Genomic DNA, 57,671 nt, shown 5'->3' on the forward strand with positions numbered 1-57,671 from the left:
CGGCAGGCAGTTATAGCGATGCGGCAGGCAATGCCGGTCAAGCAGCGACAGTTTCGCACAGCGTGGCAAGTATCGATAGCACAGCACCAAAAGCGACGATTACGATTGCCGATAATGGTGATGTGAAAATCAGCTTCAGTGAAAAAGTCGTTGGCTTTGATGCAGACGATGTTCAAGTTTCTGGTGGCAAACTCAACGACTTAGCACAACAAGCCGATGGTAGTTGGACTGCTAAAGTCGTGGCGAATGGCAACGATGGTAGTGCTGCGACCGTTAAACTCGATATTGCGGCAGGCAGTTATAGCGATGCGGCAGGCAATGCCGGTCAAGCAGCGACAGTTTCGCACAGCGTGGCAAGTATCGATAGCACAGCACCAAAAGCGACGATTACGATTGCCGATAATGGTGATGTGAAGATCAGCTTTAGTGAAAAAGTGGTCGGTTTTGATGCAGACGATGTACAGGTCACTGGCGGCAAACTCAAAGACTTGGCACAACAATCCGATGGTAGTTGGACTGCTAAAGTCGTGGCAAATGGCAACGATGGTAGTGCAGCGACCGTGAAACTGGATATTGCTGCAGGCAGTTATAGCGATGCGGCAGGCAATGCTGGTCAAGCCGCAACAGCTTCACACAGCGTGGCAAGTATCGATAGTACAGCACCAAAAGCAACGATTAGCATTGCCGACAATGGAGATGTGAAGATCAGCTTCAGTGAAAAAGTGGTTGGCTTTGATGCAGACGATGTACAGGTCACAGGCGGCAAACTGACAGACTTAGCACAACAGGCTGATGGCAGTTGGACTGCTAAAGTCGTGGCGAATGGCAACGATGGTAGTGCTGCGACCGTGAAACTGGATATTGCTGCAGGCAGTTATAGCGATACAGCAGGTAATGCCGGTCAAGCAGCAACAGCTTCGCATAGCGTGGCAAGTGTCGATAATACAGCACCAACAATCACTATCGATGATCTAATCATTACAAATGATCAAACGCCAACGGTCAGCGGAGAAACCGAGCCGGGTGCATCGGTCTATGTATATATTAAAGACTTTGCAGGCGTGGTGAAATTTGAAGGCCAAGCAAGTGTATTTGCAGATGGCGCATGGACATTTACACCTCCTCGTAATTTAGATGATGGCGAATATACGGCTGTTGCGATTGCAACGGACAAAGCAGGTAACACAGCTGAAGCAAATGATCGATTTGAAATCGATACGACTCCGCCAACTGTTGATATTGATGATTTTGATTTCTTTGCAGCTCCAGCAGTGGCTCCACTCGCTACATTTGCTATGCGAGCGACGACGTTATCCACACCGTCTATTCCACAGACCAACAACAATAAACAGACCTTCTCGGGCACATCGAGCAAGAGTACTGAAGTTCAGATCAATATTTATGATGCTGAAAATAATTTATTGGATTCAGGCTTAGCGAAACTCGATACGGCAACAGGTAAGTGGACTTATACACCATCGGTTGCTTTACCTGAGGGATTATTAACCCTAGAAGCCATATCGAAAGATATCGCTGGTAATATCAGTGCGCCGTCAACGAAACAATTTATTGTTGATACTATTCCACCACTTATTGATATTCATGATGTTGGTGTTATTACAGATCCATCTCCAAGTTTTAGTGGAAAAACTGAAAAAGGCGTAACTGTTAGCGTAAGTGTGAAAGATCAACTCGGAAATGTTGTCGAAACAGGACAGGCACTTGTTGATGCTCAAGGAAACTGGAGTTACCAAGCAAAATCAAACCTGACAAATGGTCTCTATCATATTGAGGCGATTGCGAAAGATGCGGCTGGTAATTCAAGTCAAAAAGCAACAACAAGTACGACAATTGATAGTACTGCTGATGTCAGCATTGACGTTCAGGCAAATGCCGATGGTTCTGCAACGGTGACAGGTAAAACTGAACCGGGTGCAAAAGTTGAAATCACTACGCCAGACGGTCAAACCTATCCTGCAAGTGTAGATGCCAATGGTCAATTCACAGCAACGATTCCATCACCTGCTGCGGAAGGAACTTATACCGCTACAGCAACTGATAATGCTGGAAATCAAGGTTCTGCAACGGCAGATCTAGATGACCAACTTGCGCCGCAAATCGATGATTTTAAAGTCTTATCAAATCCAGATGGCTCTGCAACCATTACAGGTAAAACTGAATCAGGTGCGAAAGTTTCTATAGCTGATCCACAAGGCAAAAATATTGATGTCACTGTCGATGCCAATGGTCATTTCATCGCACAAGTTCCTGCAACAGCAGCAGAAGGCACATATACAGCGACTGCTACAGATCAAGCAGGAAATCAAGGTTCTGCATCAGATGATTTAATAGATGCAACTGTGCCGGTAATTCCAACTGCGGAAGTGAACCATAAAGATGGCTCTACTGTCTTTGGTAAAGCTCAACCGGGTTCAGAAGTGACGGTATATACATCTGATGCGAAGCAAAAGCTTGGGACGGCTGTAGCCGATGCAAATGGGACTTATAGCGTTCAACTTCAACCTGCTTTGGTGGATGGTGAGCAAGTAAAAGTCACGGCGAAAGATGTAGGCGGTGAATCACCAGTAATCACAGCGCAAGCTCCAGATCTATTTGCCCCTGATGCACCGACAGCGAAAGTCAATGCAACAGGATCTGCTGTGGAAGGCGTGACCGAAGCTTTTGCCATTGTTACCGTGTACGGTGGTAGCAAAGGCACAACCCCATTGGGTACAGCGACTGCGGATGCCAATGGTCATTATCAAATTGCACTTGTACCTGCACTTGTGGATGGCGAGCAAGTGAAAGTGACCGCAAAAGATGCAGGTGGCGAATCCTTAGCTACACCAGCATTGGCACCAGACTTGTACGCACCAGCAACACCATTTGCAACTTTAGATAGTCAAGGTGCTGTGGTCACAGGTCATGCTGAAGCGGGTTCAGATATCACTGTGTATGCCGCCGATGCTAAAACCATTCTAGGCACAGCAATTGCTGATCTTGAAGGCAATTTCAAAGTTGTCTTACAGCCAGCAGTGACAGATGGCCAGCGCATTTTAGTGACTGCGAAAGATGATGGTGGTGAGTCTGCACCTCAAGAATTAATCGCGCCAACTGTTAGCATTCATGCAGCAGATAATTTGGTTAATGCCAACATCAACTTTGAATATCCAGTTGAAGAAGTTCGTACCAATAAACTATTCAACGTTTTTGATCTGATTAATATTGGTTCAAAAGTACACACAGGTTACTTCTCTATCGGGGATCAAGAAGTTGGTGAGGCAACGATCAGTGTACATACAGGTTCATTGATCAACCTGTTTGATAAAGCAGAAATGCGACTATTTGTGAAAAATACCGATGGGAGCTGGAAGCTGATCGCGTCGAATAAAGACTATGGTTTATTAGATTTTATCGGCATCTTTGGCGAAGAAACGGCTGTACGCGCGAAAAACTTACAATCTGGTGAATATAAGTTTGAGTTTGTCGGCGGTTCGGCTATTGGCCTTGCAACATCGGTCAGTGCAAATCTATCGTTGAAAGTGTTTGATACTTCAGTAGAACCTGAAGTGAGCCATGTAGAAGAAGCAAAAGGAAATGTCATCACAGATCATGATGCACTTTATGGTCAAGATGCTGTTCCTGCAGGTTCAATCGTCAACAGTATCAATGGCCAATTGATCAATGGTACGGCCACAGTCAAAGGGAACTATGGCACATTGACCATTCATCAAGATGGCTCGTATAGCTATAAACCGAAAGCTGATGTCACAGCGATTGGTAAGGCAGAAGTGTTTAGCTATTCCGTAGTTGATCCAGTTTCGGGCAAAGCAAGTAGTGCTGACCTGATTATTCACATTGGAACGCAAAGCGATTTGGCATTGAACTGGAATGCAGCGGAGCCAAAAGATCATGCAAGTACAGTTGTTGCTACTAACAATGTTGACATGATTGGTTTTGATGCATCGAATACCGTATCTACAGGTCAATCAAGTTCAATTAGCTACAGTTGGTCGATTGGATTTGGTGGGACGAAAGCAGGTTCGACCAAAATCACCGTTGCAGACGGTACGGTAGAGAACATCAAAGTTGACTTTGGTTCTTCACAACTGGTTTCATTACTGGGTAATACCACGATTAACGTCTACGACGAAAAAGGTAAATTGGTTGCGACTTCGGGTGCTTCAACAGTAGTTGATGTTATTGGTCTACTACCAAATGGTAATTCTGTTACGGTCACTGGATTGAAAGCAGGAACCTATACGATTCAAGCCGTAACCAATAAAGGCATAAGCTTGGGCGGCAGTGTATCGGCGGTCATTTCACGTAGCATTATTGACCTTGATAGCTTTACCGTAAAATCTGCTGCGAATGCTGCAACTAAAGGCAATTTATTAACCGATAATGATGGATTTGGTGTTGATACTGTCGCTTCGAAATATACAGATTTGTATGTGTCTAAAGATGGTGGCTTAACCTTTACCCAAGTGAGTTCTACGGGTACAACCATTACGGCGAAATATGGCGAAATGGTGGTGAAGTCAAATGGTAGCTACACCTACACTCTTAAAGATACGAATCTTACCTCAGGTGCAGCAGAACAGTTTACGTATAAACTGGTTGCGCCAAATGGTGATATTTCAGCGGCAACCTTGACCATTAAAGCAGGTGTGAACTTCACAGGAAGTGTTGGTAACGATGAAATCACCAGCACTGCGGGCAATGATCAATTCACCACCAAAGCGGGCATTGATACAGTTATATATAAAGTATTGGATCAAGCCGATGCTACGGGTGGCAATGGACATGATACTTGGAATGACTTTAATGCGTCTGAAGGCGATAAAGTGAATATCAAAGCCTTGTTACAAGGTCAAAATGTCAATCAGTCGAATATTGATCAGTTTGTTTCGGTGAAATCTGATGGCAAGGGCAACACCGTGATCAGCATTGATCGTGATGGAACAGGGTCTAAATTTGGCGATAAAGTTGAATTTCTCACATTGAAAAATACTGATGTGACCTTGAAAGATTTACTCGATCACAACCAATTACTGTACTAATCTGTCAAAATTAAGTATTAATCAAAGAGAACCTTCGGGTTCTCTTTTTTTATGCGGCTCAAAGGAGATCAGATGAAGCAGAGTGATGAATTGGCAACGCAAATTTTGTCGGTTATTCAATTGATACCGCAGGCGAAGATTGCCACTTACGGACAAATTGCCAAATTAGCGGGTTTACCGAAGCATGCACGACTGGTTGGCTATGTACTTAAGCATCTAGATGCAACATCAACGATCCCATGGCATCGAGTGGTCAATGCTCAGGGAAAAATCAGCACGCAGCGTTGCAATGAAAAAGGCGAAAATATCCAGCAATTGAAATTGACAGCCGAAAATGTCTTTGTAGTGAATGGACGCATCTCATTGAAACAATATCAATGGATACCTTAAAAAATCCTTGCCTTAAACATAGAATTATAATTTTATAATTGATGAAGTAGTCAATAAAAAGCCCTCTAGGATCAGAAGGCTTTTTATTTCACGCTATAAATCTAATGGCTTATTTGCGTACAACCAAAACAGGAATGTCTGAAGCACCTAGTACGCTTTGAGCTACGCTGCCCAAGAAGAATTTTTTGATCCCTGTACGGCCATGTGAACCAATAATAATCAAGTCCGCATGTGTTTCTTCTGCAGCTTTAACCAGTTCAGTATGCACCACTTGACCTTCAAGTAAGCGAGTTTCAACAGTGACACCTTCAGTTGAAAATTTCGCTTTTGCTTCTTCAAGTGTATTTAAAATCGATGCACGAGCACGTTCAATTAAATCATTGGTTTGCGCTGCTGAAATATACTCTGCAGCAATATATGGATCGAGCGTCAGTACTTGAACCACAGTAATTTTACTGCCAAAAGTTTTTGCAAACTCGACAGCTTTAGCCACCGCAGCATAAGAAGTTTCTGAACCGTCCACTGGAACTAAAATATTATTTAAAGCCATCTTATTTCTCCTTATCTGATCAATTGAATTTGGATGGAAAAACCTGAAAAAAAGCGCTACTTACATTGATCATAGTTTCATCATACGCTTTTTTATTTGGGAATAAAACCAAGTAAATTCATAAGGATATTGCGAAATTTGCAATAAAAATATTGCAAAAATATAGACTTGTTTTCACCTCGCTTAGCGATAGCAAAAATGCTCAATAATGTAAGCAGCTATGTCTAGATTGTAAGACAATTTGGTGCTGAAAAAATTGAGCCTAGATAATTCATCCATCAGTGGACATGGTTTCAATCACACCGTTTCTCTTGCTCTGTCAGGGTAATATGCAACGCTTGTTGCTCAAGCAAGCTTAATTTATGCAACGCATCTTCAGGGAAAATCTGTTTTTGCAGGCGTTGAATTTGTCGCGCTGATAAATACTGATTGGCACAATACATTGCAGCTTCATTGGCGCGAGCAACACTGACTAATTTCTCCTGATCATTGAAGTCGAGTCGAATGATTGGTTGCTGTGCTCGGCTAAGTTGAGCCATGCTGCGCTTTTGTTGCATGCTCAATAAAGGCTGTTTATTAATCCAAGTCGCCACATCACGTCGTACACCATTATAGTCAACAAAAATTGGGGAGACGATTTGGCAGCCCGTCAGTGTCATAACGGTTAGGCTAAGGGTCAGACAGATTTTTTTTATCGAATTGAATTGCATGATAAAACTCTAATTTTTAATCAAAAAATATAGTAATTAGGGCTAAAAATAGCATGATTTGCTTAAATAGTAACATCTTGAACTTTGCTTGTTTAAACTCTGAACAATTGCAAACAAAAATGCTTGACGATAATGTATGAAATCTAGATAATGCCACCACAGTTTACGGCTATGTAGCTCAGTTGGTTAGAGCACCGCACTCATAATGCGGGGGTCACAAGTTCAAGTCTCGTCATAGCCACCATTTTTATAGACCAAGCTCTCAGCTTGGTCTCTTTTTTTGTGCCTTGAAAAAGTCAAATAGATTGAAATAATTACAGCACTAATAAAATGATCTATTTACGATGTTTATGTGGAAATAAAAGACAACTCAAATCTTTAACTGCATTATTTTATGACCTGACTTTTGAAATATACTTCTCAATTATTTTTTATTTTTACTGCTGCGTATTTTGCGCCTATAAAAAAGCCCAGTTCTATAACTGGGCTTTTTTGATTTGAATCAAGTAATTAGATACCCGGTTTCCAACCATTCACGATCGGATAGCGACGTTCACGGCTAAATGCACGTGAGCTGATACGTGGACCGATCGCGCCTTGGCGACGTTTGTATTCGTTTAGATCAACCAAACGGATGACTTTTTTCACAATTTCAGCATCAAAACCTTTAGCAATGATGTCATCTTGGCTCATGTCTTCTTCGATATAGGCATATAAGATGGCATCCAATACTTCGTATTCAGGTAGAGAGTCTTGGTCTTTCTGATCTGGACGAAGTTCCGCAGAAGGTGGGCGAGTAATCACACGTTCAGGGATCACTGGTGTTTCTGAAATGCTGTTACGGTATTTTGCTAGTTCAAATACAATCGTTTTATAGACGTCTTTAAGAACCGCAAAGCCACCGACCATGTCACCGTACAATGTACAGTAGCCAACAGATAATTCAGACTTGTTCCCTGTAGAAAGGACTAAATTGCCGAACTTATTCGATAAGGCCATTAACAATGTACCGCGAGAACGCGCTTGTAGGTTTTCTTCAGTTGCATCTGTCGGTGCATTGCCAAAGAATGGGAACAAGGTTTGCATAAAGCCATTCACAATTGGATTGATTTCGGCAATACCAAAAGTTACGCCCATATTCTTGGCTTGTTCAGCCGCATCTTCAACACTGATTTGTGCAGTATAAGTATATGGCATCATGACCGCTTGAACTTTATCTGCGCCAATCGCATCGGCAGCAATCGCTAAAGTTAATGCTGAGTCAATACCACCAGATAGACCTAAAATCACACCTGGGAAGCCTGAACGTTGTACGTAGTCACGTGTTGCGATCACAAGGCTTTGGTAGATTTCAGCCATGGTATTTAATACAGGCGTGATTGCACCTGTTTTAAAGGCTTTTTGTTCAGCATCGTATTCTGCGATATATAGATCTTCAACAAAACTCGGTGCTTGCAATGCAACTTCACCTGAATTGTTCATCACAAAGCTTGTGCCATCAAAGACAAGGTCATCTTGACCGCCCACTTGGTTACAGTAAACCAAATTGATGTTCAATTGTTTGGTCAATGCAGCCATGGTTTCAATGCGATGCTGTGGTTTACCAACTTCATAAGGTGAAGCATTTAAAACCAAAGCGGTTTCAACATTTAACTGAGCAAGCTGTTGAACAGTTGGTAATGCCCAAACATCTTCGCAAATCAACACACCAAACTTATGACCTAAATATTCAAAGACAAGGTGTTGATGACCCTCACTGAAATAACGTTTTTCATCAAAAACGCTATAGTTTGGAAGATTTTGTTTATTGTAAATCCCGAGAACTTGACCATTTTTCATGACAGCAGCAGAGTTATAGCGCTGACCATCTTCAGTTTGATTTACAAAACCAAAGACTAAAACGATGTCCTTAATGCTTGCTAATTGTTCAAAAGCTTGCTGTGTACGTTTATTTAAACTTGGACGTAATAATAAATCTTCAGCAGGATAACCAACTGTAGAAAGTTCCGGAAAAACAATAATATCTGCATTCTGTTCTTTTGCAGCATTGGCTTGTTGAAGCATTTTTGCTGCGTTTGATTCTAGATTACCAATATGCGGAGAGAACTGAGCAAGTGCAATTTTAAAACTATTCATTCCAACTAAATCCTATTCCTATAGGTGAATACACTTAACACACTGATTTGTATTATTGTGATTATTCAGCGAGTGTATTTAGATACGAAAAATACTGCCGAAAGGCGAAAACAAAACACCATCATCGTATGATAATTCACTTGTTTTGATGCAAAGCAAAAAAATAAGGTGAGCCTATTTTATCTGAATTTAAGCGAGATACTAGAGGTATTCATAGCTTTTAAAAGCCTAGCTGAGCTTATGTGCCATAAAGTAAATATTAATGCTGTTTTTTTGTACTCAAAATAGCGTCAATGGTCGAGCACTAGTGTGAAATAGAATGATCAGGCGATATTCAATTTTATCTAAAAATATTCGCTACAGAGCATGGAAGCTTTATAGCTCAATTTGATGAACAAGTTCAGGATATAAAATAATATTTTTAATTCGCTTTAAATAGATGTCACGTGCAATGTCACCTTGTTGCTCAATGTTGTAGTCAAAAAATGCCTTGTGTGCTTTGAGGGTATAGCGGTATGGATTATATTTTTTAAAACTGAAGAAATACGCCATCTGCAAAATAGCACCCCGACCCAAAACATTGATCTGTTGCTGGTATTGATAAACATGGGCCATTTCATGAATAAACAGGGCACGATATCCTAAAGACGCTTTGGCATAGTCCGCTTTAAACAGTAAATTTCGTGCATGGATATACCCCTGAGGCGCCATGACCACATGTGCCGATTGCCAAGGCAAAAAAGGGTGATTCATCACTTTCACTTGTTCATATTGAATCAAATCACCAAACACACTGCGACACATGGATATTTCACCTGCCGTGAGGGATCGATATTTAAAACCTTCAAGTTTTAACAGTCGAATGAGTGTGTGAAAAAAGAGCAACATGTGAAAAGTGTCTAGAGTTCCAAAGGAATTTTCAGATTTACTATAACCTGAAAATAAGGCATCGCGCTGTTGCTCTGTATTTAAAAAGCGATATTTTTGCATCTGCTACAGCGAAAAAACAGTTAGGGCGTTACAATTTAGTTTTCGGTCAAACAGATAGTCAGATGCAAGCACGGATCAATACTTTAATTTCTGAAATCAGCAAAAATATGTATGAACGTGAGCAGATTATTGCTTTGAGTTTGTTGGCTGGTGTTGCGGGCATGAATACCTTTTTATATGGTTTGCCCGGCACAGCAAAAAGTTTGATTTCACGTCGAATCGCTTCTGCTTTTGAAGTCCATGACTATTTTGAATATTTGATGAATCGTTTCAGTACGCCGGAAGAAATTTTTGGACCGGTATCAATTAAAGCCTTAAAAGAAGATCAATATATTCGTAAAACAGAACATTATTTACCACGGGCAGATTTTGCATTTTTAGATGAAATTTGGAAAGCCAGCCCTGCGATTTTAAATACTTTACTGACCTTGGTGAATGAGCGGAGTTTTAAAAATGGTGACATTGTCCAAAAAGTTCCATTGAATGTTTTGGTCAGTGCATCGAATGAAATTCCCGAACCAAATCAAGGTCTAGATGCCTTGTATGATCGTTTTATTTTGCGCTTAGAAGTGCCGCCGATTGCTGTTGCAGAAAACTTCCATGCACTATTAGAGGCCAAACCGAGTCAAGTCAGTGTTGAAGTCGATGCGACCTTAAAAATAAAAAAAGCGGAGTTGCAAGATTGGCGGGAACAGATATATCAGATGGAATTACCCGCTTCGATTTTAAATCTGTTTGATCAACTTAAAACTCGACTCAACCATAACTTTGAAGATCACGTGGTCTATGTCTCTGACCGTCGTTGGCAACGTGTGGCTTATTTAGTCAAAGCCTGTGCATTTTTAAATGATCGTCCATCGGTGATTTTGAGTGATCTATTAATTTTAAAACATTGCTTATGGAATCAGCCTGAAGACATTGCTTTTGTTTCGCAGCAGATAGATGAAGTATTGGCTGAAAATGGCTTAAATTACGGTTTGCAATTCGAACAACATGTGGCAGAGAAGGATGCACTTGAACAGCGGGTGCTCAATCATTTTTATTATACCGATGATGTGTATGAGAGTTATTTAATTCATGGCATTGACTACTTGCGTGCAGTGACTAATCTAGATCGACACTATAAAGATAAAGTGTTGTATCTCGAACTGGATAAAATGGATACGAAAAAGGACTTCTTTGCCTTAGATGATACTGGTGAAGAAGTGCGTGGCATCGTATGTAATTTTAATGGTTCAAGAGTATGTACGTTAAAAGGTGGTTATTACGGCTTAGAAGAAGTGGTGACGCCGTATATAAAACATACCAAAGGTAGTCCACGCAGCTCTCTTTCAGCACAAAGCCAATATGAGCTGTTACACGAAGTTCAACAGCTCAAAGCACTGTTTCAAACAGAATTGGATCTGTTGACGGAACGCTTTAACAGTCAAAAACATCAGTTTAAATCGGTCTTTGTCACTGAACAGGATATTCAACAATTAATTCAATCTATTGAGCAGCAATTGGCGAGATATCAGTTGCAGTTACAAGATTGTGAGCGCTTGGAACAGTTATGTCGCAATTAAAACTGACACGACATCAAACTCAATCGGCACTCGATGAATTAAGTTCACAACTATATGATGAATTAAAACAATCCAGTTTAAAACATTGGTTGGAAGATCATAAAGTTGCAAAAAAGCTCGATCAAAAAATTCAGGAATGGGCCTTTCAGGCAAAATCGAGTTTAGATCAGCAGCATCCCTATGCAGTGGCGCAGCAGCAATTGGAATATTGGCTTGCGTTAAAGCATTGGGAGCAGGGTGATTTTGTTCAATTCCACACTGAATATGCCGCCTTCATGCAAACCTTAGGGATTCCAGAATTCACTGAAATGTGGCAACAGAGCCAACAGCCATTGCTGACCAAGCAGCAGCGTCAATTACAAATAGAGCTATTTAAAGGCAAATGGCAGCGTAAATTGACCGAAGCCATTGCGCATTGGGAGTTTGAGCAGCTCAGGTTACAACGAGATGCCTTTTTAGATGAAATCAAAGATTTTCTTGCGACATTGTCGAAAATGGTCAAGCACCATGACAGTGTCGGGTTTGAAACTGGGATTTTTCTAGACTATTCCAAAGGGCAATTAACTGAGCATGATGTACAGAACTTTGAGCAATGGGCGAATTATCTCGAGCAAGATCGGGCGCTTAAACGTTTATGTCAAATGATCGGAAGCGCACAGCCGAATATACCACGTAAGCGGATTTCTGCTCAGTTAGAACAAGAGCCACAGCAGCTTATTCACACCCCGATGGCGCAAGAGGAAATTACTGGAATTAAATTGGCACAAGAACTCAGTATGGCTTTACCTAGCGAGTTGGCGCTGTTAGCCGATCCAGACTTGCAAGTTTTATTTGATTTGAAATATTTAGAATCTAATCTGATGAGTTTTAATCGAGAAGGGCAGCAACAGGGAAGGGTGATCGAAGACCCACGCCATACGCAGCGTCGAGTCGGACAAAAAGGCCCGATGATTGTCTGCTTAGATACCAGTGGCTCAATGAATGGGCAACCTGAACTGATTTCCAAAGCGATTTGTCTATATTTATCGATTCGAGCGCTAAAAGAAAAGCGAGCGATGTATTTGGTAAATTTCTCGACCAATTTAACCGCGCTGAATTTACAACATAATAGTGCTTTGGATGATGTCATTCACTTTTTAGGGCAGTCATTTCATGGGGGAACAGATATTATCCCTGCGATGAATCATGCCGTGGACATGCTGAAACAACCGAATTTTGTACATGCCGATGTGGTGGTGATTTCCGACTTTATAATGGGTCAACTGACTGAAGAACTCATGCAAGAGATCACACATTTGAAGCAGCAGGGCAATGGATTCTATGCTGTGGCTATCGGTAATTTTAAACTGGATCATTTAGACGAAAGCCTGTTTGATCATCAATGGGTCTATCAATCTGCGACTGGTGAAATGCAAAAAATCCAATAAACGTCACTCACTCAAAATACGCCATGACCTTTAATGACAAGCTTTTGAGCCATACAGCATCGATGTTTTAAAGATTGTCTGACAAAGAAAATATTTGAGCATTTTTGCAAATCGAGAGGTCGGTTTTGCTAATGGTCTAGTGATCTATCTCACTTAATTTGATCCTCAATCTATGTGTTTTTCCTTCAATCGACATGAAGTCAATGAAGGGGAAACACCCAAATTGAGAGCAAAATCATGAGCGCTTTTCAACCGATAAAAAAAATGTTAGCACGCGTATTTGCAGGCCCTGTCTTTGACCCAACAAAACAGTCTGCCGTTGTTCCTATTCGTCATATGAAATTTGATTTCGAACCAGAAAAAATTGATCCAAAATTTTATATGAATGCAGAATTGGCCAGTGCCTATTTTGCATCTTTATCTATTTTCTTAACCCGTGGCGAAGATTTGGTGATTGATACTGCTCGATATCATCGCGACTTTATTCAAGATCCTGTATTAAGACAACGTGTCACGTCGTTGATTGGGCAAGAGGCCATTCATTCACGTATGCATGAAGAAATGAATGAAGCGTATCGCGCAAGAAATCTGCCTGTGCAATTTTTTAGAAAGTTAGAACACTACGTCTTTGCCTATGGTTTTGAACGTATGCCACAGCCAATGAAGTTATCCTTAATGGCAGCAATTGAGCATTTCACCGCAGTGCTTGCGGAATACATGATGAATCATGAAGAAATCTTTTTTAATTCAATAGATGAAAAGCAGCGCGCTATTTGGATGTGGCATATGTTGGAAGAGTCTGAACACAAAGACATTGCCTATGATGTTTATCAAGAATTATCAGGTAATTATGCTTTACGTATTGCTGGCTTTTTCCCTGCATTAATTACCATTTTGGGTTTGATTTCAATTGGTGCATCGATTGTCCCTTTCTACAGAAAGCCATCAAATTTGATTAGCCTAAGCTACTGGAAAGATGTTCCGCGCAGTTTCCAACTGATTTTTGGGCTAAGAGATGGTGTTTATGGCAGCAGCCTCGGGCATATTTTTGACTATCTACGACCAAGTTTTCACCCGAATGATCATGACACTTCTGCATTTCTTGAATATTACAAAAAGCGCTTGTTGAACCCTGTTGATGGCGTGTTGACACCTTATTTTGTCAAAGAATTTACCCCAGCATTAAAACGATAAAAGGACAAAACCATGGGTCTATTTGGAAAAAAGAACAAGCCAAGTGAAAACGCTTATGCGGTGGTCACAGGTGCAGGCAGTGGTATTGGACGAAGCTTTGCTTTAGAGCTAGCACGTCGTGGCGGAACAGTGGTCTGTGCCGATATTCATTTAGAGGCAGCACAGGAAACGGTGGATCAAATTCAATCCATGACCTCATCAAATGCTTATGCAGTGCAGTGCAGTGTGATGTAGGTAAGGCTGAAGAAGTAAAAGCATTGTCAGAGCAAGCTGAGCAGTTGATGGGACATGCTGTGACTTTAGTGATCAACAATGCAGGCGTCGGGCTGGGTGGTAAATTTGATGAGCTGAGTTTAGACGACTGGCAGTGGTGTATGCATGTCAATTTGTGGGGTGTAGTGCATGGCTGTCATTATTTTGTACCTAAGCTGAAACAAAATAAGCAGGGCGGCGCGATTATTAATGTTGCTTCTGCTGCGGCATATACTGCTGCACCAGAAATGACAGCATATAACGTGACGAAGTCGAGTGTGTTGGCATTGTCTGAAACTTTATCGGCTGAGCTGCGATCGGCAAATATCCGTGTGAATGTGCTGTGCCCAACCTTGGTGCCAACCAATATTATGAAAAATGGTCGCTTGCCCAATCGATATTCAGGCTTAGCTGATCAATTGCTGATGAATCATGCATTTACGACGAGCCACGATGTAGTCAATTTGACATTGAATAATTTAGATGCAGGGAAGTTGTATACCATTCCACAACCTGATGCCAAATTATTTTGGTGGTTAAAGCGTTTATCCCCGCAAACCTATACCCGCTTATTGGGGGTGGGTTATCCCATATTTAACAACTATATTAAAAAGTCGGGAGCAAAAGCATGAACATGCCGACACAATTACATGACGAAGATGTAAAAGCATTAGATCAAGATAAAACTCAAACTAAAAAGCCCACAGCACATACTAATGCACGTCGTCCTGCATCGTCTTCTGCCAAAGCTAAAAAAGCAGCACAAGACCAAGCAGAGTCAGAGCCTAGTCTAGAAAAACCAAGCGTAGAAAATCAAGTACGTGTCTACGATACCATTGTGATTGGTGCGGGGATATCCGGTTTAGCCGCAGCTCATCAAATGAATGAACGGGGTTATACCGATTATGTGGTTTTGGAAAAAGCCAATCGCGTGGGAGGAACATGGCGCGACAACACCTATCCAGGTTGTGGATGTGATGTCCCTTCTGCTTTATATTCGTTTTCATTTGCGCCGAGTCATAAATGGAGTCATTTATTTGCCAAGCAACCTGAGATTCTGAACTATTTAGAAGATGTTGCGGAGCAGCATGCGCTGTATCGCAACATTCAGTTCAACTGTGAATTAATGGCAGCGGAATGGAATGAGCAATTAAAGCAATGGCAATTGGAGACCAGTAAAGGTAAGTATGCGGCGAGAACGGTAATTTTTTCCACTGGGCCGATTACTGAACCGCAAATTCCAAAAATTAAAGGTATTGAAAGCTTTAAAGGTGAAATGTTCCATTCTGCGCGATGGAACCATGCCTATGACTTAAAAGAGAAACGTATTGCAGTGATAGGTACGGGAGCATCTGCGATTCAGTTTATTCCTCAGATTCAACCTATTGCCAAAAATGTGGTGGTGTTTCAACGGACTGCGCCATGGGTATTACCAAAAGCAGATTTACCACTGAATGACCGTGCGAAAGGCATGATTACACGCTTTCCCTCTGTTCAAGAAACTTGGCGCAAAAGTGTGGCCGGTATATTAAATGGTATCAATTTAGGACTGCGTAATCCTTCACTGTTAGAGCCAGTCAATTATTTGGGTCGTCAGTTGTTGAAAACACAAATTCAAGATGCTGAATTACGTGAAAAAGTAACACCAAACTTTTCTATTGGTTGTAAGCGTCTTTTATTTGCCAATAACTATTATCCTGCATTGCAGCAAGCCAATGTTGAACTTGTGCCACATGGTTTAGTTGAAATAGAAGGTAATACCGTCATCGCTGCAAATGGTGAACGTCATGAAGTCGATGTCATTATTTGGGGCACAGGATTTGAAGTTTCTCATCCGCCGATTGGACAACGTGTAAAAAATGCCAAAGGGGAGTTATTGTCAGAACTTTGGAAAAACAGTTCTCCTGAAGCGTTTTTGGGTACCAGTATCGCGCAAGTACCTAATGCCTTCTTGGTGCTCGGGCCAAATATTTTGGTTTATGACTCATTCATTGGGATTGCAGAAGCACAGGTTGGGTATATCGTCGATGCCTTGGTAAAAATGAAACAAGAGAAGATACAACGGCTTGAAATTAAGCCAAATGTATTGGCCTATCACAATGCAAAAGTGCAGACACATCTACAGACGACAGTCTTTAATAGTGGCGGCTGTAAGAGCTATTACTTAGATGCCAATGGGCGCAATTTTGCAGCTTGGCCGTGGTCACTGAAACAGTTAAAGCAGCGTCTTAAACATGTGGATTTGGCAGATTATGAGACTGTTGCTTAGAGACTTTGGTTTAATAAATGTCGCTTAACTCGATAAGCCAAAATGAAGCATCATCAATATTTAAACCTTTTGTTTACAGCCTAATTTCTACGTGGCATTGGGCTTTTTTTATGACGATATCTGATGAAGCAGTGTGCGATTGTCTAGAAAATGGCGATTTAAAATACATTAAGCAATATACACCATACTTTATAGCTTGTGAGGCATCGTTTTATCTAATGATTGAGTTGGAAAATTCAGTCAGATGGGGCTGTTTTAAAGTGCAAAATAATTCTAGTTGCATAAAAAAACCGCCCCAAAGGGACGGTTTTTAGATTCGCACAATTCTTTCGAATTAACGACCTTGGATATCGCGTTGAGTTTCGCCAGTGTAAAGCTGACGAGGACGACCGATTTTGTAAGGTGCGCTGTGCATTTCTAACCAGTGGCTGATCCAACCAACAGTACGTGCAAGAGCGAAGATTACAGTAAACATTTCTGTTGGGATACCAATCGCTTTAAGGATGATACCTGAGTAGAAGTCTACGTTAGGGTATAGGTTACGTTTGATGAAGTATTCGTCAGAAAGCGCAATACGTTCAAGTTCCATAGCCAAAGCAAGTTGTGGATCGTTGATACCAAGTGCAGTTAACACTTCGTCACAAGTCTCTTTCATTACTTTCGCACGTGGATCGAAGTTTTTGTAAACTCGGTGACCGAAGCCCATAAGTTTAACTTCTTTAGTTTTCACTTTTTCCATGAACGGAGCAACGTTTTCTACAGTGCCGATTTCGTCAAGCATCTTAAGAACAGCTTCGTTCGCGCCGCCGTGAGCAGGTCCCCATAGAGCCGCGATACCCGCAGCGATACATGCGTATGGGTTAGCGCCAGTAGAACCAGCAAGACGTACTGTAGAAGTAGACGCGTTTTGTTCGTGGTCAGCATGAAGCGTGAAGATACGGTCCATTGCTTTAGCAAGAATAGGGTCAACTTTGTAATCACGGTCTGCAGGAGTAGCAAACATCATGTACAAGAAGTTTTCTGCGTAGCTTAAGTCATTACGTGGGTAAACGAATGGTTGGCCTACTGTGTATTTGTAAGTCCAAGCAGCTAAAGTAGGAACTTTAGCGATTAAGCGAATAGCAGTGATTTCGCGGTGGTCAATGTTTTCAACATCGAAACCGTTATGATAGAACGCAGAAAGCGCACCAACAACACCACACATGATCGCCATAGGGTGAGCGTCACGACGGAAACCATTGAAGAAACGGCCAACTTGATCGTGAACCATAGTGTGGTTACGAACTTTAGCATCGAATTCTTGTTTTTGTTCAGCAGTAGGAAGCTCGCCGTTCAAAAGAAGGTAGCAAGTTTCTAAGTAGTCTGCTTTAGTAGCAAGCTGGTCGATTGGGTAGCCACGGTGTAGAAGAACACCTTTACCGCCGTCAATGAAAGTGATTTTAGATTCACAAGCAGCCGTTGAGACAAAACCAGGATCAAAAGTAAAGTGACCTGCGGCCAATACATCTTTAACGTCAATTACATCTGGGCCTAGAGTGCCACTGTAAATTGGTAAGTCAATTTCTTTGCCATCAAGCTGTAAAACGGCTTTTTTGCCAGTTGCTTCAGACATTCAATAGATCTCCTGTCCTGGTGAATGTTTTATCTGACTCAGTACTAATCTTTTAATGCGAGAATCAGACAGATCAAAAATTTGCTCTAAGATTAGAGGGAACTGAAATTTTGTCAATTATACTTATGGATATAAATTGAGGATCATTCCTTGAAATGAAGCACAATTCATCCGCTTAAAAAATGAGTAAAATCACAGTGCCGACGCAGTATAATAAGTCAAATTGCAGGGGAGGTGCAGATTAAAAAAAGCCTATTGCCTTAATTGTAAGCAATTTTTAATTCTTAAAAACTCTGAAACAAATATGAATTACAAGACCGCTATTTCATTAAATTATTATAATTTTCGTAACTTACACACATCTGTGGCTCTAAATTGCTGTTTTCTTATTCATAATTAAAACGACTTAATCGCCCTTAAAAAAAAGTTCGTTTGGTTAAAAAATAGTTAATTAAACGCCTTTAAAAGCTTAATAAATGATCATTTTTGTCATTTGAAAGGTAAAAAATGGCGTTTTATTAAACAGATTTGCTGTTGCTGAGATTTTTATGCACAGACTAAGTTCTTATTTCGTTTCATGATCTTTGAGTTTTATCATTTGAGAAAATGATGCACATTTATTTTTATGATTATGGCTTGGCGAATGTGTTGGAAGATTTTAAAATGTAGTGGGAAAAGAAAGATTTAGATTTGTTCATCTTTAGTCTAAAAGTTTAAATCGCTATATACACACAAAAACAATAAGTTAAATTTACATTTAACTGATTAAAACCAACAACATAGTATGATTTTCTTAGATAAATAAGGTATTTTTTTTTAGAAAAGTTATTGTTAATGATTCTTATTTAAGGATATTTTGCAAAATTCCTAATTGTCTTCGTTTGTGTTTTGAAAGTTCACGTTTTATAATTCCCTGTCGTTTATAAGATCAGACAGCTGCAGAGTTTATTATATTGTAATGTCTGACTATGCTAGCTTTCCTACGAATTAATTCCAACAAACTCCGGATGGAGTTTTTACTTACAGGATGCCCGCTGTGAAAAGCAACAGACCTGTCAATTTGTCCATGGGTCAAGTTTTAGACGTAAACTTAAAATCCCCTGTGGCTATTGCATCAATTTTACACCGTCTATCAGGTGTTATCGTATTTTTACTCGTACCGGTCCTTCTTTGGATTTTAGACAAATCTTTATCTTCACCTGAAGGTTTTGCGCAAGTTCAAGCTGTGTTTGATAGCTTTATTGTGCGTTTTGTCGTATGGGTATTTGTAGCCGGCTTAATTTATCACCTTATCGGTGGTATCAAGCATCTATTTGCAGATCTTGGCGTTGCTGAAGAACTTCAAAGTGGTCGTATCGCAGCTACTATTTCATTGATCTTGTCTGCAATCGGTATTGTTGCAGCATTTGTATGGATTGTTCTCTAATGAAAAGTGCTACAGGTTTAACAGGATCAGGTTCTCGCGATTGGTTTATCCAGCGTGTAAGTGCCGTTGTATTGGCTGTTTATACTATTGTTGTACTGGGCTGGATCCTTTGCAATAGCGGATTCACTTTTGAGCAATGGTATGGCTTTATGATGACAACACCAATGAAGATTATGTCTTTATTGTCTGTCTTATCTCTTGTTGCGCATGCTTGGATTGGTATGTGGCAAGTATTCACTGACTATGTGACTACTCGTCAAATGGGTCCTTCAGCAAACGGTCTGCGTTTAGTGCTGACTTCTGCAGTGATTGTTGCAGTATTTGCATACGCGATCTGGGCGATCCAGATTTTTTGGGCAAATTGATAGGAAAATATCATGGGCGCTATAACCCCTAAAGAAGATTACACAAATATTCCACACCTAACTTTCGATGCAGTCATCGTTGGTGGTGGTGGTTCAGGTATGCGTGCTTCTTACCAACTTGCTCAAGCTGGTTTGAAAGTTGCTGTACTGACTAAAGTATTCCCAACTCGTTCACACACTGTTGCAGCGCAGGGTGGTATTGGTGCATCTCTTGGTAACATGCAAGAAGATAACTGGCACTACCACTTCTACGATACAGTTAAAGGTTCTGACTGGTTAGGTGACCAAGACGCAATTGAGTTTATGACTCGTGAAGCGCCTCAAGTTGTATATGAGCTTGAACACCTAGGTATGCCATTTGACCGTAACGCTGACGGTACAATTTACCAACGTCCGTTTGGTGGTCATGCTGCGAACTATGGTGAAAAACCAGTTCCACGTGCATGTGCTGCTGCCGACCGTACAGGTCACGCACTTCTTCACACGCTTTATCAAAGCAACGTGAAAATGGGTACTCAATTCTTCGTAGAATGGATCGCACTTGATTTGATCCGTAACGAAGCAGGCGATGTCCTTGGTGTGACAGCAATTGACCAAGAAACGGGTAAAATTGCAGTATTCCAAGGTAAAGCAACATTGTTCGCTACTGGTGGTGCTGGTCGTGTTTACCGTGCATCTACTAACGCTTATATTAACACTGGTGACGGTCTTGGTATGGCAGCTCGTGCAGGGATTCCATTACAAGATATGGAATTCTGGCAATTCCACCCAACAGGTGTTGCGGGCGCAGGCGTATTGTTGACAGAAGGTTGTCGTGGTGAAGGTGCGATCCTTCGTAACGATGCTGGTGAGCCGTTCATGGAACGTTATGCTCCGACACTTAAAGACTTGGCACCTCGTGACTTCGTATCACGCTCTATGGACCAAGAAATTAAAGAAGGTCGTGGCTGTGGTCCTAAGAAAGACTACATCTTGCTTGATATGACGCATCTTGGTGCTGAAACAATCATGAAACGTCTTCCATCTGTATTTGAGATTGGTAAGAAATTCGCGAACGTTGACATCACTAAAGAGCCAATTCCTGTAGTACCTACAATCCATTACCAAATGGGTGGTATTCCTACAAACATTCATGGTCAAGTGGTTGTTCCTGTTTCTCGTGAAACTGAAGCTTTGGTTGCGAACTACAACAAAGAAACTGATGTGTACTCACACAACGCGGGCGACCGTGATTTCACTAAACCAGTGAAAGGTTTTTATGCAATCGGTGAATGTTCATGTGTATCTGTACATGGTGCAAACCGTCTAGGTACAAACTCATTGCTTGACTTGGTTGTATTTGGTAAAGCTGCTGGTGAACATATTGTTGACTACGTAACTAAACACCATGGTGATGAATACGCTCCATTACCTACAACTGTTCTTGAAAACACTTTGAATCGTGTTCGTCATCTTGATGAATCTACTTCTGGTGAAAATGCTCAAGAAGTTGCTGATGCAATCCGTGACATCGTTCAAGACCATGCTGGTGTATTCCGTACATCTGCACTTCTTGAAGAAGGTGTGAAACAGATTCTTGCGATCGAACCACGTGTACGCAACATTCACTTGAAAGACAAATCTAAAGTATTTAACACAGCACGTGTTGAAGCTCTAGAAGTTGAAAACTTGTATGAAGTTGCAAAAGCGACATTAATTTCTGCAGCTGCACGTAAAGAATGTCGTGGTGCGCATACAGTGGTAGATTTCGAATTACCACCTGATCATGCTGACTACCCATACGGCCGTCGTGATGATGAGTGGATGAAACACACTTTATGGTTCTCTGTAGATAACCGTCTTGAGTACAAACCAGTACGTTACAAGCCTTTATCTGTAGATGCTATTCCACCTAAACCACGTACATTCTAATTGGGAGAAGTAAGATGAGTAGAGGTACTCGTACATTTAATATCTACCGCTACGATCCTGATAAGGATGCAGCTCCGTACATGCAAACTTTTAAACTAGAGTTGACTGACAAGCACCGTATGTTGCTTGATGCGCTTCTAGCATTAAAAGTACAAGACGAATCATTAACATTCCGTCGTTCATGTCGTGAAGGTATTTGTGGTTCTGATGGTGTAAACATCAATGGTAAAAATGGTTTAGCGTGTCTTTGGAACCTAAACGACTTACCAGAAGTGATTACAATTCGTCCACTTCCAGGTCTTCCAGTTATTAAAGACTTGGTTGTAGATATGAATCAGTTCTACGATCAGTACAACAAAATCCATCCGTTCCTAATCAACAATCAGCCTGCGCCTCCTAAAGAGCGTTTGCAGTCTCCTGAAGAGCGTGAACATTTAGATGGTTTGTACGAATGTATTCTTTGTGCATGTTGTTCAACTTCATGTCCATCATTCTGGTGGAACCCAGACAAGTTCTTGGGTCCTTCAGCATTGTTGAACGCATATCGCTTCATCATTGACTCTCGTGATACAGCAACTCAAGAGCGTTTGGCTTGTCTTGACGACCCATTCTCATTGTTCCGTTGTAAAGGTATCATGAACTGTGTATCTGTATGTCCTAAGGGTCTTAACCCAACTAAAGCAATCGGTCACATCCGTAATATGCTTTTAGATCTTGGTTAATAGATTTAGCAGTAAAAAAAAGCGCACCATTGGGTGCGCTTTTTTTGTCATATATAAAAATGATGATAGTGAAAGTTATTCGCTGTCATTGCAGAGTGCTATAAATGGATTTCATAGAAACGTAGTGAATTAAAAGTATAAAGTGATAGATAAATGGTTATTTATTGATGAAACGCTCGTTCAAGTCTGTCAAAAGGATTAGAAGATGTTATTATGTAACGTAGTAAAAAGAGAGAGGATAGGAATGTCAGCTCTCTTTTGTTTTTGTATATGAGATGAGGTAAAAATCGAACGTAGACTTTTGTCTTAATTGAAAGATCATTTTATATGTAGCACCATATCATAGATGAAAATACAAACAGTGTATTTCGCTAATTTATGAGAGGTATGTGTCAAAAAAATCAATTGAAAATGCTCGAACGTGTTAGCATTTAAAGTATCACTATATGTAAAAAATGACTTTGAATTGGGTACATTTTTTCTACAATTTAAGCGCTGTAGACGGTATATAAATGTTAATAAAGTCGCTTTAGAAAAGATAATTGCGAAAAATTTATTTTTTCTAAGATGATTTGCAAAAATTGCCCGATTTATGTCGGGTATTTCTCAATGAGTAATGATGCCGCTGAGGGCGTTATTGTTCATTAATCACATTGGGTAATCCTAATGTAGTGATAACGCCTCAAGGCTTAAGCCTAATGGGGACTAATGTCATATTACCAATTTGACATTACTAATCATGGGTTCGCTTAAAAAGCATCCTGAAATGTTTTGCAATAGGAAATGGGTCCACAAATGCAAGAAGTTGCTGACGCACTGCGTCTTGACACTGAACTTAGCGCTGACAGTGCAGCGTATATTGAAGAACTTTATGAGCAGTATCTAACGGCTCCAGACTCAGTAGAGGCTGATTGGCGTGAATACTTCGATAAATTCCCGAAAGGTGATCAACCACACAGCAATGTACGTGAGCAATTCCTATTATTAGGCCGTAATTCAAGCCGTGTTCAGCCTGTAGTGCAAAGTGCAGTAAGTTCTGAGCATGAACGCCGTCAAATCGGTGTATTACAGTTGATCGCTGCATACCGTAACCGTGGTCATCAAAACGCAAAATTAGATCCACTAGGTCTTGCAAAACGTGAAATCGTGCCTGATCTAGATCTTGCTGCGCATGGTTTAACTCAGTCTGACTTAGACACTGTATTTAATACAGGTAACCTTGCAATCGGTAAATCTGAAGCAACACTAGGTGAAATGGTTCAAGCAATGGAAGCAACTTATACTGCTTCGATTGGTGTTGAATACATGCACATTGTTGATACAAAAGAAAAACGTTGGATTCAACAACGCCTTGAAGGTACTCGTGGTCAATTTGGCTACACTGCAGACCAGAAAAAACATATCCTTGAACGTCTAACTGCAGCTGAAGGCCTAGAAAAATACCTTGGTAACAAATTCGTTGGTGCGAAACGTTTCGGTGTTGAAGGTGGTGAATCTTTCATTCCTATGGTGAATGAACTTATTCAACGTGCGGGTTCGGTAGGTTGTAAAGAAGTGGTTATCGGTATGCCTCACCGTGGCCGTTTAAACCTTCTTGTAAACATCATGGGTAAAAACCCAGCTGATCTATTTGGTGAGTTCGAAGGCAAATCTCTGCATAAAAAAGGCTCTGGTGACGTTAAATACCACCAAGGTTTCTCTTCAAACGTTATGACTCCGGGTGGCGAAGTTCACTTGGCATTAGCGTTTAACCCATCACACTTAGAAATCGTTGGACCTGTAGTAGAAGGTTCTGTACGCGCACGTCAAGTACGTCGTAAAGATATCGGTGGTGATGATGTATTACCAATCATCGTTCACGGTGATGCTGCATTTGCAGGTCAAGGTGTAAACCAAGAAACCTTCCAAATGTCACAAACTCGCGGTTATACCGTGGGTGGTACAGTTCATATCGTCGTGAACAACCAAGTTGGTTTCACAACGTCTGACCCACGTGATGCGCGTTCTACAGAATACTGTACTGACATCGCGAAAATGATCCAAGCACCGATCTTCCATGTGAACGGTGATGATCCTGAATCTGTATTATTTGTTTCTCAATTGGCACACGATTTCCGTCATACATTCCGTAAAGACGTTGTAATCGATATGTTCTGCTACCGTCGTCGTGGTCATAACGAAGCCGACGAGCCAGCTGCAACTCAGCCAATGATGTATCAAATCATCAATAAAAAAGCGACTACACGTACGCTTTATGCTGACAAGCTTGTACAAGAAGGTGTTCTTGATCGTGCTTCTGCTGATGCAATGGTTGAACAGTATCGTTCTGACCTTGAAGCAGGTAAACACGTTGCAAATGCGTTGGTACTTGAGCCAAATACAAAAATGTTTGTGGACTGGAAACCTTACCTAGGCCACGAATACACAGACAAATGGGATACCACTTTCCCAATCGAACGTCTAAAAGAGCTTGGTGCGAAAATGCGCGAGCTTCCAGAAGGCTTCGTGATGCAACGTCAGGTTGCTAAAGTGATTGATGACCGTCTGAAAATGCAGACTGGTGAAATGCCATTGAACTGGGGTGCTGCTGAAACATTAGCTTACGCGTCTCTTCTAGATGAAGGTTTCCTTGTTCGTTTAACAGGTGAAGACGTTGGTCGTGGTACATTCTCACACCGTCATGCAAAACTTCATAACCAAGTAGATGGTTCAACTTACATTCCATTATGTAACTTGAAAGAAAACCAACCACGTACAGCTATCTATGACTCATTATTGTCAGAAATGGCGGTTCTTGCATTCGAATACGGTTATGCAACGACTCTTCCGAAGAGCCTTGTCATTTGGGAAGCGCAATTTGGTGACTTCGCAAACTGTGCACAGGTTGTAATCGATCAGTTCATCGCGTCTGGCGAAACTAAGTGGGAACGTGTATGCGGTCTGACTATGCTTCTTCCACATGGCTTTGAAGGTCAAGGTCCTGAGCATTCATCAGCTCGTTTAGAGCGTTTCTTACAGCTATGTGCTGAAGAAAACATGCAAGTGATCACACCGACTACACCAGCGCAGATTTACCATGCGATGCGTCGTCAAGCACTTCGTCCAATCCGTAAACCAATGATCGTGACTTCACCGAAGTCTCTTCTTCGTCACAAACTTGCAACTTCTACATTAGAAGAACTTGCAAATGGTTCATTCCAAACTGTGATCGACGAAATCGACAACATCAACAAGTCAGACGTAACTCGTCTAGTGCTTTGTGGTGGTAAGGTTTACTACGACTTACTTGAAAAACGTCGTGAAAAAGAATTGAACAACACAGCAATCGTTCGTATTGAACAATTGTATCCGTACCCAGAAGCACGTCTTGCTGAAGTTCTGGCACAATATCCAAATGTTAAAGAATTGGTTTGGGCTCAAGAAGAACCGAAGAACCAAGGTGCATGGTTATTCATCGCTCCGCGTCTGTATGACGACGTGATGAAAGCGGGCAAACAAGTTCGTATTAGTTATGCAGGTCGTGAAGCTTCTGCTGCACCGGCTTGTGGTTCACCATATTTGCACGCAAAACAACAAGCTCAGCTCGTAAATGATGCTTTAGCTATCGTAGCTGAATAACAGGAGATTCTTAATAATGGCAACCGAAATTAAAGCACCGGTATTCCCAGAGTCAGTTGCTGACGGTACAGTTGCAACTTGGCACAAACAACCAGGTGAAGCAGTATCACGTGACGAAGTGATTTGTGATATTGAAACAGATAAAGTTGTTTTAGAAGTTGTAGCTCCTGCTGACGGTACGATTTCTGCAATTGTTAAAAACGAAGGCGATACAGTTTTATCGAACGAAGTGATTGCGACTTTTGAAGAAGGTGCTGCTTCTGGCGCTGCTCAAACTCAAGCTGTTCAATCAGAAGAGAAAGTAGAACAAGCTGCTGCGCAAACTCAAGCGGGCGCTGCTCCTGTTGTTGAACGTGCTCAACCTGTTGCTGATCAAGCTCCTGCAGTGCGTAAAGCATTGACTGAGTCTGGCATTGCTGCTGCTGACGTTGCTGGCACTGGCCGTGGCGGTCGCATCACTAAAGAAGATGTTGCAAACCATCAAGCTAAACCAGCTGCTCCTGCTGCGCCATTAAGCGTTGCTGTTGGTGAACGTATCGAAAAACGTGTTCCTATGACTCGTCTTCGTAAGCGTGTTGCTGAACGTCTACTTGCTGCAACTCAAGAAACTGCAATGTTGACTACGTTCAACGAAGTAAACATGAAACCAATCATGGAAATGCGTGCGCAATACAAAGATGCTTTTGAAAAGCGTCATGGTGCACGTCTTGGCTTCATGTCATTCTTCGTTAAAGCGGCAACTGAAGCACTTAAACGCTACCCAGCTGTAAACGCTTCGATTGATGGTAATGACATCGTTTATCACGGTTTCTACGACATCGGTGTTGCTGTATCAAGCGACCGTGGTCTAGTAGTTCCAGTTCTTCGTGACACTGACCGCATGAACTATGCTGAAGTTGAAAATGGTATCCGTGCATACGCTGGTAAAGCGCGTGATGGTAAATTGGGTATTGAAGATATGACTGGCGGTACATTCACTATTACTAATGGTGGTACTTTCGGTTCTTTGCTTTCTACACCTATCTTAAATACGCCACAAACTGCGATTTTGGGTATGCATAAAATCCAAGAACGTCCTATGGCTGTAAATGGTCAAGTTGAAATCTTGCCAATGATGTACTTAGCGCTTTCTTATGACCACCGTCTAATCGATGGTAAAGAAGCAGTAGGCTTCCTTGTAACAATCAAAGAATTGTTAGAAGAACCAGCTAAGCTAATCCTTGATCTTTAATACTTCAGAATAATGCAATGGGCTTAGAGCGATCCTCTAAGCCCATTTTTGGAGATACACATGTCTCAATTTGATTTAGTTGTTATTGGTGGCGGTCCTGGTGGTTATGAAGCTGCTATCCGCGCTGCTCAATTAGGCTTTAAAGTAGCTTGTATTGAAAAACGTATTCATAAAGGTAAACCATCTTTAGGTGGTACTTGCTTAAACGTGGGTTGTATCCCATCTAAAGCATTACTTGATTCATCTCACCGCTATGAAGATACCGTTCATCACTTAGATGACCACGGTATTACAACAGGTGAAGTGAAATTTGATCTTGCAAAATTACTTGATCGTAAAGACAAAATTGTTAACCAATTAACAATGGGTATTGATGGCCTACTTAAAGGCAACGGTATCGAATGGTTAAAAGGTACAGGTAAATTACTTGCAGGTAAGAAAGTTGAGTTTGTATCTCACGAAGGTGAAACTCAAATTTTAGAACCTAAATATGTAATCCTTGCATCGGGTTCTGTGCCGGTAAATATTCCTGTTGCTCCTGTAGATCAAGACATTATTGTTGACTCTACTGGCGCGCTTGAGTTCCCAGAAGTGCCTAAACGTCTTGGCGTAATTGGTGCGGGTGTCATTGGTCTAGAGCTTGGTTCTGTTTGGCGTCGTCTAGGTGCTGAAGTTGTTGTATTTGAAGCAATGGACGCATTCTTACCAATGGCTGATAAAGCTTTGGCGAAAGACTACCAAAAAGTATTGACTAAACAAGGTCTTGATATCCGTGTTGGCGCTAAAGTTGCTGGTACAGAAGTGAATGGCCGTGAAGTTACTGTTAAGTATACGCAAGGTGGCGAAGACAAAACTCAAACTTTCGATAAATTGATCGTTTGTGTTGGCCGTAAAGCATATGCAGAAGGTTTATTGGCTGAAGATTCAGGCATTAAACTCACTGAACGCGGTCTAGTTGAAGTAAACGATTGGTGTGCAACTTCGGTTGAAGGCGTATACGCAATTGGTGACTTGGTACGTGGCCCAATGCTTGCACATAAAGCAATGGAAGAAGGCGTAATGGCTGTTGAACGTATGCACGGTCACGCAGCTCAAGTGAACTACGACACAATCATCTCTGTCATCTACACACACCCAGAAGCGGCGTGGGTTGGTTTAACAGAAGAGCAAGCGAAAGAAAAAGGCCATGAAGTGAAAACTGGTCAATTTGGCTTTGCTGCGAATGGTCGTGCGATGGCTGCTGGTGAAAACGCAGGCTTTGTTAAGTTTGTTGCTGATGCAAAAACTGACCGTCTGCTGGGTATGCACGTGATTGGACCTGCTGCGTCTGACATCGTTCACCAAGGTATGATCGCACTTGAGTTTGTATCTTCAGTTGAAGATCTGCAGCTGATGACTTTCGGTCACCCAACGTTCTCTGAAGTCGTACATGAAGCTGCTCTTGCAGTTGATGGTCGTGCGATTCACGCGATCCAACGCAAGCGTAAGTAATTCTTCGAAGAGCGGCTCCGGCCGCTCTTTTTACATTTGGTGGTTGTTTTTGAATGAATAATCATCTAAAAATAAAGATAAGTAAAATTTAAGATCCAAAAATACCAATATTGATTGATGTGAACCAAGAAATATTGGGAATACGTGTAATAACAAAGTCAAATAAGTAGTAAAAGGTTAATCAATGAATTTACATGAGTATCAAGCAAAAGCGTTATTAAAAAAATATGGGATGCCTGTACAAGAAGGTATTCTTGCTACCAATGCTGAGGAAACAGTACATGCTTTTGAGCAGCTTGGTGGGAAGTTTGCAGTATTAAAAGCGCAGGTTCACGCAGGTGGTCGTGGCAAAGCGGGTGGGGTAAAAGTGGTAAAGTCGGCTGAAGAAGCCGCTGAATATGCCAATCAGATTATTGGTTCACGTTTAGTGACCTATCAAACCGATGCAAATGGTCAGCCAGTTAATAGCATTCTGGTGTCTGAAGATGTTTATCCGGTTGAGCGTGAACTCTATTTAGGTGCGGTGGTTGACCGTTCTAGCCGTCGTATTACTTTTATGGCATCCACTGAAGGCGGTGTCGAAATTGAAAAAGTTGCAGAAGAAAATCCTGAAAAAATCATTAAAGTCGAAGTTGATCCTTTAGTAGGATTATTGCCATTTCAGGCGCGTGAAGTGGCGTTTGCACTTAAGTTAAAAGATAGCCAGATCAATCAATTTGTTAAAGTCATGACAGCTGCTTACCAAGCCTTTGTCGAAAATGATTTTGCTTTATTTGAAATTAACCCACTCTCTGTTCGTGAAAATGGTGACATTCTCTGTGTCGATGCCAAAGTCGGTATTGATTCAAATGCGCTATACCGTCTGCCTGAAGTTGCTGCTTTACGTGATAAATCACAAGAAAATGAGCGTGAGCTGAAAGCCTCTGAGTTTGATCTGAACTATGTTGCCTTAGAAGGCAATATTGGCTGTATGGTGAATGGTGCTGGTCTAGCGATGGCAACCATGGACATCATCAAGCTATATGGTGGTCAACCTGCAAACTTCCTAGATGTAGGAGGCGGCGCGACCAAAGAACGCGTAATTGAAGCCTTTAAAATTATTTTGGCGGATAGTTCTGTGCAGGGTGTATTAATTAATATTTTTGGCGGAATTGTACGTTGTGACATGATTGCTGAAGCAATTATTGCAGCGGTTCAAGAAGTAAATGTGACTGTACCTGTGGTTGTTCGTCTAGAAGGGAACAATGCAGAGTTGGGTGCAAAATTACTTGATGAATCAGGTTTGAAATTGATTTCTGCAAATGGCTTGGCTGATGCTGCAGAAAAAATTGTTGCTGCGGTAAAAGGCTAAGGGAGTAGAGATCATGAGCGTATTAGTTAATAAAGACACCAAAGTATTGGTACAAGGTTTTACCGGTAAAAACGGCACATTCCATTCTGAACAGTCAATTGCTTACGGCACAAAAGTGGTCGGTGGGGTGACTCCGGGCAAAGGCGGCACACAACATTTGAATCTGCCCGTATTCAATACCATGAAAGAAGCGGTGCGTGAAACGGGTGCAACGGCAACCTCGATTTATGTACCGGCACCATTTGTCCTAGATTCAATTATTGAATCGATTGATTCAGGTGTTGAGCTGATCGTTGTGATTACGGAAGGTGTGCCTACACTCGATATGCTAAAAGCTAAACGTTACCTAGAAACCTATGGTAATAATGCACGTCTAATTGGTCCGAACTGTCCAGGGATTATTACTCCGGGTGAATGTAAGATCGGTATTATGCCGGGGCATATTCATCAGCCGGGTAAAATCGGCATTATCTCGCGATCAGGGACTCTGACCTATGAAGCTGTAGCGCAAACCACCAAGCTGGGTCTAGGTCAGTCGACGTGTATCGGTATTGGGGGAGATCCAATTCCGGGTATGAACCAAATTGATTGCTTAAAGCTGTTCCAAGACGACCCGCAAACTGAAGCGATCATCATGATTGGTGAGATTGGTGGTACAGCAGAAGAAGAAGCAGCTGAATATATCCAGTCGAATGTTACAAAGCCTGTTGTTGGTTATATCGCGGGTGTAACTGCACCTAAAGGTAAACGTATGGGGCATGCAGGGGCAATCATTTCGGGCGGTAAAGGCACAGCTGAAGAGAAATTCGCTGCCTTTGAAAAAGCGGGTATGGCTTATACCCGTAGTCCTGCTGAATTAGGTTCGACCATGTACGAAGTGCTGAAAGGCAAAGGTTTGGTTTAATCGCCATACTTAAACATCAAAAGAGAATCTTCGGATTCTCTTTTTTTACGCAAAAAAAAGCGTATTTCAGCCGCTATGCAAAAGCCATAAGGGCATGGCTATGTGTTCTGCTTTGGGGTGCAGTGACGCTGCATAAACGGATGGAATATTGGTTGTTCAATAACTATGAAATGTAAAGAACACATAATAATCCGAATATGTGATGATTGCGGGGATGGTCATAGGTTTATGATTTTTGAAAAATAATTTCGTATAGCGTGCAGTATATTGATTTTAGGGAAAATAACTAATTTAATTGAGATTTTTAATGGATCTTTATCATCAAAGAGCTTTTTTACTTGGATGAAGCCTAATATTTTCAATAGAAATTATTTTATTTGTAATTTTCTCAAGCCTTATACAAAGGATGGTAGATCAGGAATATGAGAAGGGGGAGCTTTAAAATTGGTGAAATTTGCTATCTCAGTGATGAAATTTTTTTAAGAAAATCTACATGAGCATATACATCTATAGTCAGCTATTATTTTTTAGTTGATGGTTTGAAGTGCAAAAACCTTGTTAGGCCCTATTTTCAATTTAATAAGCAATTTCCAAGTTTTATAAAAACAATAGATAGAACAAAATGTTATCGAGCTGAATATATAGAAGTAAATATCTTATTCTGTAAGATGAGAAGGATATATCAATTAATTGATTTTAAATATTTTGTTTCATAATTTTATGCTGTTTGCTCTATAGCTTCTAAATGAGTATTTTTATGAAATACGCCATTTGTTCATTGATTTAACATCAGGCTGTGATGCGAAATATAAATGTTAGAAACCATTAAAAGCGCCCTGATAAGACAGAAAATGCTGTTCATTTCTTTGAGAAATTGTATGCCCATAAGTACAAGTATCTAAGCCATTAAAAAGCAGTGCGGACACTGCTTATTAATTCATTTAGAATGTGTTGCTCAAGCAATCACTTCTGAATAAAGAGATTTGATGGAGCCCTATCTCAATCAAAAACTTAGTTTTTGCTGGTTTTTAAGCTCTGAGTTAAACCGTTAATATCGCCACCTTGGATACCGAGCTCACTCATCAAGCTATCAATCAGTGGGGCCTGGCTGCGGTAGCGTAGGGCGCTATTCACCACTTGGTCTGACAAGGCAACATTACCACTACCTTCGTGGTGAGCATCACCTTGGCAAGAACCTGCATGACCACCATTTAGGCCATTCACTTGCAAAATCTTAATGTCATCAATGTTTTCCATTGGTTTCACACTTTCGCGAATGATTTCAGGTAAGTATTTCAGCATCGCTAAACGAATTTGCATTTCAACCTGTTCAGATGACAATACGTTGTTTGCTTCGTTCACTGCACGTGTACCTTCAGCATCAACTTGGTATTGTTTTTCCATCGCTTGAGCCAAGAGAACTTTTGCGTCAGCTTCACCTTTGGCTTTTAAGCGAACTTTTTCAGCTTCGGCTTCAGCTGCAATACGAATCGCTTCTGCATCATCTGCTGCTGCTTGTTTACCTGCTTCTGCCGCGACAGTAATGGCAATCGCATCTTTCTCCGCTTTTTCTTTCGCAGAGACTAATTCGACAGCTTTTTGACGTTCAGCTTGTTGGATCTGACGAACGGTAATCACTTCTTCTTCGGCTTTTACCGCTTGAGCACGTGCTTGATCGGCATGTGCTTTAGCTTCAGATTCAGCACGAGATTTTTCTGCAATAGCAATGGCACGGTCTTGCTCAGCCAACTCAATGGTTTTCTTTTGTTCCACTTGGGCTTGCTGAATAATTTGTGACTTTTGAATATTTTGATTTTCAACGTCACGTGCAGCAGTAATACGCTTTAAGTCAACTTCACGTTCAGCAGCAATACGCGCTTCTTCGGCTTCACGTTTTTTAGCAGCTTCTTGTGATGCAATTTCTGCAAGCTGTTCTGCACGACGGATTGAAATTTCACGTTCTTGTTGCAGTTTTGCATATTCTTCTTCACGCAAAATTTGTAGACGTGCTTGTTCTGCTTCTAAGTTCTTGGTCTTGATTGCAAGATCTGCATCTTGCTCAATCGCATTACGTTTACGACGACGGTCTTCAATGGTTTCTGTCAGTTTAGTTAAACCTTCAGCATCGAACGCATTTTGTGGGTTGAAGTATTTAAAGCCTGTTTGGTCTAAGCCAGTTAATGAAACGGTTTCAAGTTCCAAACCGTTTTTATGTAAATCTTCAGACACCACTTGCTGAACTTTTTGAACGAAGTCGACACGTTTTTCATGCAATTCTTCCATCGCCATTTCTGCGGCAACTGCACGTAGAGAGTCAACGAATTTACCTTCGACCAAATTTTTAAGCTCATTTGGTGACATGGTCTTTTGACCTAACGTTTGTGCTGCTGTAGCAATCGAATCTGCGGTTGGTTTCACACGGACATAGAACTCCGCCATCACGTCGACACGCATACGGTCACGTGTAATCAGCGCTTGGTCATCTGCACGGCGAACTTCAAGACGTAGGGTGTTCATATTGACAGGGATAATTTCATGCAGCACCGGAAGCACAATAGCACCGCCACCTAAAATCACTTTTTCACCGCCGAAGCCTGTACGCACAAATGAAATTTCTTTACTTGAGCGACGATAAAGTCGAGCAATAATAAAACCAATAAAAATAAGTGCGGCAAAAATTATCCCGACTGAAACAAGGATACCGCTTGGAATAATGTCTAACATGGACGTTTATCTCTTTTGTTGTAGTTCAAGTTAACCCTCTAAAGTGCTAACAAGTTTGGTTTAAAAATCAGTATTTTGTTGACTCATCATGACTTCGAGATTTGCTGAACGTATGACGCGTTAAATGTATTTATATGGTGTTAAAAGAACTGATCGAGCATCAATTCATTCAAAATTTAGAGCATGGTGGCTTGAAAGCCTACATTTGTTTTTTGGGTTAAAACCACTGATTGACCTTGGCTGAAAATTTCATCTTGTTCAGGTTCAACCAAAATATAATGGGTCAATCCGTGTTGATCTTTGACTTTGGCTTGAGCAGGAGACTGTGGTCGTGCATCACCCAAAATGATCGTGGCCGTTCTACCGATCAATTCATCACTATAAATGGCGGTTGTTTCATCTTGCGGTAAAATACGGGCAATGAGCATTGCGCTAAAACGTACGAAGGGCATGCACAGAAAAATACAGGCTGGTGCAATAATCCATGCACTGAACATCATACTGGTCATTTGGTTAACGATGGCTTGAATAGCAAAGCCCAACAAACTATAGACACATAAGAAAATGATGAGCCATACAAACAGTGGAATACGACCCAAATACAACCAATCGAGCACACGTGTCACGATACCTGCATCGGCATCTACACCTAGCTCTGTATTATGACCAACATCCTCAGGTAGGAATTGATCTAAGAAGCCTTGAGAACCCCCCCCTAAAATTGTTAACACAATCTCAAAAAGTCCAAACAAGAACATTAAGCAGAGACTGATGCTAAACACGATATTAGACGGGTGAGTAAACAATTCCCACATTATATTTATCTCTATATTTATGCTTATAAAAAATCAAAAAAAATAATTCTGGCTGAATTTTTTTCAGTAAATAAAATAACATTATCTGTCGAAATTGTGTAAAAAAATTACAGATCAGATTAACAAAAAGTCGGCTTTTATGTGAGCTATTACTAAGTTTTTCTTCAAAAATAGTTTATCAGTTAATTTGGATGAACTAAATCCAAAGAGGATGGCGCATCTACGTTTATACATTTAAGATTTAAGTCATTGTGATCAATCAAATTTTCAGTCTAATTGCAGATATATAAGTGGTCGTGCTCAAGGGAGAGAAATGGCCTGTTAAACGGCACAGAAAACAATGTTAGGAAATGTAAATTTATAAGCGTCACAGCAGTGCTGAGGGCTTTGCCGTGACTTTCGATGTCATATGAAGATTTGAACTGGCGTTCAATAGAGCGCTTTTTAGTAAGCTTTAACCCTTTTTATAACAATGAAGTTTGAATGCGTACTTTCATATCTAAAGCCGCTTGAACAATAAATTTTTTCATCCACTTCACTTGTTCGCCCATCGGATTGGTTTTAATCGCAGTGTCTAAAAAGCCCATGCTTTCAAGTTGAAACAGTTGCTTTTCGATCTCTTCCTCTAACTGGGTGCTATTGGCTGCGAGCGGGAAATGGATTAAGTGAAATGCTTTGGGAAAATTATAAAAAGCATAGAGCAGATTAAATGCACGTTGATCGGCCTTTAAATTGCCAGCGCCAATTTCGTAGCCGCGATCTTGGTTACTGTGAGTCACCCCAATCAAAAATTCGAGTTTATTGTCCAAAAGTCGTAGGCCGAACTGAAGGCCAATTTGGTCAGCACTCAGCTCATGTTGGATAAAGTTATTCAGCGGGCTGCCGTCATCATTTAAGGCTTCTTGGAGCACAAGCATGTGTGAAGAATGCTGATAAATATAGCCAGCAAGACCTGCTGCTTCAATCAGCGACTTTAAGGTTTCAAGCGTATAGTGACTATATGGCATATCAATAACTATTGGAGAGTGATATAGCTACTTTAGGTACTTTGAGCGAGTTTGAATACCGATTGTTTAGAGGATTTAGCGATTAGTTAATTGATAAAAAATTGCGTAAACTTAGGGATCTCGGACTAGAATAATAATGAAATTGATAAGTCTATCGTATTAAATTAATTAAAATTGATAAGCAGTATCAGACAATTTGTATATGACGAATAAGAATATCAATATCACAAAACAAGCAATCGTTATGAAAGCTTAATCACTATAATGTATATATATCTTTAAAAGTGTAATAAGTACACATATTCTAAGCTGGTGTTGTCCATGTCATTAAATGAGGAAAGACTTACTCATCTTAAACAGCTTGAAGCTGAGAGTATTCATATCATCCGTGAAGTTGCTGCTGAGTTCGAAAACCCAGTCATGCTGTATTCAATCGGTAAAGATTCAGCGGTCATGCTGCATCTTGCTTTAAAAGCATTCTATCCTGCCAAACTTCCATTCCCACTACTGCATGTAGACACGGGTTGGAAATTTAAAGACATGATTACTTTCCGTGACAACATGGCAAAAGAGCATGGCTTTGATTTGATCGTGCATCAAAACAAAGAAGGTAAAGACGCAGGCGTGAATCCGTTCGATTACGGTAGCTCAAAATATACTGACATTATGAAAACTCAAGGCTTAAAACAAGCACTTGATAAATATCAGTTTGATGCGGCTTTCGGTGGTGCGCGCCGTGACGAAGAGAAATCTCGTGCCAAAGAGCGTGTTTACTCATTCCGTGATACTAAACACCGTTGGGACCCTAAAAACCAACGTCCTGAACTTTGGAATCTTTACAATGGTAAAGTGAACAAAGGCGAAAGTATTCGTGTGTTCCCATTGTCTAACTGGACTGAGTTGGATATTTGGCAATACATCTACCTCGAAAATATTAAATTGGTTCCTTTGTACTTGGCTGCTGAACGTCCAGTGGTTGAGCGTAACGGTACTCTGATCATGGTTGATGATGAGCGTATGCGTTTGAACGAAGGTGAAGTGCCACAAATGAAATCGGTGCGTTTCCGTACTTTAGGTTGTTACCCACTTACAGGTGCTGTTGAATCAACTGCAACAACTTTACCGGAAATTATCCAAGAGATGCTTTTAGCCACCACCTCTGAACGTCAAGGCCGTATGATCGACCATGATGAAGCAGGTTCGATGGAAAAGAAAAAGCAGGAAGGTTACTTCTAAGAATCTCATAATCTCCCCCTAACCCCCTCTTTACGAAAGAGGGGGAACTCCCGAGAAAGAACGGAGCCAAGTCTCCCTTTCTTAAAGGGAGATTTAGAGGGATTAAAAAGATTCAGAAACCGATTTCAAAAGAATATGTGGAGCTTTGAGCAATGTCTCATCAATCAGATTTAATTAGCCAAGACATCTTGGCGTATTTAAAACAACACGAAAATAAAGACCTTCTTCGTTTCCTCACTTGCGGTAACGTTGATGACGGTAAATCGACTTTAATCGGCCGTTTGCTTTACGATTCAAAATTGATTTATGAAGATCAATTGCAAGCCGTGACTCGTGACTCTAAAAAAGTCGGTACTACGGGTGATGCACCTGACTTGGCTTTACTTGTAGATGGTCTGCAAGCGGAACGTGAGCAGGGTATTACCATTGACGTGGCTTACCGTTATTTCTCTACTGAAAAACGTAAGTTCATCATTGCTGACACCCCGGGGCATGAGCAGTACACACGTAACATGGCAACTGGTGCGTCGACTGCCGATTTAGCGATCATCTTGATTGATGCGCGTTATGGCGTTCAAACCCAGACTCGTCGTCACTCATTTATTGCGAGTCTTTTGGGTATTCGTAATATCGTGGTTGCAGTGAACAAAATGGACTTGGTTGAATTCTCTGAAGCGCGCTTCAATGAAATTCAAGCAGAGTACAATGAGTTTGTAAACCAATTGGGCGACCGTAAACCTGCGAACATTATCTTCACGCCTATTTCTGCGTTGAATGGTGATAACGTTGTAAACAAATCGCCAAATACACCGTGGTACCAAGGTCAGACTTTAATGGAGACTTTGGAAACTGTTGAAATTTCGCATGATACGAGCAAGCACGAATTCCGTTTCCCAGTTCAATATGTCAACCGTCCGAACCTCGATTTCCGTGGCTTCTGCGGTACGATTGCACTTGGTGAAGTGAAAGTTGGCGATACCATTACTGCATTACCATCTGGTAAGTCTTCGACTGTTAAAGAAATCGTGACTTTTGACGGTAACTTAGACCATGCTGTTGCAGGTCAAGCGGTAACACTTACGCTAAATGATGAAATTGATATTTCACGTGGTAACGTTTTAGTTAAAGCAGGCGAACAGCCATTAATTTCACGTTCTGCACGTGCCTCTGTGGTATGGATGACAGATGCGCCTTTAGTGGTTGGTAAACTGTATAACGTGAAGTTTGGTACACAAACCATTCCTGCGAAAGTTGCGAAAATCAACTACCGTACCAATGTAAACACATTGGAAAAAACGGAAGTTGAACAGCTTGAATTGAATGCGATTGCTGATGTAACCATCGAGTTTGATGCGCCAGTGGTATTTGACCGCTATCAAGACAGCCGTTACACAGGTTCATTTATCTTTATTGACCGTTTAAGCAACGTAACTGTTGGTGCGGGTATGGTTGAGTCTGCAGTGGAATGGACTGCACACAACGAGCCTGTTACTGCTGAAGCACGTGCTGCACGTTTAGGTCAAAAACCTGCTGCGGTAACTGTGACTGCTAAAGCCCTTGAAAATGCGCAAGCGATTGAAAGCTTGTTGATTCAACAAGGTGTGGTTGCGATTGCGAAAGCTGGTTTAACTGTAGAGCAGGTTGCGCTGGTTCGTGAGACTGGTGTAGTTGTGATTACGGATACAGCTGAAGGTACTGATGTGACTTATACAGTCGAGACTGCTGAAGAAGTTGCTGAGAAAATTGTTGAGTTGGTTCGTTTGTAATAGATTGAATTGATTTAAAAAAAGACCCGCTGAGAAGCGGGTTTCTTATTTAGGACTCTTCGGGTGTCTTTTTTGTTTTTTCTAGACTTGGAATAAGTTTTTCTAAAATTGAGTCGGATTTTACATTTTCCATTCCATCGGCTGGATTTTTTCTAAATGCTTCTAAATTAATTTCTAATAACTTAGCTTGTAGATAAATAGATTCATCACTTTCAGAATTTAGAGTTTTTATTTCAGTTTTATACTTTTCAAATGAACGAGCTAAAGCTTCTTTATGTCCATATTCTTGTTCTAATTTGGAATATCTATTGAGGTTCAAATTGGCAACCGTAGCAATCCAAATGAGTGGAATATTAAGGATTAATCTAACAGTTATAGAGGTTATAGTGATTTGATCAATATTGTTGAAGTCAATTGTCAAAAAATTAAATCCAGCCAAAAGTACTAATGCACCTATAAATACATATAAATTATTTTTCCTGTTCTCTTTTGCCTGATTATCTTTCTCATAAAAGCCGCCAGCTAATCCAGCATTGCTAGCTTGATTTAAAACTTTTAAAGCTTCTTTTTCGGTTTCTTCTAATGTTTCTAATCTCTGAGATAAAACTTGTTCTAAAGATTGGTTGTTTTTGTCACCAAAAATTTTTAGATAAAATTTATCTAAAGCATTCTTTTGTTTGTTGAAAGTAGTTGAGTAAGATGAAATTTTTTCACCAGCGTCATTAGTTTCATCAATAAATATGTAGTCGTAGTAATCGTCAATTTCTTGGTATTTCTTTTTAATTGCTTGCTCACGTGAAGTTTCTATACCTTCTACAATAACGTCATTATTGAATAGGTAAGAGTGTACGTCTTTTGCTTTAGTTGCTAGTTGATCTAGTTTTTGACTATGACTTAATTCTTCACCTTCATTTGCAGCAAAATATTTCCTGAACTCGATTTTAAGTTTATCTGATTCATTGTATAAATCAGCTAGATTCTCAGAGTCTAGTAATTCTTTAAGAGTTTGTGTTGTAGTTGTTCCGTCTTCGTAAGTGTGTTCCATTAAAGATTTTAAAGATGAAACCTCATTCTTTAATTGTTGTAATTCTTTAAATTCCGCAATTAATAGCTGTTTCTGTGCTTTAACATCTACTATTTCTGTTTGAAGTTGCTCTATTTCGGCTCGTATTAATTTTGCAGCGGCAGTTCGTCCATCTGTAATATGTTCTAGATTATCTGCAAGTGTGTATTTACTTGAAAGTTTTCCATGTAATGCACTTAATTGTTTAAGTGCTTGTTCAACTTCTTTGCGCTCTGTTTGTGTCATGCCTGTTGAAAGCATATCGCGTATTTTCCCCATAAAAAACAAACCATAAATAGTAATTATGGTTAAATATTACACTTTTTTTGAATGTGTTTGATAATGATTTTATTTTGATATAAGATATATCTTAAATAATCTTAAGGTGTATCTTTGCGATGTCAAATTCAGACCTTCTCGATGGTCGCGATAGTCCAGTTAAAACCCGAAAACGCCTGTTTGAAGCAGGGCACATGAAACTATTGGTACTGCATCTCATCTCCCAAGCGCCTAAGTTCAGCTACGATATTATCAAAGATGTCGGCGCAATCGTCGGCGGTGGCTACAGCCCAAGCACAGGGACGATTTACCCAACGCTGAATTACCTTGAAGAACAGCAATACATACAAGCAGAACTAAATGCCGAAGACCGTAAACAATACAGCGTCACGCAGTCAGGCTTAGCGCATCTAGATGCAGAAAAAGCCACAGTAGAGAAAATCCTGTGCCGTTTTGATACCCGAAAGCAAATCCACAACAACGAACAATACGTCGACATCAAACGCGCGATGGAAAACCTAAAAGCATCACTACGCATCAAGATTCAGCACTGTGAACTGACACCCGAACAGGTCTATGCCATTGCAGAAAAAATCGATCAGGCGGCAGTCGAAATCAGCCGTATGGAGGTGTCTTAGTGAAACAGCATCAATATGAAATTACACTCAAACACATTGCCGATGCGCAGGGCAATCCATCGACCTATACTGAAGCTTTGCAGTTTAAGGCCTACAACCATGATGATATGTTTAAGGTGCTGGAGCATTTGAGCAAAGCGCAATTGTTAGATGGTGAAAAGACCAAAGCCTTTGCCGTTGGTCTGAAACTGTTTGGTGAAACTTTGCTGGAAAATAAAGACATCCCTTTATTTAAGGAGTTTTTACCGCAATTTATTGAATTTATGAAAACTCTAAAACAAACCGTGAAAACTCAAAATGCACAATCAGCAACGATAGAACAAGGTGAAAGCCATGAATAATCTCCCAAAATTTCATCCTAAGCATCTTACGTGGTTAATGCCTTTGATCCTATCTGGCATTATGAGTGGTGCTATTTCTTGCTTTAATATTTTTTTAAAAGTAGGTGCGGTTGAGGGCTTCTTAGGAATTTGGTTACATGCTTGGAGCTTATCGTGGATGATGGCATTTCCACTTATTTTGATCGTGTTGCCATTGGTGCGTAATACGTTAATGAAGTTTGTGCGTCTACCAAATGAGCCTGCATCCAAATAAAAGGAAAATTTGCTTAGTCATCGTCTGAGTGTGCTTGCATCGCGCTTAGAATGATGGCTGTTAATTCAGTCAGTGATTTGACACCTGCAATACGTTGAATCACTTGCCCTCGATAAAACAGCAAAGTTGAAGGTAAGCCATAGACGTTATAGCGCAAAGTCAGTATCGGTGAGGAATCAACGTTCACCTTGCCAAATTTGAGCCGTGCATGCTCTGCTGACATTTGGCTTGCACACTGCTCAAATACAGGATAGTTCTGCACACAGGGCGCGCACCAGTCAGCATAGAAGCGAATCACGGCAAAACCATCAAACCATTCATAGTCATGGGCGTTATCTTCATTGTATTCAATGATCTGAGACATGCTCGGCCTATTATTCATTTACGAAATACAGTACAGATTATACATAAGTCCATGTTTATTCATTCTGTGCCATTTCTATGTTCAAATAGTGCAGAGATAGATGAATAGTCAATAATTGAAAAGGAAAAACAATGTCACAGCAAAGCATGCAGCAGGTCATTATTACTGAACCGGGCGGTGTTGATAAACTGGCTTATGAAACGGTAGCCGTACCTACAGCGAAAGCAGATGAAGTTTTGGTTAAAGTGCATGCTTTTGGTATCAACCGTCCAGACATCTTACAGCGTCAAGGCTTGTACCCAATGCCGAAAGGGGTAACACCAGTACCGGGCTTAGAAGTAGCTGGTGAGGTTGTTGCGGTTGGTGAAGCTGTTACCCAATTTAAAGTGGGCGATAAGGTTTGCGGACTGACCAATGGTGGCGGTTATGCAGAATATTGCGTGGTGCCTGAAAGCCAAACCATTGCGATTCCTGAAGGCGTCAGCTTTACCCAAGCGGCAGCCATTCCTGAAACCTTCTTTACCGTATGGGCCAATGTATTCCAAATGGGTAAAGCCAAAGCAGGTGAAACGGTGCTGATTCATGGGGGAACCAGTGGTATTGGAACCACAGCAATCATGCTGTGTAATGCCTTGGGCATGAAAACCTTTGCTACGGTCGGTTCAGATGAAAAAGTAGCAGCGATCTCTGATATCACACATGCGATTAACTACAAGACTCAAGACTTTGAGCAAGTGATTAATGAAGCGACCAATGAGCAAGGTGTAGATGTCATTCTAGATATCGTTGGAGCACCGTATTTGGCGCAGAACCTCAATCTATTGCGTCGTGATGGTCGTTTGGTCTATATCGCATTTTTAGGCGGTGCAAAAGCCAAAGAGGTGAAATTGGGTCAAATCATGATGAAGCGCTTGACGATTACAGGCTCAACCATGCGTGCGCGTAATACTGCAGAAAAAGCAGAGATTGCCAAAGGCATTCAGGAAAATGTTGTTCCGTTATGGTCTAAAGGTGAATGCCTGCCAATGATTTACAAAACATTTAAGTTTGATCAAATTCAAGAAGCACATGCAGCCATGGATACAGGCGACCATGTGGGTAAGATTGTGGTTGAAGTGATCTAAAGGATTATTTTTAAAACGCGATGTATTTGCAGGGTGTTTTAAAATAATAAAAGGGGGCGATGTCCCTCTTTTTTATTGTCTTACTAAACTTTAGGCATAAAAAAACCAGCTTATCGCTGGGTTCTTTATTACACCATCTTCAGTAGTAGAAGAATGGTGCCCGAGGCCAGACTCGAACTGGCACGCTTTGTGGGCGGGGGATTTTAAATCCCCTGTGTCTACCGATTTCACCACTCGGGCTTAACAAGATTGGAGGCGGAGGTCGGAATCGAACCGGCGTACACGGAGTTGCAGTCCGCTGCATGACCACTCTGCCACCCCGCCATGTCTTGTTGATGCGTATATTAGCAAGCTCTGAAAAAAAAACAATAGCAGATTCATCTGTATGAGCATAAAAGCAGCATACAAGGTAAAAAATTTAATATAATCATGTATTATGTGCAAAATTGATTCATATCATCACTTGGAGAAGTGCCGTGGCATTAGTTTTAGATGGTCGTGCATTGGCGAAGAAAATTGAAGCTGACTTGTTGACTCGCGTAGAAGCGCTAAAAGAGAAAACTGGTCGTACCCCAATTCTTGCGACTATTTTGGTAGGTGACGATGGTGCATCTGCAACTTATGTACGTATGAAAGGGAATGCTTGCCGCCGTGTTGGTATGGATTCATTAAAAGTTGAGCTTCCTAAAGAAACCACAACTGAGCAATTGCTTGCTGAAATTGAAAAATTGAATGCAAATCCAGATGTTCACGGTATTTTGTTACAACACCCAGTACCTGCTCAAATTGATGAGCGTGCATGTTTCGATGCGATCTCTCTTGAAAAAGACGTAGATGGCGTGACTTGCTTAGGTTTTGGTCGTATGGCGATGGGTGAAGCTGCGTATGGTTCTGCGACTCCTGCAGGTATCATGACCATTCTAAAAGAAAACAACATTGAAATCGCAGGTAAACATGCGGTTGTTGTGGGTCGTTCTGCAATTTTGGGTAAACCAATGTCTGCGATGCTACTTGAAGCGAATGCAACAGTGACCACTTGCCACTCACGTACTCAAAACTTAGCTGACTTTGTTAAGCAAGCTGACATTATTGTGGGTGCGGTAGGTAAAGCTGAATTGATTCAAAAAGATTGGATCAAACCGGGTGCAGTGGTTGTTGATGCTGGCTTCCATCCACGTGATGGCGGCGGTGTAGGTGATATCCAATTGGTGGGTATTGAAGAAATTGCTTCTGCGTATACACCTGTTCCGGGTGGTGTAGGCCCAATGACCATTACAACGTTGATTCGTCAAACTGTTGAAGCTGCTGAAAAAGCTTTAGGTTAATGTTGTCGGTTTTTCCTTCTCCCTCTGGGAGAAGGCTAGGATGAGGGTGCTTTTTATAAATAATCCTCTCCCTAACCCTCTCTTGCGCTTCAATTTAAAAGCAGTGCTTTAAATTTTGCTCAGGAGAGGGAACTTCCGATCTTAATTTAGGCTTATATGACACTAAAACTCTGCATATTCGAAAAATAAAATTCTAATGAGCTGTACTTTCCAATTCCCCCAAGCCCCTGAACATTTACTGAAAGCACTGCATGAAGTCATTCCGCATTGTGAATTACATGCACAACAGTTGCCTGAAACCCCCATTTCTTTATGGTTGATACCGCCTGTATTTCCAACCGATAAATTGGATGATGAAGTCATTCGTCGTATATGGAATGATACGCCGTATTGGATCTTTTGTTGGGCTTCAGGGCTTGCAATGGCGCAGTGGTTGTTGGCAGAGCCGCATCATGTCAAAGATAAAGTCGTGTTGGACTTTGGTGCAGGTTCAGGCGTGGTGGCGATTGCCGCGAAAATGGCAGGGGCGAAACGCGTGATCTGCTGTGACATCGACCAAGTGAGCCTAGATGCATGCCGTGCCAATGCAGAGCTAAACAATGTTGAACTCGAATATTTAGATGATCTGTATAAAGCGGAGCAAGTCGATATTTTATTGGCTGCCGATGTGCTGTATGACCAATGCAATCGTTTCTTTTTGGATGAGTTTTTAAAGTTTGCTCCTGAAGTGTGGGTGGCAGACAGTCGTGTGAAAAACTTTAGTCATCCTAAATATGAAAAACTCGATGAACGAAGCGCGACAACATGGCCTGATTTGGATGAATCACCTGAGTTTCGTAATGTGAGTTTTTATAAAACCCTATAAATATTAAACCCATAAAAAATAAGACGCTTTAAGCGTCTTATTTTTATCTTTTGAACAGCAAATTTGATTAAGAACAGGTATAGCGAACCACACGTAAGGTGGCAGGGCGAGCATCGAGTGCATCACGCGCGCCTAAGTTTTCAGAGTTACGTAGATCAGGAGTATTTGATAGACCGAAGTTCGCACGTGTATTACCAATTTGACGGCCGTACTGGGTATTTTCCAAAGCAGGATTTGCAATTTCGTTCACGCTTAAGATTTGTAATTTATAGGTCTTTTGCGTATTTAATACTTTTTGGCAAGCACGTTGTAATTTATTGGCATCCAGTTGTTGGTTTTGGCGACCCGCTAAAGTATATGCAAGTGTTGCGCTATCTGCAGATTTGGACTCTATTTGAAAGCCCGTTTGACCATTAAAAGCACGTGGAGTGCTTTGGCAAGCAGCCATCGACATTGCAACAATACCCAAACTTAAAACTTTGTAAATATTTTTCATCATTCATTCGCCGTGTGTATTTGTATGTTCAGTATGCCATAGTCCGTCTGTCGACTCGATGGCGAAAACAAAGAAAGCCAAAGAAGTTTGATTAAATCTTTGATGCAGCCGAAACGATGAGTAGATGGAAATGGAGATAAAAAAAGCTCATCAAAATAGGCTTTGATGAGCTTAAGTGGAATAGCAGGGCTGAGCGAATTAATCGTCAGTGATCATGCTATGTTTTTTAGTATCTTTCATGAAGACATAGGTAATTAAAGATAAACCAATCATGAATGTAATGTAGTAGAAGAAGTAGTTTTCATGGCCTGCATTTTTGAAGCTCAAAGCTACAAGTTCTGCGGTACCACCAAAGAGTGTATTTGCAATGGCATAAGGCAATGCAACACCTAGGGCACGGATGTGTGCAGGGAACAACTCTGCTTTTACTACGGCATTAATCGCAGTATAACCAGTGACAATCACCATACCGCTCATGCAAAGCATAAATGCTGTGGTTGGGCTGGTAGTTGAACCGATACCATTGAAAATAGGAATGGTAAACAGCACACCAAGCACACCAAAGGCGATCATAATTGGCTTACGACCAATTTTGTCTGAAAGCGCACCGACAGCAGGTTGTAAAAGCATGAAGATGAAAATTGCAGCAGTGGTAATTTCAGTTGCTGTGGTTTTTTCAAAGCCAGACGTGTTGACCAAATATTTTTGTAAATATGTGGTAAAAGTGTTGAACGCTAAAGTACCACCGGCAGTCAACATGATCACAGTGAAGGCTTGTTTAGGGTATTTGGTAAATAACGCTAAAGCACCTGATTTTGGACCACCATTTTTAGCTTGTTCTTGAGCTTCTTTAGAGGATTGAGTTTCAACTAAACCGCGACGAATCCAGAACACCACAATAGCGAGTAATGCACCGATGAAGAACGGAACACGCCAGCCCCATTCAGTTAAAGCTTGTTCTGAGAAATTGCGTTGTAAGATAATTAAAACGCAAAGTGCCAATAGCTGACCTGAAATCAGTGTGACATATTGGAAACTTGAGAAGAAGCCACGATGGTTTTTACCTGCCATTTCAGTCAAATAGGTGGCACTAGAACCATATTCACCACCAACACTTAAGCCTTGGAGTAAACGCGCTAAAAGTAGAATAGCGGGTGCGAGCATGCCTACAGAATCATAGGTTGGTGCACATGCGATCATCAGTGAGCCGACACACATCAACGATACAGACAGCGTTAAACCTGCTTTACGACCTTTACGGTCCGCATAAATACCCATGACCCATGCGCCGATTGGACGCATTAAGAAACCGAGTGCAAAGACTGCAGCTGCTTGTAAGAGTTTTACAGTATTGTCACCGTCAGGGAAAAATTGCGGTGCAAAGTAAAGGGTAAAGGCAGCGTAGACATACCAGTCGTACCATTCAACGAGGTTGCCGGCAGATCCGCCGAGGATAGATTTGACACGAGTTTTTCTATCCAATTGTTCAGGAACAACTGGCTCAGATGAGTTTGACACATCATTCTCCAAGGAATGAATGCAAAACATATCCATTTAAACTCTTTGGGAAAAGTTTAAATCAATATATTTTGTCGAAATGGGAGATGGAACTATATTTATTTAATTTATACTCCTGTTGTCGCAGAAAATCATGCGACTTTAGTCTATAAAATGCGATTTTTTTGATCAGATAGATTTTTCACGACTAAATGAAAACAACAAAGCCTCATCGATTGAGGCTTTGATTGGAAAAACATGCTGTTTTTGATCAGCTTGATCAATAAGTCATCATCAAATGAACCTGATCAATGCTCCTGAATTTTGGAATGGTGTTTGGTGTCTTTCATAAAGACGTAGACCAATAATGAAATAAAAATCATGATGGTTACATAGATGAAGAACCATGTCTCATAGCCAGCTTCTTTGAAACTTAGGGCAAAAAATTCTGCAGTACCACCAAAGATGGTATCTGTAAGTGCATAAACGGGGTACATCAAAACTGAAGGCTTCTGCAGCTGAACATGCAATATATAAAAGCTTGAAATAAAATTTTAAAAAAGATTAGGTTGAAAAAAAATACAAATCAACTGCTTGTAATTATGTTTGCTTTGAATATAGGTTCTGACTTTAAAATGATTGATTTCATGCTTGAGCCAGCAGGCTTTTAAACGTACATTTAAAATATAACTTCTCATTTAATGAGGAATACAAAAACTCAGCGTAAGGATATCGTGACCAAAATAGGTATCTTGATCAAAAAATCATGATCAATGAGAAAAATAATAAAGCAAAGAAAACGAAGCATTGTTGAATAAAAAGATAGAGTGGGAGGGAGCGATGAATACAGAACAACAATCAATATATGACATGGTGGTCATTGGTGGTGGAATTAATGGTGTTGGTATTGCCTGTGATGCTGCGGGGCGGGGTTTAAGTGTTTTGCTCTGTGAAAAAGACGATCTCGCGAGCCATACTTCATCTGCAAGTAGCAAATTAATTCATGGTGGTCTGCGCTATTTAGAACATAAAGAATTTCGTTTGGTACGTGAAGCACTCGCAGAACGCGAAGTTCTCCTTAAAAAAGCCCCTCATATTATTCGACCGATGCGTTTTATCATGCCACATGAACCGCACTTACGTCCGGCTTGGCTGATTCGTACTGGATTATTCTTTTATGATTATTTGGGTAAACGTGAACAGCTTGCAGGTTCAAATGGAATTGAATTTGATGTGGAAGCTAGTCCTTTAGCATCCAAATTTACCCGAGGGTTCGAATATTCCGATTGTGCAGTAGATGACGCACGCTTAGTTGTACTCAATGCAATACAAGCACGAGAACATGGTGCACAGATTCTGACTCGAACAGAATGTTTAAATGCATATAGTAAAGGTGGAATTTGGCAGGTATGTCTAAAAAATGCCAAGGGATTGCAAAATGTGCAGGCTAAAGTCTTGGTGAATGCGGCAGGTCCTTGGGTCGCTGACTTTATAAAACAGGGGTTAAAGCAAGAGTCACCTTATGGTATACGGCTGATACAAGGTAGTCATATCATTGTTCCAAAACTTTTTGAGGGTGATAAAGCTTTTATTATGCAAAATGATGATCATCGCATTGTCTTTGCGATCCCTTATTTAGAACAATTTACACTGATCGGCACGACAGATCGTGAATATCATGCAGACCCAAATCGAGTAAAGATAAGCCAAGAAGAAATCGATTACTTGCTTGATGTGTCAAATGATCACTTTAAAACTCAATTGACGCAAACGGACATCATTTCAACTTATTCAGGTGTGCGTCCGCTGTGTGATGATGAGTCAGATAATCCAGCCGCAGTCACGCGAGATTATACTTTGGCACTGACCGATGTAGAAGGGGCTGCATTACTTTCAATCTTTGGTGGCAAACTTACCACTTACCGAAAACTAGCAGAAGCGGCATTAGATCAGCTTAAAACTGTTTTTCATCATCGATCCAAACCTTGGACTGCTGATACAGCATTGCCTGGTGCGGAAAATTTAGAATCAATCGAGCAGTTGATAGCTGAAATCCAACAAAAAGTGCGAGGGGTTTCGATCAGTCTAGCCAGTCGTTGGGCACATGCTTATGGAACACGTGTTTGGGCTTTACTGAATCATTTAACTTCGATTGATGAATTGGGTCAAAACTTTGGACATGGTTTGTATGCTCAAGAAGTGGATTATTTAGTTGAGCAGGAGTGGGCGAGAAGTTCTGAAGATATTTTGCAAAGACGGACAAAGTTATATTTGCAATTCAGTGCAGCTGAAGTTGATGTTTTGGATGAATACTTAATGGCAATACGAATAAAGCAAAAAGCTCAAGATGTGGCTTAGTTGATATAAAAAAAGACCGCGCAAGGCGGTCTTTTAAATCTTCCTTAATCCCTCTTTTAAAGGAGGGAAATTAAAGGCCAATTAAGCAGATTTTTTTACAGCTTCTAAAAGTTCGTCTTGACGTACTTTAAGTGCTTTTGGTAAGCGATCACCAAGTTTGTTGAACAATTCAGTGTGGCTTTCAAGTTCTTTGATCCATTGATCTTTATCTTGAGAAGTTACAAGCTCGAATTGCTCTTTAGTGAAGTCTGAACCAGTCCAGTTCAATTGTTCGTATGTTGGAACAAGGCCGATAGGTGTTTCAACAGCGTCTGCACGACCTTCACAACGGTCAATGATCCACTCAAGAACACGCATGTTTTGACCGAAACCAGGCCATACAAAGTTACCTTCAGCATCACGACGGAACCAGTTCACGTTGTAGATACCAGGAAGTTTATTGCCAGCAGCTTTAGCTTTAGCAGCAACTTCTTCACCAAGTTCTAACCAGTGAGAGAAGTAGTCAGCCATGTTGTAACCCGCAAATGGAAGCATTGCGAATGGGTCACGACGAACGATACCTTGTTGACCAACAGCAGCAGCAGTTGTTTCAGAGCCCATAGTTGCAGCTTTGTAAACACCGTCAACCCAGTCAAATGCTTCTGAAATTAGAGGCACTGTGTCTGCACGACGACCACCGAAGATGAACGCAGAAATTGGAACACCTGCTGGATTTTCCCAGTCAGCATCAATAGAAGGACACTGACCAGCTGAAACAGTGAAACGAGCATTTGGATGAGCTGCTTTTTCTTCGCCGGTGTGTGGTTGACCTTTCCAGTTAGTTAGATTAGCAGGTACTTCTTTAGAAAGACCTTCCCACCATACTTCACCGTTGTCAGTTACAGCAACGTTAGTATAGATTACGTCTTTATGAAGAGTCGCCATACAGTTCGGGTTAGTCTTGGTATTTGTACCAGGTGCTACACCGAAGAAACCAGCTTCAGGGTTGATTGCATATAAACGACCATCTTCACCTGGTTTGATCCAAGCAATATCATCACCTACAGTTTCAATTTTCCAACCTTCGTAACCCGCTGGTGGAATCAACATCGCGAAGTTTGTTTTACCACACGCAGAAGGGAATGCAGCTGCGATGTAGTGTTTTTCGCCTTGTGGGTTTGTCACGCCAAGGATGAGCATGTGTTCAGCTAACCAACCTTGTTGACGACCCATAGAAGATGCAATACGTAAAGCTAGGCATTTTTTACCCAACAATGCGTTACCGCCGTAACCAGAACCGTAAGACCAGATTTCACGAGTTTCTGGGTAATGAACGATGTATTTTTCAGGGTTGCAAGGCCAAGCAACGTCTTTTTGACCTTCTTCAAGCGGAGCACCAACAGTGTGTACGCAAGGAATGAAGTCACCGTCAGTACCAAGTACGTCATAAACAGCTTTACCCATACGAGCCATTTTAGACATGCTTACAGCAACGTAAGGAGAATCAGTAAGTTCGATACCGATGTGAGCAATATGAGAACCTAAAGGACCCATAGAGAAAGGAACAACGTACAAAGTACGGCCTTTCATTGAACCGTCAAATAAACCATTCAGACGAGCACGCATTTCAGCTGGAGCTTCCCAGTTGTTTGTTGCGCCTGCATCTTCTTGTTTTTCAGAACAGATGTAAGTACGACCTTCAACACGAGCAACGTCAGAAGGATCAGAATTAGCAAGGTAAGAACCAGGATGTTTTTCTTGGTTAAGTTCTTGCATAGTGCCGTTAGCGATCATCAAGTCGATATAACGTTGATATTCTTCTGCGCTACCGTCACACCATTCGATTTTTGCTGGTTTGGTTAATTTGGCAATTTCTTCCACCCAAGCAATTAGCTTAGGGTGACGAACGAATTCTGGTGCGTTCACTTGGGTCATGGTGAGGCCTATCTCAAAAATGTACTAACCGTACAAAGTATAATCTGCATCATGGGTTACATCATGCAGATAAAAGATGAAAAAAAGTGGCTGTATTAAAGCATAAAATCATAAAAAAAATAAGACTAAAGAAGTGGTAGATTTTTTTTGGTAGTTAATGCTATTTAAGTTAAATGTAAATAAAATACAATAACTTAATAGATTTTATCGCGAATTTTAACTTTATTTATTAACGTGATGGACAATATTTTATATATTTATTTTTAATAAAAACAAAAAGTTGCATGTATTTGATATTTGAGAATTATTATTGATTAAATAAATGGTGGTAATTCGATTTTTACATAAAGGCGCTATTATTTGCTGTTAAATTCGACAAAATACAAAACTAAGCGGCCAAGATGTATAAAAAGTGATTAAACAAGCCAAGCCTTTATCTATTATTTATAATAAAAAATCAGGATTTCATGCTGCAAACAAAGATGAAGTCTACGAGGAACTTGTGCGGATATTATCCGATCATGATTTCGAAATACAGTCTTTTGAGCTTGGGCAGGAAGCCAGTTTTGATACTTTAATGAGCAAGGTGTTTGCACGCCACCAAGACCCAGATAATTTGGGCGTTGTCGTTGCTGCAGGTGGTGATGGAACCTTAAATGCAGTTGCTCATCGGTTGATGCATACCGATATTCCAATGGGGATCTTACCTTTAGGCACATTTAATTATGTGGCGCGCGTACTCAATATTCCTCTCGATTTAATTCAAGCAGCACAGGTCATTGCGACAGGCAATAATCGACAGGTACATGTGGCGCAAATCAATGAACATATCTATTTAAACAATGCCAGTTTGGGCTTGTATCCATTATTTATACAAAAAAGAGAGTTTTATAATCAGAAGTTTGGTCGTTTCCCATTGCATGCTTATACCTCAGGTTTGGATGTGCTGATTCGAGATCGTAAAGAGTTGAAATTGGAAATCGAAGTGGATCATCATATTTATCCAGTCAAAACGCCTTTGATCTTTTTTGGTAATAACCAATTGCAATTGGCCGATTTAAATTTGCAAATTGCTAAAGATGCAGCAGCAGGTAAAGTTGCAGGTGTGGTGGTCGCAAAAAGTGATAAGAAAACTTTATTTAAAATTTTATGGCAGTTGATCCGTGGCAATATCGACAATGCGCCAGATGTGTATAGTTTTGCCGCTAATGAAGTCACGATACATACTCAACGAAAAAAAATGACCGTTGCTGTGGATGGTGAGATTGTAGAAATGAAACCGCCGCTTAAAATTCGAGTGCAAAAACAAGCCTTAAAGATACGGGTGCCACATGATACTGCATCTGTCTGATCTGCATTTTGGCACTGAAAAGCCAGAGTGTATGCGCGCGATTCAGCAATTTTGTCGTGAAAATCGTATCGAAGCCGTGGTTGCCAGTGGAGACTTAACCCAACGTGCGCGCTATCGTCAGTTTTATGCATGTAAGCAATTTTTAGAAAGCTTAAAGCTGCCTTATATCGTTGTGCCAGGGAATCATGATATTCCGCTGTATCATTTATGGAACCGTGTTTTTAGTCCTTTTGCACGTTATCAACTATTTTTTGGTGCCATGGAAAATGTACTGGAAACCGAGCATTTCTACTTAATTGGGATCAATAGTATTCGTCGTCGTTACCATACGCGAGGGCATGTGTCGCTCGAGCAAATACATTATGTCGACGAGTTACTTAAACATGCGCCGCCCAATAAAGTGAAATTAATCATAGCGCATCAACCTTTTTATACGCCGCCCAATGACCCGCATGGTGTGAAAGATTGTCCTGTTCAAGGGCGTTTGGCGCTCGAACAGTGGAGTCAACACGGTTTGAATGGTTTATTGCATGGACATTTACATGTTCCAGCCAGCTATGACCTCAATCAAATTTATGCTTTAGGCGTTGATCATCCCGTTTGGGATATTCATGCAGGCACAGCGACGTCATATCGCCTACATGAGAACCTTGCCAACAGTTTTAATGTCATTGATGAGCAGATGAATGTGCGACATTATTTTTATCATTCAAAGTTAAAAATATTTGAAGAAAATCTCAGCACTCATGTTTTAGATGAGCTTTAACCATTTAAATTTAAATTTTGAAGAAAAAAAATACAAAAAGATGAAAAAATTTAGAATTTGCCCTTGAAGCGTTTTATTCCATCCCCACAAAAGTGTCATATCAAAATTTTGTCGATGACCTAGGAAATAAGAAGTCATCTTCACATCGTTATCAATGACATTTTAAATGTCTATGGAGTTAGAAATGAGCAAGATTCGTCCTTTACATGACAACGTCGTTATCCGCCGTGTTGAGAAAGAAACTAAAACTGCTGGCGGTTTAATCTTGAGTACTTCTGCTGCTGAACAACCAGCTCAAGGTGAAATCATTGCTGTAGGTAACGGCAAAGTAACTGACAACGGTGTTCGTGCGTTAGACGTTAAAGTTGGTGACAACGTGCTTTTCGGTGCTTATGCAGGTACTAAAGTAAAAGTTGACGGCGAAGAGCTTCTTGTAATGAAAGAGTCTGACATTTTAGCTGTACTTGAAGGCTAATCTCAGAACTTTCGAACCAAATTCGATTTGAAAAATATATTAAAAATTTTGGAGTAAACCATGTCAGCTAAAGACGTAAAATTTGGTGATTCAGCGCGTTCAAAAATGATCGCGGGTGTAAATGTACTTGCAGATGCTGTAAAAGTGACTTTAGGTCCTAAAGGCCGTAACGTTGTCATCGACCGTTCTTTCGGTGCGCCGCACATCACTAAAGATGGTGTTTCTGTTGCTAAAGAAATCACATTAAAAGACAAATTTGAAAACATGGGCGCTCAGCTGGTTCGTGAAGTGTCTTCAAAAACCAATGACATCGCGGGTGACGGTACAACAACTGCAACTGTACTTGCTCAAGCAATCCTAAATGAAGGGATCAAATCAGTTACTGCTGGTATGAACCCAATGGATCTTAAACGCGGTATCGACATCGCGGTTAAAGCTGTTGTTGCTGAAATTAAAGCGACTGCTAAACCTGCTTCTGACTCTAAAGCCATTGAACAAGTAGGTTCGATCTCTGCGAACTCTGACACCACTGTTGGTAAACTTATTGCTCAAGCAATGGAAAAAGTCGGTAAAGAGGGTGTAATTACAGTTGAAGAGGGTTCAGGCTTTGAAGATTCTCTAGATGTTGTAGAGGGTATGCAGTTTGACCGTGGTTACATCAGCCCGTACTTTGCAAACAAACAAGATACACTAACAGCTGAACTTGAAAACCCATACATTCTTCTTGTTGATAAAAAAATCAGCAACATCCGCGAATTAATTGCTGTACTTGAAGCTGTTGCTAAAACAGGTAAACCGCTTCTTATCATTGCTGAAGATGTTGAAGGTGAAGCACTTGCAACTCTTGTTGTAAACAACATGCGTGGCATTATCAAAGTTTGTGCTGTTAAAGCACCTGGTTTTGGTGATCGTCGTAAAGCGATGCTTCAAGACATCGCGATTTTAACTGGCGCGACTGTAGTTTCTGAAGAGGTTGGTATGTCTTTAGACCAAACTACACTTGAGCACTTAGGTACAGCGCATAAAGTTACTGTTTCTAAAGAAAACACAGTAATTGTTGATGGTGCAGGTGTTGCAGAGCAAATTGCTGAACGTGTAACTCAAATTCGTGCTCAAATTGAAGAATCAACTTCAGAATACGACAAAGAAAAACTTCAAGAACGCGTTGCTAAATTGGCAGGCGGTGTTGCTGTAATCAAAATCGGCGCTGCAACTGAAGTTGAAATGAAAGAGAAGAAAGATCGCGTTGACGATGCACTTCATGCAACTCGTGCTGCAGTTGAAGAAGGTGTTGTAGCAGGTGGTGGTGTTGCACTTGTACGTGCTGCAAAAGCACTTGAAGGTGTGTCTGGTGCTAACGATGACCAAAATGTTGGTATCAACATTTTACGTCGTGCAATTGAAGCACCGCTTCGTCAAATCGTTGCAAACTCTGGTGATGAGCCATCAGTTGTAATCAATGCTGTGAAAAACGGTGAAGGTAACTTCGGTTACAACGCTGCGACTTCAGAGTATGGCGATATGTTAGAAATGGGTATTCTTGACCCTGCTAAAGTGACTCGTTCTGCGCTTGAGCATGCTGCATCTGTTGCAGGTCTTATGCTTACAACTGAATGTATGATCACTGAAATCCCAGAAGACAAGCCAGCAATGCCAGATATGGGTGGCATGGGTGGTATGGGCGGTATGATGTAAACCTCAGCGTACCCAAACTTCAAAAACCTCGTATCGTCAGATACGGGGTTTTTTTTATGGCGTAGTTTTTGTAATGTAGAGATTGCACACATGAAAAGACAAAATCACCTAGCTATTTTTTATTTACACATTAAATGTGTAATATGTATTTAAACTCCTTTTTTTGTGAATAAAACTCATTATTCTTTTTAGAACAATAAGAAAAACAAATGATTAAATAAATGTAATGCAGATTGGAGTAGGCATAAAGGGGATAAAAATGGATAACCGAGAACACGAAATTATAGGCAGTATTTATGATGCCGCTGTAGATGTGAATTTATGGCCGCAAGTAATTGAAAAAATTGTTCAATATACAGACAGTAAAACCGCCATTTTTACTGCCTTAGATCAATTTAGTCCAAGTTACGATTTTTTATTTAGTCACAATATTCCAGATGAAGCTTTGCATGCCTATCGTGATGAGCGGATTCGTGTGATTGACATGCAGTTACACCGAGTATTGTGGGAAAATTTAGGTGTGGGCCAAGTAGCGAGCTCGGATTTATCGCATTATGGGGAAAACCCTGAAAGTGATGAATATATCTTTTATGAACGGTGTTTGAATCCGACGGGAATTAGTTATATCTCGGCTGTTTTGCTCGATCAGGGTTCACATCGCTGGGCGGTTTTGGGATTACACCGTTCGCCAGATGTAGCGCCGTATCAACAAAAAGAGTTGGATTTTTTAAAGCATTTGGGTGTGCATTTACGCCGTGCTTTACAAATCCATCGTCAGTTTAGTTTGGTTAAACAAGAAAATTTAAGTTTGTATAGCGTGCTCGATCATTTAAAAACAGGTGTAATTTTGCTTGATCATCAGCTGAGTTTGACTTATTCAAACCCTTTAGCTCAAAGCATGCTGGAACACGATTCATGTTTAGATTTGGATTTGTATAATCGATTAAAAACCCATGCTTATGATCAAAGTCATTTAGATCAATTATTACATTCAGCGTTGTTGGGACAGTCGGCATTAAACGCAGATGTAGGCGGTGTATTGTCTTTGTCAGATGCGAAAGGACAACAATTAATGCTGACTATCGTACCTTGTTCTAAATTAAAAAATATGCAGCATCAAAATGCAGGACAACATCAAATTGCGGTATTTCTGACCGATAAACATCAGCACTATGCCTTGTCTAAAGCCTATTTGCAGCAAGCTTATCAATTATCTAAACGTGAGTTTGAGTTGTGTGAGTTGTTGTTGAATGGTTATAAGTTAGAAGAAATTGCGGAACATTGCGGGATTACCCTCAGTTCGGTGCGCACTTATTTTAAAAATATTTATGAAAAAACCCAATGCAACTCGCAAATTGAACTTATGCATTTATTAATGGGTTGTACCATTCATTTTGAGCATATTGGTTAAAGCTGCCTAAGTTTGGCTTAGGCAGCTTTTGAATATGTTTAGTTACTACGTTGTAGGGTAACAGAGTCTTCGCCTTGCGGATGCAAGGTTAGGCTTGTTCCTGAGATGCTGTAAGTTGCATTCACTTTACTGCCATCCCAAGAGTCTTGTAAGCCACCGCAATCGTTGGTGTCATATAACACTTCTGTTGCGGCAAGTGTATTGGCTGTCATTGAATATTTGCCATATTCAATACCTGGGTTAGCGCAATCATCATCGCCTTCAGTGTCTAACAAGAAATAGAATCCTGTGTCAAAGAAAGCAAATAAATGAGTTTGATTAAATTGCCAAGTGCCGACTAAACCTGATGATTGTTTGACTTTAGTTAAAATATAGGTGCTATTACTTCCTACATCAGTCAGCACTAAATCTGTACCGTTATAACTTAGGCGGTAATGACCATCATTGTCTGGATGTGAAAGCCCGTAGTCTCCATTAGTATCTACTGAGATCACAGGGCTCAGCGCTGAAGTTAAAGCATTCCAATTTAGTCGTCCTGTTTCGATACCAGACTTCCCTGTTTCATCAGCTACATCTGCTTCACCTAGCGCATAACGTCCGTCTGGTAAAATATGTAATATAACAGCAGTGCTTTCAGTACGCCCAATTTCCCAAGTGCCTGCAATATCTTTATAGAAAGTGGCTTGGAAGTTTTCTGCAGCTTTTTCAGGTGTCACGATTCGATCTAGTGG

The 57,671-nt window shown here is 40.8% G+C and carries 43 protein-coding genes, 3 tRNA genes and 2 pseudogenes (1 of these 48 running past the window's edge); 31 read left to right on the top strand and 17 right to left on the bottom strand.

Features of this window, described 5'->3' with window-relative positions; all coding sequences use genetic code 11:
* Positions 1–5,063: BapA/Bap/LapF family large adhesin (locus FTT88_RS07095; RefSeq protein ID WP_180173821.1), on the top strand; the 5,063-nt coding region annotated here is incomplete at its 5' end.
* Positions 5,064–5,135: 72 nt separating this feature from the next.
* The gene (locus tag FTT88_RS07100; protein WP_180003903.1) at positions 5,136–5,453 is read left to right on the top strand and encodes an MGMT family protein; all 318 of its coding nucleotides are present in this window, start codon (positions 5,136–5,138) and stop codon (positions 5,451–5,453) included.
* A 109-nt stretch (positions 5,454–5,562) separates the two neighbouring features.
* Here the strand turns inward: FTT88_RS07100 and FTT88_RS07105 are convergent, their stop codons facing one another.
* Both FTT88_RS07105 and FTT88_RS07110 read right to left on the bottom strand, forming a co-directional pair.
* Complete coding sequence (locus FTT88_RS07105) at positions 5,563–6,003, bottom strand: universal stress protein (protein ID WP_078189919.1); 441 nt, start codon at positions 6,001–6,003, stop codon at positions 5,563–5,565.
* Positions 6,004–6,296: 293 nt separating this feature from the next.
* On the bottom strand, positions 6,297–6,713 hold the full coding sequence (locus FTT88_RS07110) for a hypothetical protein (RefSeq protein ID WP_180003905.1): 417 nt from the start codon (positions 6,711–6,713) through the stop codon (positions 6,297–6,299).
* 167 nt (positions 6,714–6,880) lie between these two features.
* On the opposite strand from FTT88_RS07110, the gene FTT88_RS07115 reads away from it, so the two are divergent.
* Positions 6,881–6,957, top strand: a tRNA-Met gene (locus tag FTT88_RS07115).
* A 266-nt stretch (positions 6,958–7,223) separates the two neighbouring features.
* Here the strand turns inward: FTT88_RS07115 and FTT88_RS07120 are convergent.
* Both FTT88_RS07120 and FTT88_RS07125 read right to left on the bottom strand, forming a co-directional pair.
* Complete coding sequence (locus FTT88_RS07120) at positions 7,224–8,849, bottom strand: NAD+ synthase (protein WP_180003907.1); 1,626 nt, start codon at positions 8,847–8,849, stop codon at positions 7,224–7,226.
* Positions 8,850–9,224: 375 nt separating this feature from the next.
* The gene (locus tag FTT88_RS07125) at positions 9,225–9,737 is read right to left on the bottom strand and encodes a hypothetical protein (protein WP_180003972.1); all 513 of its coding nucleotides are present in this window, start codon (positions 9,735–9,737) and stop codon (positions 9,225–9,227) included.
* Between the two features lie 164 nt (positions 9,738–9,901).
* Here FTT88_RS07125 and FTT88_RS07130 point away from each other — a divergent pair, with 164 nt between their 5' ends.
* The 5 genes and pseudogenes from FTT88_RS07130 to FTT88_RS07150 all read left to right on the top strand — a co-directional run bounded on the left by FTT88_RS07130 (position 9,902) and on the right by FTT88_RS07150 (position 16,546).
* Positions 9,902–11,404 carry an AAA family ATPase gene (locus tag FTT88_RS07130; protein ID WP_180003909.1) on the top strand — a complete coding sequence of 501 codons (1,503 nt, stop codon included), beginning with the start codon at positions 9,902–9,904 and terminating at the stop codon, positions 11,402–11,404.
* Positions 11,392–12,831, top strand: a complete 1,440-nt coding sequence (locus FTT88_RS07135; RefSeq protein ID WP_180003911.1) for a VWA domain-containing protein — start codon at positions 11,392–11,394, stop codon at positions 12,829–12,831. The genes FTT88_RS07130 and FTT88_RS07135 overlap by 13 nt, the downstream gene beginning before the upstream one ends.
* Before the next feature lie 237 nt (positions 12,832–13,068).
* Positions 13,069–14,025 (top strand): metal-dependent hydrolase, encoded by a 957-nt coding sequence (locus FTT88_RS07140; RefSeq protein WP_180003913.1) that lies wholly within the window; start codon positions 13,069–13,071, stop codon positions 14,023–14,025.
* Between the two features lie 12 nt (positions 14,026–14,037).
* Positions 14,038–14,909: pseudogene (locus FTT88_RS07145) on the top strand (SDR family NAD(P)-dependent oxidoreductase).
* A 2-nt stretch (positions 14,910–14,911) separates the two neighbouring features.
* Complete coding sequence (locus FTT88_RS07150) at positions 14,912–16,546, top strand: NAD(P)/FAD-dependent oxidoreductase (protein ID WP_180003974.1); 1,635 nt, start codon at positions 14,912–14,914, stop codon at positions 16,544–16,546.
* Positions 16,547–16,880: 334 nt separating this feature from the next.
* Here the strand turns inward: FTT88_RS07150 and gltA are convergent, their stop codons facing one another.
* Positions 16,881–18,158 (bottom strand): citrate synthase, encoded by a 1,278-nt coding sequence (gene gltA, locus FTT88_RS07155; protein ID WP_078189909.1) that lies wholly within the window; start codon positions 18,156–18,158, stop codon positions 16,881–16,883.
* A 1,027-nt stretch (positions 18,159–19,185) separates the two neighbouring features.
* On the opposite strand from gltA, the gene sdhC reads away from it, so the two are divergent.
* From sdhC to sucD, 9 genes are all read left to right on the top strand, one after another.
* Complete coding sequence (gene sdhC, locus FTT88_RS07160) at positions 19,186–19,584, top strand: succinate dehydrogenase, cytochrome b556 subunit (RefSeq protein WP_078192993.1); 399 nt, start codon at positions 19,186–19,188, stop codon at positions 19,582–19,584.
* Positions 19,584–19,949 carry a succinate dehydrogenase, hydrophobic membrane anchor protein gene (gene sdhD, locus FTT88_RS07165; protein WP_078192992.1) on the top strand — a complete coding sequence of 122 codons (366 nt, stop codon included), beginning with the start codon at positions 19,584–19,586 and terminating at the stop codon, positions 19,947–19,949. The genes sdhC and sdhD overlap by 1 nt, the downstream gene beginning before the upstream one ends.
* 12 nt (positions 19,950–19,961) lie before the next feature.
* Entirely contained in the window at positions 19,962–21,860 is a 1,899-nt protein-coding gene (sdhA, locus tag FTT88_RS07170) for a succinate dehydrogenase flavoprotein subunit (RefSeq protein WP_180003914.1), read from the top strand.
* A gap of 14 nt (positions 21,861–21,874) precedes the next feature.
* Complete coding sequence (locus tag FTT88_RS07175) at positions 21,875–22,582, top strand: succinate dehydrogenase iron-sulfur subunit (RefSeq protein WP_180003916.1); 708 nt, start codon at positions 21,875–21,877, stop codon at positions 22,580–22,582.
* 795 nt (positions 22,583–23,377) lie between these two features.
* Positions 23,378–26,200 carry a 2-oxoglutarate dehydrogenase E1 component gene (locus tag FTT88_RS07180; protein ID WP_111884450.1) on the top strand — a complete coding sequence of 941 codons (2,823 nt, stop codon included), beginning with the start codon at positions 23,378–23,380 and terminating at the stop codon, positions 26,198–26,200.
* A 16-nt stretch (positions 26,201–26,216) separates the two neighbouring features.
* The gene (gene odhB / locus FTT88_RS07185; protein WP_180003918.1) at positions 26,217–27,431 is read left to right on the top strand and encodes a 2-oxoglutarate dehydrogenase complex dihydrolipoyllysine-residue succinyltransferase; all 1,215 of its coding nucleotides are present in this window, start codon (positions 26,217–26,219) and stop codon (positions 27,429–27,431) included.
* A gap of 60 nt (positions 27,432–27,491) precedes the next feature.
* Positions 27,492–28,922, top strand: a complete 1,431-nt coding sequence (gene lpdA / locus FTT88_RS07190; protein WP_078189903.1) for a dihydrolipoyl dehydrogenase — start codon at positions 27,492–27,494, stop codon at positions 28,920–28,922.
* 184 nt (positions 28,923–29,106) lie between these two features.
* Complete coding sequence (gene sucC / locus FTT88_RS07195) at positions 29,107–30,273, top strand: ADP-forming succinate--CoA ligase subunit beta (protein WP_180003920.1); 1,167 nt, start codon at positions 29,107–29,109, stop codon at positions 30,271–30,273.
* 13 nt (positions 30,274–30,286) lie between these two features.
* Positions 30,287–31,177 carry a succinate--CoA ligase subunit alpha gene (sucD, locus tag FTT88_RS07200; RefSeq protein WP_168379215.1) on the top strand — a complete coding sequence of 297 codons (891 nt, stop codon included), beginning with the start codon at positions 30,287–30,289 and terminating at the stop codon, positions 31,175–31,177.
* A gap of 1,011 nt (positions 31,178–32,188) precedes the next feature.
* Here the strand turns inward: sucD and FTT88_RS07205 are convergent.
* From FTT88_RS07205 to FTT88_RS07215, 3 genes are all read right to left on the bottom strand, one after another.
* Positions 32,189–33,901, bottom strand: a complete 1,713-nt coding sequence (locus FTT88_RS07205; RefSeq protein ID WP_168379214.1) for a flotillin family protein — start codon at positions 33,899–33,901, stop codon at positions 32,189–32,191.
* Between the two features lie 176 nt (positions 33,902–34,077).
* Positions 34,078–34,716, bottom strand: coding sequence for a YqiJ family protein (locus tag FTT88_RS07210; RefSeq protein ID WP_180003922.1), 639 nt, complete (start codon positions 34,714–34,716; stop codon positions 34,078–34,080).
* Between the two features lie 464 nt (positions 34,717–35,180).
* Entirely contained in the window at positions 35,181–35,723 is a 543-nt protein-coding gene (locus FTT88_RS07215) for a hypothetical protein (RefSeq protein WP_180003924.1), read from the bottom strand.
* Positions 35,724–36,044: 321 nt separating this feature from the next.
* Between FTT88_RS07215 and cysD the strand changes: the two genes are divergently transcribed.
* Both cysD and cysN read left to right on the top strand, forming a co-directional pair.
* Positions 36,045–36,959, top strand: coding sequence for a sulfate adenylyltransferase subunit CysD (gene cysD, locus FTT88_RS07220; RefSeq protein ID WP_078189893.1), 915 nt, complete (start codon positions 36,045–36,047; stop codon positions 36,957–36,959).
* 152 nt (positions 36,960–37,111) lie between these two features.
* Entirely contained in the window at positions 37,112–38,725 is a 1,614-nt protein-coding gene (cysN, locus tag FTT88_RS07225) for a sulfate adenylyltransferase subunit CysN (RefSeq protein ID WP_180003926.1), read from the top strand.
* A gap of 49 nt (positions 38,726–38,774) precedes the next feature.
* Here the strand turns inward: cysN and FTT88_RS07230 are convergent, their stop codons facing one another.
* Positions 38,775–40,067 (bottom strand): hypothetical protein, encoded by a 1,293-nt coding sequence (locus FTT88_RS07230; RefSeq protein ID WP_180173822.1) that lies wholly within the window; start codon positions 40,065–40,067, stop codon positions 38,775–38,777.
* 119 nt (positions 40,068–40,186) lie between these two features.
* Here FTT88_RS07230 and FTT88_RS07235 point away from each other — a divergent pair, with 119 nt between their 5' ends.
* From FTT88_RS07235 to FTT88_RS07245, 3 genes are read left to right on the top strand one after another with little or no spacing between them, the layout of a single operon-like run.
* Positions 40,187–40,705, top strand: coding sequence for a PadR family transcriptional regulator (locus tag FTT88_RS07235; protein ID WP_180003930.1), 519 nt, complete (start codon positions 40,187–40,189; stop codon positions 40,703–40,705).
* The gene (locus FTT88_RS07240) at positions 40,705–41,046 is read left to right on the top strand and encodes a DUF3861 domain-containing protein (RefSeq protein ID WP_180003932.1); all 342 of its coding nucleotides are present in this window, start codon (positions 40,705–40,707) and stop codon (positions 41,044–41,046) included. Before FTT88_RS07235 ends, FTT88_RS07240 begins: the two co-directional genes overlap by 1 nt.
* Positions 41,039–41,299, top strand: coding sequence for a DUF2798 domain-containing protein (locus FTT88_RS07245; protein WP_180003934.1), 261 nt, complete (start codon positions 41,039–41,041; stop codon positions 41,297–41,299). The genes FTT88_RS07240 and FTT88_RS07245 overlap by 8 nt, the downstream gene beginning before the upstream one ends.
* A 13-nt stretch (positions 41,300–41,312) precedes the next feature.
* Here the strand turns inward: FTT88_RS07245 and FTT88_RS07250 are convergent, their stop codons facing one another.
* Positions 41,313–41,663, bottom strand: a complete 351-nt coding sequence (locus FTT88_RS07250; RefSeq protein ID WP_180003936.1) for a co-chaperone YbbN — start codon at positions 41,661–41,663, stop codon at positions 41,313–41,315.
* 131 nt (positions 41,664–41,794) lie between these two features.
* Here FTT88_RS07250 and FTT88_RS07255 point away from each other — a divergent pair, with 131 nt between their 5' ends.
* The gene (locus FTT88_RS07255; RefSeq protein ID WP_180003938.1) at positions 41,795–42,787 is read left to right on the top strand and encodes an NAD(P)H-quinone oxidoreductase; all 993 of its coding nucleotides are present in this window, start codon (positions 41,795–41,797) and stop codon (positions 42,785–42,787) included.
* Positions 42,788–42,941: 154 nt separating this feature from the next.
* On the opposite strand, the gene FTT88_RS07260 is transcribed toward FTT88_RS07255, so the two are convergent.
* A tRNA-Leu gene (locus tag FTT88_RS07260) sits at positions 42,942–43,027 on the bottom strand.
* A 10-nt stretch (positions 43,028–43,037) separates the two neighbouring features.
* Positions 43,038–43,111 (bottom strand) — tRNA-Cys (locus tag FTT88_RS07265).
* Between the two features lie 152 nt (positions 43,112–43,263).
* Here FTT88_RS07265 and folD point away from each other — a divergent pair.
* Together folD and FTT88_RS07275 are read left to right on the top strand one after the other, a co-directional pair.
* Entirely contained in the window at positions 43,264–44,112 is an 849-nt protein-coding gene (folD, locus tag FTT88_RS07270) for a bifunctional methylenetetrahydrofolate dehydrogenase/methenyltetrahydrofolate cyclohydrolase FolD (protein ID WP_078189885.1), read from the top strand.
* A 196-nt stretch (positions 44,113–44,308) separates the two neighbouring features.
* Complete coding sequence (locus FTT88_RS07275) at positions 44,309–44,977, top strand: methyltransferase (RefSeq protein ID WP_180003940.1); 669 nt, start codon at positions 44,309–44,311, stop codon at positions 44,975–44,977.
* 67 nt (positions 44,978–45,044) lie between these two features.
* On the opposite strand, the gene FTT88_RS07280 is transcribed toward FTT88_RS07275, so the two are convergent.
* From FTT88_RS07280 to FTT88_RS07290, 3 genes and pseudogenes are all read right to left on the bottom strand, one after another.
* Positions 45,045–45,473 (bottom strand): hypothetical protein, encoded by a 429-nt coding sequence (locus FTT88_RS07280; RefSeq protein WP_078193296.1) that lies wholly within the window; start codon positions 45,471–45,473, stop codon positions 45,045–45,047.
* Between the two features lie 198 nt (positions 45,474–45,671).
* On the bottom strand, positions 45,672–46,991 hold the full coding sequence (locus FTT88_RS07285) for an MFS transporter (RefSeq protein WP_078190125.1): 1,320 nt from the start codon (positions 46,989–46,991) through the stop codon (positions 45,672–45,674).
* Between the two features lie 287 nt (positions 46,992–47,278).
* Positions 47,279–47,455: pseudogene (locus FTT88_RS07290) on the bottom strand (alpha-ketoglutarate permease); the annotation flags it as partial.
* A 355-nt stretch (positions 47,456–47,810) separates the two neighbouring features.
* Between FTT88_RS07290 and glpD the strand changes: the two are divergent.
* Positions 47,811–49,328 (top strand): glycerol-3-phosphate dehydrogenase, encoded by a 1,518-nt coding sequence (gene glpD, locus FTT88_RS07295; protein ID WP_180003942.1) that lies wholly within the window; start codon positions 47,811–47,813, stop codon positions 49,326–49,328.
* Between the two features lie 81 nt (positions 49,329–49,409).
* Here the strand turns inward: glpD and FTT88_RS07300 are convergent, their stop codons facing one another.
* Positions 49,410–51,242, bottom strand: coding sequence for a phosphoenolpyruvate carboxykinase (GTP) (locus tag FTT88_RS07300; protein WP_180003944.1), 1,833 nt, complete (start codon positions 51,240–51,242; stop codon positions 49,410–49,412).
* 412 nt (positions 51,243–51,654) lie between these two features.
* Between FTT88_RS07300 and FTT88_RS07305 the strand changes: the two genes are divergently transcribed.
* The 5 genes from FTT88_RS07305 (at position 51,655) to FTT88_RS07325 (ending at position 56,940) form a co-directional block, all read left to right on the top strand.
* Positions 51,655–52,593, top strand: a complete 939-nt coding sequence (locus tag FTT88_RS07305; RefSeq protein WP_180003946.1) for a diacylglycerol kinase family protein — start codon at positions 51,655–51,657, stop codon at positions 52,591–52,593.
* Positions 52,574–53,359, top strand: coding sequence for a metallophosphoesterase (locus FTT88_RS07310; RefSeq protein WP_180003948.1), 786 nt, complete (start codon positions 52,574–52,576; stop codon positions 53,357–53,359). Before FTT88_RS07305 ends, FTT88_RS07310 begins: the two co-directional genes overlap by 20 nt.
* A 184-nt stretch (positions 53,360–53,543) precedes the next feature.
* Positions 53,544–53,834 carry a co-chaperone GroES gene (groES, locus tag FTT88_RS07315; RefSeq protein WP_078189876.1) on the top strand — a complete coding sequence of 97 codons (291 nt, stop codon included), beginning with the start codon at positions 53,544–53,546 and terminating at the stop codon, positions 53,832–53,834.
* A gap of 60 nt (positions 53,835–53,894) precedes the next feature.
* A complete protein-coding gene (groL, locus tag FTT88_RS07320; RefSeq protein ID WP_078192965.1) occupies positions 53,895–55,529 on the top strand; it encodes a chaperonin GroEL in 1,635 nt (544 codons plus the stop codon).
* A 259-nt stretch (positions 55,530–55,788) separates the two neighbouring features.
* On the top strand, positions 55,789–56,940 hold the full coding sequence (locus tag FTT88_RS07325) for a helix-turn-helix transcriptional regulator (protein WP_180003950.1): 1,152 nt from the start codon (positions 55,789–55,791) through the stop codon (positions 56,938–56,940).
* A 38-nt stretch (positions 56,941–56,978) separates the two neighbouring features.
* Here the strand turns inward: FTT88_RS07325 and FTT88_RS07330 are convergent, their stop codons facing one another.
* Positions 56,979–57,671, bottom strand: partial view of a hypothetical protein gene (locus tag FTT88_RS07330; protein WP_179988557.1) — the 3' portion only. 504 nt of this gene lie beyond the right edge of the window; the window shows 693 of its 1,197 coding nt (coding positions 505–1,197); the start codon falls outside the window, past its right edge; it ends in the stop codon at positions 56,979–56,981.

It is taken from the genome of Acinetobacter sp. YH01024 (assembly GCF_013420195.1).
GTDB lineage: Bacteria > Pseudomonadota > Gammaproteobacteria > Pseudomonadales > Moraxellaceae > Acinetobacter > Acinetobacter amyesii.

What these genes read in the sequence shown, in the direction of transcription:
- FTT88_RS07100 (WP_180003903.1), top strand. Translation starts at nt 5,136, where the DNA reads ATGAAGCAGAGTGATGAATTGGCAACGCAAATTTTGTCGGTTATTCAA.
- FTT88_RS07105 (WP_078189919.1), bottom strand. Translation starts at nt 6,003, where the DNA reads ATGGCTTTAAATAATATTTTAGTTCCAGTGGACGGTTCAGAAACTTCT.
- FTT88_RS07110 (WP_180003905.1), bottom strand. Translation starts at nt 6,713, where the DNA reads ATGCAATTCAATTCGATAAAAAAAATCTGTCTGACCCTTAGCCTAACC.
- FTT88_RS07120 (WP_180003907.1), bottom strand. Translation starts at nt 8,849, where the DNA reads ATGAATAGTTTTAAAATTGCACTTGCTCAGTTCTCTCCGCATATTGGT.
- FTT88_RS07125 (WP_180003972.1), bottom strand. Translation starts at nt 9,737, where the DNA reads ATGTTGCTCTTTTTTCACACACTCATTCGACTGTTAAAACTTGAAGGT.
- FTT88_RS07130 (WP_180003909.1), top strand. Translation starts at nt 9,902, where the DNA reads ATGCAAGCACGGATCAATACTTTAATTTCTGAAATCAGCAAAAATATG.
- FTT88_RS07135 (WP_180003911.1), top strand. Translation starts at nt 11,392, where the DNA reads ATGTCGCAATTAAAACTGACACGACATCAAACTCAATCGGCACTCGAT.
- FTT88_RS07140 (WP_180003913.1), top strand. Translation starts at nt 13,069, where the DNA reads ATGAGCGCTTTTCAACCGATAAAAAAAATGTTAGCACGCGTATTTGCA.
- FTT88_RS07150 (WP_180003974.1), top strand. Translation starts at nt 14,912, where the DNA reads ATGCCGACACAATTACATGACGAAGATGTAAAAGCATTAGATCAAGAT.
- gltA (WP_078189909.1), bottom strand. Translation starts at nt 18,158, where the DNA reads ATGTCTGAAGCAACTGGCAAAAAAGCCGTTTTACAGCTTGATGGCAAA.
- sdhC (WP_078192993.1), top strand. Translation starts at nt 19,186, where the DNA reads ATGCCCGCTGTGAAAAGCAACAGACCTGTCAATTTGTCCATGGGTCAA.
- sdhD (WP_078192992.1), top strand. Translation starts at nt 19,584, where the DNA reads ATGAAAAGTGCTACAGGTTTAACAGGATCAGGTTCTCGCGATTGGTTT.
- sdhA (WP_180003914.1), top strand. Translation starts at nt 19,962, where the DNA reads ATGGGCGCTATAACCCCTAAAGAAGATTACACAAATATTCCACACCTA.
- FTT88_RS07175 (WP_180003916.1), top strand. Translation starts at nt 21,875, where the DNA reads ATGAGTAGAGGTACTCGTACATTTAATATCTACCGCTACGATCCTGAT.
- FTT88_RS07180 (WP_111884450.1), top strand. Translation starts at nt 23,378, where the DNA reads ATGCAAGAAGTTGCTGACGCACTGCGTCTTGACACTGAACTTAGCGCT.
- odhB (WP_180003918.1), top strand. Translation starts at nt 26,217, where the DNA reads ATGGCAACCGAAATTAAAGCACCGGTATTCCCAGAGTCAGTTGCTGAC.
- lpdA (WP_078189903.1), top strand. Translation starts at nt 27,492, where the DNA reads ATGTCTCAATTTGATTTAGTTGTTATTGGTGGCGGTCCTGGTGGTTAT.
- sucC (WP_180003920.1), top strand. Translation starts at nt 29,107, where the DNA reads ATGAATTTACATGAGTATCAAGCAAAAGCGTTATTAAAAAAATATGGG.
- sucD (WP_168379215.1), top strand. Translation starts at nt 30,287, where the DNA reads ATGAGCGTATTAGTTAATAAAGACACCAAAGTATTGGTACAAGGTTTT.
- FTT88_RS07205 (WP_168379214.1), bottom strand. Translation starts at nt 33,901, where the DNA reads ATGTTAGACATTATTCCAAGCGGTATCCTTGTTTCAGTCGGGATAATT.
- FTT88_RS07210 (WP_180003922.1), bottom strand. Translation starts at nt 34,716, where the DNA reads ATGTGGGAATTGTTTACTCACCCGTCTAATATCGTGTTTAGCATCAGT.
- FTT88_RS07215 (WP_180003924.1), bottom strand. Translation starts at nt 35,723, where the DNA reads ATGCCATATAGTCACTATACGCTTGAAACCTTAAAGTCGCTGATTGAA.
- cysD (WP_078189893.1), top strand. Translation starts at nt 36,045, where the DNA reads ATGTCATTAAATGAGGAAAGACTTACTCATCTTAAACAGCTTGAAGCT.
- cysN (WP_180003926.1), top strand. Translation starts at nt 37,112, where the DNA reads ATGTCTCATCAATCAGATTTAATTAGCCAAGACATCTTGGCGTATTTA.
- FTT88_RS07230 (WP_180173822.1), bottom strand. Translation starts at nt 40,067, where the DNA reads ATGGGGAAAATACGCGATATGCTTTCAACAGGCATGACACAAACAGAG.
- FTT88_RS07235 (WP_180003930.1), top strand. Translation starts at nt 40,187, where the DNA reads ATGTCAAATTCAGACCTTCTCGATGGTCGCGATAGTCCAGTTAAAACC.
- FTT88_RS07245 (WP_180003934.1), top strand. Translation starts at nt 41,039, where the DNA reads ATGAATAATCTCCCAAAATTTCATCCTAAGCATCTTACGTGGTTAATG.
- FTT88_RS07250 (WP_180003936.1), bottom strand. Translation starts at nt 41,663, where the DNA reads ATGTCTCAGATCATTGAATACAATGAAGATAACGCCCATGACTATGAA.
- FTT88_RS07255 (WP_180003938.1), top strand. Translation starts at nt 41,795, where the DNA reads ATGTCACAGCAAAGCATGCAGCAGGTCATTATTACTGAACCGGGCGGT.
- FTT88_RS07275 (WP_180003940.1), top strand. Translation starts at nt 44,309, where the DNA reads ATGAGCTGTACTTTCCAATTCCCCCAAGCCCCTGAACATTTACTGAAA.
- FTT88_RS07280 (WP_078193296.1), bottom strand. Translation starts at nt 45,473, where the DNA reads ATGAAAAATATTTACAAAGTTTTAAGTTTGGGTATTGTTGCAATGTCG.
- glpD (WP_180003942.1), top strand. Translation starts at nt 47,811, where the DNA reads ATGAATACAGAACAACAATCAATATATGACATGGTGGTCATTGGTGGT.
- FTT88_RS07300 (WP_180003944.1), bottom strand. Translation starts at nt 51,242, where the DNA reads ATGACCCAAGTGAACGCACCAGAATTCGTTCGTCACCCTAAGCTAATT.
- FTT88_RS07310 (WP_180003948.1), top strand. Translation starts at nt 52,574, where the DNA reads ATGATACTGCATCTGTCTGATCTGCATTTTGGCACTGAAAAGCCAGAG.
- groES (WP_078189876.1), top strand. Translation starts at nt 53,544, where the DNA reads ATGAGCAAGATTCGTCCTTTACATGACAACGTCGTTATCCGCCGTGTT.
- groL (WP_078192965.1), top strand. Translation starts at nt 53,895, where the DNA reads ATGTCAGCTAAAGACGTAAAATTTGGTGATTCAGCGCGTTCAAAAATG.
- FTT88_RS07325 (WP_180003950.1), top strand. Translation starts at nt 55,789, where the DNA reads ATGGATAACCGAGAACACGAAATTATAGGCAGTATTTATGATGCCGCT.